Source organism: Seonamhaeicola sp. S2-3, assembly GCF_001971785.1.
GTDB lineage: Bacteria > Bacteroidota > Bacteroidia > Flavobacteriales > Flavobacteriaceae > Seonamhaeicola.
This window is the reverse complement of the sequence record NZ_CP019389.1, coordinates 308,015-365,685: the sequence shown is the minus strand read 5'-3', so window position 1 is coordinate 365,685 and position 57,671 is coordinate 308,015. Positions and strand designations below refer to the sequence as shown.

General features: G+C 31.5%; 53 protein-coding genes (2 of these 53 running past the window's edge). 39 read left to right on the top strand and 14 right to left on the bottom strand.

The genetic code is table 11. The annotated features are described in order from the left end of the window. Together BWZ22_RS01770 and htpG are read right to left on the bottom strand one after the other, a co-directional pair. Positions 1 to 513: the 5' portion of an MOSC domain-containing protein gene (locus tag BWZ22_RS01770; RefSeq protein WP_076697632.1), read on the bottom strand. The gene continues 120 nt to the left of window position 1, outside the view; 513 of the gene's 633 nt are visible here — the first part of the coding sequence; the start codon lies at positions 511 to 513; the stop codon falls past the left edge of the window. A 90-nt stretch (positions 514 to 603) separates the two neighbouring features. Further along, positions 604 to 2,514, bottom strand: a complete 1,911-nt coding sequence (gene htpG, locus BWZ22_RS01765; RefSeq protein WP_076697630.1) for a molecular chaperone HtpG — start codon at positions 2,512 to 2,514, stop codon at positions 604 to 606. A gap of 167 nt (positions 2,515 to 2,681) precedes the next feature. Here htpG and BWZ22_RS01760 point away from each other — a divergent pair, with 167 nt between their 5' ends. Continuing rightward, positions 2,682 to 3,689 carry a 3-oxoacyl-ACP synthase III family protein gene (locus tag BWZ22_RS01760; protein ID WP_076697628.1) on the top strand — a complete coding sequence of 336 codons (1,008 nt, stop codon included), beginning with the start codon at positions 2,682 to 2,684 and terminating at the stop codon, positions 3,687 to 3,689. A 441-nt stretch (positions 3,690 to 4,130) separates the two neighbouring features. Here BWZ22_RS01760 and BWZ22_RS01755 read toward each other — a convergent pair whose 3' ends face one another. Further along, positions 4,131 to 6,605: an outer membrane beta-barrel family protein gene (locus BWZ22_RS01755; RefSeq protein WP_076697626.1), complete on the bottom strand. Its 2,475-nt coding sequence runs from the start codon at positions 6,603 to 6,605 to the stop codon at positions 4,131 to 4,133. Between the two features lie 97 nt (positions 6,606 to 6,702). Between BWZ22_RS01755 and BWZ22_RS01750 the strand changes: the two genes are divergently transcribed. Next, on the top strand, positions 6,703 to 7,065 hold the full coding sequence (locus tag BWZ22_RS01750; RefSeq protein WP_076697624.1) for a CoA-binding protein: 363 nt from the start codon (positions 6,703 to 6,705) through the stop codon (positions 7,063 to 7,065). Here the strand turns inward: BWZ22_RS01750 and BWZ22_RS01745 are convergent. Further along, positions 7,042 to 8,499, bottom strand: coding sequence for a sodium:solute symporter (locus BWZ22_RS01745; protein WP_076697622.1), 1,458 nt, complete (start codon positions 8,497 to 8,499; stop codon positions 7,042 to 7,044). The genes BWZ22_RS01750 and BWZ22_RS01745 overlap by 24 nt on opposite strands. Positions 8,500 to 8,613: 114 nt before the next feature. Here BWZ22_RS01745 and recR point away from each other — a divergent pair, with 114 nt between their 5' ends. From recR to BWZ22_RS01680, 13 genes are all read left to right on the top strand, one after another. Beyond that, entirely contained in the window at positions 8,614 to 9,231 is a 618-nt protein-coding gene (gene recR, locus BWZ22_RS01740; protein WP_076697620.1) for a recombination mediator RecR, read from the top strand. Positions 9,232 to 9,240: 9 nt separating this feature from the next. Next, positions 9,241 to 10,338: a glycosyltransferase family 2 protein gene (locus BWZ22_RS01735; protein ID WP_076697618.1), complete on the top strand. Its 1,098-nt coding sequence runs from the start codon at positions 9,241 to 9,243 to the stop codon at positions 10,336 to 10,338. Positions 10,339 to 10,448: 110 nt separating this feature from the next. Further along, positions 10,449 to 11,759, top strand: a complete 1,311-nt coding sequence (locus tag BWZ22_RS01730; protein ID WP_076697616.1) for a dihydrolipoamide acetyltransferase family protein — start codon at positions 10,449 to 10,451, stop codon at positions 11,757 to 11,759. 123 nt (positions 11,760 to 11,882) lie between these two features. Continuing rightward, complete coding sequence (locus tag BWZ22_RS01725) at positions 11,883 to 12,686, top strand: hypothetical protein (protein ID WP_076697614.1); 804 nt, start codon at positions 11,883 to 11,885, stop codon at positions 12,684 to 12,686. Between the two features lie 2 nt (positions 12,687 to 12,688). After that, on the top strand, positions 12,689 to 13,465 hold the full coding sequence (locus BWZ22_RS01720; protein ID WP_076697612.1) for a 3'-5' exonuclease: 777 nt from the start codon (positions 12,689 to 12,691) through the stop codon (positions 13,463 to 13,465). A 6-nt stretch (positions 13,466 to 13,471) separates the two neighbouring features. After that, positions 13,472 to 14,083 (top strand): fumarylacetoacetate hydrolase family protein, encoded by a 612-nt coding sequence (locus BWZ22_RS01715; RefSeq protein WP_076697610.1) that lies wholly within the window; start codon positions 13,472 to 13,474, stop codon positions 14,081 to 14,083. Continuing rightward, positions 14,083 to 14,424: an Hpt domain-containing protein gene (locus BWZ22_RS01710; RefSeq protein ID WP_076697609.1), complete on the top strand. Its 342-nt coding sequence runs from the start codon at positions 14,083 to 14,085 to the stop codon at positions 14,422 to 14,424. The genes BWZ22_RS01715 and BWZ22_RS01710 overlap by 1 nt, the downstream gene beginning before the upstream one ends. Positions 14,425 to 14,427: 3 nt before the next feature. Then, positions 14,428 to 15,678: a competence/damage-inducible protein A gene (locus BWZ22_RS01705; RefSeq protein ID WP_076697607.1), complete on the top strand. Its 1,251-nt coding sequence runs from the start codon at positions 14,428 to 14,430 to the stop codon at positions 15,676 to 15,678. Between the two features lie 82 nt (positions 15,679 to 15,760). Then, positions 15,761 to 15,997 (top strand): 50S ribosomal protein L28, encoded by a 237-nt coding sequence (rpmB, locus tag BWZ22_RS01700; protein ID WP_076697606.1) that lies wholly within the window; start codon positions 15,761 to 15,763, stop codon positions 15,995 to 15,997. Between the two features lie 25 nt (positions 15,998 to 16,022). Next, a complete protein-coding gene (gene rpmG / locus BWZ22_RS01695; protein WP_076697605.1) occupies positions 16,023 to 16,205 on the top strand; it encodes a 50S ribosomal protein L33 in 183 nt (60 codons plus the stop codon). Positions 16,206 to 16,212: 7 nt separating this feature from the next. Further along, on the top strand, positions 16,213 to 16,365 hold the full coding sequence (locus BWZ22_RS01690) for a DUF4295 domain-containing protein (RefSeq protein WP_076697604.1): 153 nt from the start codon (positions 16,213 to 16,215) through the stop codon (positions 16,363 to 16,365). 254 nt (positions 16,366 to 16,619) lie between these two features. After that, positions 16,620 to 17,573: a signal recognition particle-docking protein FtsY gene (gene ftsY, locus BWZ22_RS01685; protein ID WP_076697603.1), complete on the top strand. Its 954-nt coding sequence runs from the start codon at positions 16,620 to 16,622 to the stop codon at positions 17,571 to 17,573. Between the two features lie 310 nt (positions 17,574 to 17,883). Continuing rightward, the gene (locus tag BWZ22_RS01680; protein ID WP_198027639.1) at positions 17,884 to 21,051 is read left to right on the top strand and encodes a S41 family peptidase; all 3,168 of its coding nucleotides are present in this window, start codon (positions 17,884 to 17,886) and stop codon (positions 21,049 to 21,051) included. Positions 21,052 to 21,100: 49 nt separating this feature from the next. On the opposite strand, the gene BWZ22_RS01675 is transcribed toward BWZ22_RS01680, so the two are convergent. After that, a complete protein-coding gene (locus BWZ22_RS01675; protein ID WP_076697602.1) occupies positions 21,101 to 22,174 on the bottom strand; it encodes a serine hydrolase in 1,074 nt (357 codons plus the stop codon). A gap of 83 nt (positions 22,175 to 22,257) precedes the next feature. Here BWZ22_RS01675 and rimO point away from each other — a divergent pair, with 83 nt between their 5' ends. After that, the gene (gene rimO / locus BWZ22_RS01670) at positions 22,258 to 23,562 is read left to right on the top strand and encodes a 30S ribosomal protein S12 methylthiotransferase RimO (RefSeq protein ID WP_076697601.1); all 1,305 of its coding nucleotides are present in this window, start codon (positions 22,258 to 22,260) and stop codon (positions 23,560 to 23,562) included. Positions 23,563 to 23,569: 7 nt separating this feature from the next. Next, positions 23,570 to 24,259 (top strand): peptidoglycan DD-metalloendopeptidase family protein, encoded by a 690-nt coding sequence (locus BWZ22_RS01665; protein WP_076697600.1) that lies wholly within the window; start codon positions 23,570 to 23,572, stop codon positions 24,257 to 24,259. Between the two features lie 303 nt (positions 24,260 to 24,562). Here the strand turns inward: BWZ22_RS01665 and BWZ22_RS01660 are convergent, their stop codons facing one another. From BWZ22_RS01660 to BWZ22_RS01625, 8 genes are all read right to left on the bottom strand, one after another. After that, complete coding sequence (locus BWZ22_RS01660; RefSeq protein ID WP_076697599.1) at positions 24,563 to 25,027, bottom strand: hypothetical protein; 465 nt, start codon at positions 25,025 to 25,027, stop codon at positions 24,563 to 24,565. Between the two features lies 1 nt (position 25,028). After that, positions 25,029 to 25,460 carry a helix-turn-helix transcriptional regulator gene (locus BWZ22_RS01655; protein WP_198027638.1) on the bottom strand — a complete coding sequence of 144 codons (432 nt, stop codon included), beginning with the start codon at positions 25,458 to 25,460 and terminating at the stop codon, positions 25,029 to 25,031. Next, positions 25,447 to 25,839 (bottom strand): hypothetical protein, encoded by a 393-nt coding sequence (locus BWZ22_RS16710; protein ID WP_198027637.1) that lies wholly within the window; start codon positions 25,837 to 25,839, stop codon positions 25,447 to 25,449. The genes BWZ22_RS01655 and BWZ22_RS16710 overlap by 14 nt, the downstream gene beginning before the upstream one ends. A 258-nt stretch (positions 25,840 to 26,097) precedes the next feature. Next, positions 26,098 to 29,451, bottom strand: a complete 3,354-nt coding sequence (gene secA / locus BWZ22_RS01645; protein WP_076697596.1) for a preprotein translocase subunit SecA — start codon at positions 29,449 to 29,451, stop codon at positions 26,098 to 26,100. 163 nt (positions 29,452 to 29,614) lie between these two features. Then, on the bottom strand, positions 29,615 to 29,836 hold the full coding sequence (locus BWZ22_RS01640; protein ID WP_019387375.1) for a DUF2795 domain-containing protein: 222 nt from the start codon (positions 29,834 to 29,836) through the stop codon (positions 29,615 to 29,617). Positions 29,837 to 29,988: 152 nt separating this feature from the next. Beyond that, positions 29,989 to 30,561, bottom strand: a complete 573-nt coding sequence (locus BWZ22_RS01635; protein ID WP_076697595.1) for a cob(I)yrinic acid a,c-diamide adenosyltransferase — start codon at positions 30,559 to 30,561, stop codon at positions 29,989 to 29,991. 146 nt (positions 30,562 to 30,707) lie between these two features. Further along, positions 30,708 to 31,472, bottom strand: coding sequence for an O-methyltransferase (locus tag BWZ22_RS01630; RefSeq protein WP_076697593.1), 765 nt, complete (start codon positions 31,470 to 31,472; stop codon positions 30,708 to 30,710). A 50-nt stretch (positions 31,473 to 31,522) separates the two neighbouring features. After that, positions 31,523 to 33,385, bottom strand: coding sequence for an ABC-F family ATP-binding cassette domain-containing protein (locus BWZ22_RS01625; protein WP_076702215.1), 1,863 nt, complete (start codon positions 33,383 to 33,385; stop codon positions 31,523 to 31,525). Between the two features lie 127 nt (positions 33,386 to 33,512). On the opposite strand from BWZ22_RS01625, the gene BWZ22_RS01620 reads away from it, so the two are divergent. From BWZ22_RS01620 to BWZ22_RS01590, 7 genes are all read left to right on the top strand, one after another. Next, positions 33,513 to 34,313, top strand: a complete 801-nt coding sequence (locus BWZ22_RS01620; RefSeq protein WP_076697592.1) for a polysaccharide biosynthesis/export family protein — start codon at positions 33,513 to 33,515, stop codon at positions 34,311 to 34,313. Between the two features lie 9 nt (positions 34,314 to 34,322). Beyond that, on the top strand, positions 34,323 to 36,779 hold the full coding sequence (locus BWZ22_RS01615) for a polysaccharide biosynthesis tyrosine autokinase (protein ID WP_076697591.1): 2,457 nt from the start codon (positions 34,323 to 34,325) through the stop codon (positions 36,777 to 36,779). A gap of 20 nt (positions 36,780 to 36,799) precedes the next feature. Beyond that, positions 36,800 to 37,663, top strand: a complete 864-nt coding sequence (locus BWZ22_RS01610) for an ABC transporter permease (protein ID WP_076697590.1) — start codon at positions 36,800 to 36,802, stop codon at positions 37,661 to 37,663. A gap of 73 nt (positions 37,664 to 37,736) precedes the next feature. Continuing rightward, entirely contained in the window at positions 37,737 to 37,916 is a 180-nt protein-coding gene (locus BWZ22_RS01605) for a four helix bundle protein (protein ID WP_083692149.1), read from the top strand. Between the two features lie 103 nt (positions 37,917 to 38,019). Next, on the top strand, positions 38,020 to 39,270 hold the full coding sequence (locus BWZ22_RS01600) for an ABC transporter ATP-binding protein (protein ID WP_076697589.1): 1,251 nt from the start codon (positions 38,020 to 38,022) through the stop codon (positions 39,268 to 39,270). Beyond that, positions 39,260 to 39,916: a class I SAM-dependent methyltransferase gene (locus BWZ22_RS01595; RefSeq protein ID WP_076697588.1), complete on the top strand. Its 657-nt coding sequence runs from the start codon at positions 39,260 to 39,262 to the stop codon at positions 39,914 to 39,916. The genes BWZ22_RS01600 and BWZ22_RS01595 overlap by 11 nt, the downstream gene beginning before the upstream one ends. Positions 39,917 to 40,439: 523 nt before the next feature. Beyond that, the gene (locus BWZ22_RS01590) at positions 40,440 to 40,751 is read left to right on the top strand and encodes a GIY-YIG nuclease family protein (protein ID WP_076697586.1); all 312 of its coding nucleotides are present in this window, start codon (positions 40,440 to 40,442) and stop codon (positions 40,749 to 40,751) included. Positions 40,752 to 41,173: 422 nt separating this feature from the next. Here the strand turns inward: BWZ22_RS01590 and BWZ22_RS01580 are convergent, their stop codons facing one another. Further along, positions 41,174 to 41,923 carry a hypothetical protein gene (locus BWZ22_RS01580; RefSeq protein WP_076697584.1) on the bottom strand — a complete coding sequence of 250 codons (750 nt, stop codon included), beginning with the start codon at positions 41,921 to 41,923 and terminating at the stop codon, positions 41,174 to 41,176. Positions 41,924 to 43,027: 1,104 nt separating this feature from the next. On the opposite strand from BWZ22_RS01580, the gene BWZ22_RS01565 reads away from it, so the two are divergent. The 15 genes from BWZ22_RS01565 to neuC all read left to right on the top strand — a co-directional run. After that, positions 43,028 to 43,228 (top strand): hypothetical protein, encoded by a 201-nt coding sequence (locus tag BWZ22_RS01565; protein ID WP_076697583.1) that lies wholly within the window; start codon positions 43,028 to 43,030, stop codon positions 43,226 to 43,228. 61 nt (positions 43,229 to 43,289) lie between these two features. Further along, complete coding sequence (locus tag BWZ22_RS01560) at positions 43,290 to 44,207, top strand: glycosyltransferase (RefSeq protein WP_076697582.1); 918 nt, start codon at positions 43,290 to 43,292, stop codon at positions 44,205 to 44,207. Further along, positions 44,204 to 45,220, top strand: coding sequence for a glycosyltransferase (locus BWZ22_RS01555; RefSeq protein WP_076697581.1), 1,017 nt, complete (start codon positions 44,204 to 44,206; stop codon positions 45,218 to 45,220). The genes BWZ22_RS01560 and BWZ22_RS01555 overlap by 4 nt, the downstream gene beginning before the upstream one ends. Before the next feature lie 247 nt (positions 45,221 to 45,467). Further along, complete coding sequence (locus BWZ22_RS01550) at positions 45,468 to 46,202, top strand: FkbM family methyltransferase (protein ID WP_198027636.1); 735 nt, start codon at positions 45,468 to 45,470, stop codon at positions 46,200 to 46,202. Then, positions 46,202 to 47,230, top strand: coding sequence for a glycosyltransferase family 2 protein (locus BWZ22_RS01545; RefSeq protein WP_076697579.1), 1,029 nt, complete (start codon positions 46,202 to 46,204; stop codon positions 47,228 to 47,230). Before BWZ22_RS01550 ends, BWZ22_RS01545 begins: the two co-directional genes overlap by 1 nt. A gap of 80 nt (positions 47,231 to 47,310) precedes the next feature. After that, on the top strand, positions 47,311 to 48,546 hold the full coding sequence (locus tag BWZ22_RS01540) for a glycosyltransferase (RefSeq protein ID WP_076697577.1): 1,236 nt from the start codon (positions 47,311 to 47,313) through the stop codon (positions 48,544 to 48,546). Continuing rightward, positions 48,539 to 49,546 carry a glycosyltransferase gene (locus BWZ22_RS01535; protein ID WP_076697576.1) on the top strand — a complete coding sequence of 336 codons (1,008 nt, stop codon included), beginning with the start codon at positions 48,539 to 48,541 and terminating at the stop codon, positions 49,544 to 49,546. The genes BWZ22_RS01540 and BWZ22_RS01535 overlap by 8 nt, the downstream gene beginning before the upstream one ends. A 2-nt stretch (positions 49,547 to 49,548) precedes the next feature. Continuing rightward, complete coding sequence (locus tag BWZ22_RS01530) at positions 49,549 to 50,490, top strand: glycosyltransferase family 2 protein (RefSeq protein ID WP_076697575.1); 942 nt, start codon at positions 49,549 to 49,551, stop codon at positions 50,488 to 50,490. Then, positions 50,487 to 51,593 carry a non-hydrolyzing UDP-N-acetylglucosamine 2-epimerase gene (wecB, locus tag BWZ22_RS01525; RefSeq protein ID WP_076697574.1) on the top strand — a complete coding sequence of 369 codons (1,107 nt, stop codon included), beginning with the start codon at positions 50,487 to 50,489 and terminating at the stop codon, positions 51,591 to 51,593. Before BWZ22_RS01530 ends, wecB begins: the two co-directional genes overlap by 4 nt. After that, complete coding sequence (locus tag BWZ22_RS01520; RefSeq protein ID WP_076697573.1) at positions 51,593 to 52,840, top strand: hypothetical protein; 1,248 nt, start codon at positions 51,593 to 51,595, stop codon at positions 52,838 to 52,840. Before wecB ends, BWZ22_RS01520 begins: the two co-directional genes overlap by 1 nt. Before the next feature lie 14 nt (positions 52,841 to 52,854). Then, positions 52,855 to 53,865, top strand: a complete 1,011-nt coding sequence (locus BWZ22_RS01515; protein ID WP_076697571.1) for a glycosyltransferase family A protein — start codon at positions 52,855 to 52,857, stop codon at positions 53,863 to 53,865. Beyond that, positions 53,862 to 54,749, top strand: coding sequence for a glycosyltransferase family 2 protein (locus BWZ22_RS01510; RefSeq protein WP_083692147.1), 888 nt, complete (start codon positions 53,862 to 53,864; stop codon positions 54,747 to 54,749). The genes BWZ22_RS01515 and BWZ22_RS01510 overlap by 4 nt, the downstream gene beginning before the upstream one ends. A 17-nt stretch (positions 54,750 to 54,766) precedes the next feature. Further along, positions 54,767 to 55,819, top strand: a complete 1,053-nt coding sequence (locus BWZ22_RS01505) for an acyltransferase (protein ID WP_076697570.1) — start codon at positions 54,767 to 54,769, stop codon at positions 55,817 to 55,819. A gap of 203 nt (positions 55,820 to 56,022) precedes the next feature. Further along, complete coding sequence (locus BWZ22_RS01500; RefSeq protein WP_076697569.1) at positions 56,023 to 57,024, top strand: N-acetylneuraminate synthase family protein; 1,002 nt, start codon at positions 56,023 to 56,025, stop codon at positions 57,022 to 57,024. After that, positions 57,021 to 57,671, top strand: partial view of a UDP-N-acetylglucosamine 2-epimerase gene (gene neuC / locus BWZ22_RS01495; RefSeq protein ID WP_076697568.1) — the 5' portion only. 510 nt of this gene lie beyond the right edge of the window; the window shows 651 of its 1,161 coding nt (coding positions 1-651); the start codon lies at positions 57,021 to 57,023; its stop codon lies off the right edge, out of view. The genes BWZ22_RS01500 and neuC overlap by 4 nt, the downstream gene beginning before the upstream one ends.

Sequence of the window (57,671 nt, the reverse complement as noted above, 5' to 3'; positions counted from 1 at the left end):
TGTAATGCTTTTTTGTGGGCGTTCAATAAGAGTAAATTCATTATTAATTTTAACAAAACCTTCTTCTAAAACTTGAATATAGGTGCCAGGGTAGCCATAATTAATAAACTGTTTTAACACGTCTTGTGAGCCAAATTTATAACCAAACTTAAAACAAGGTTCGCGGGGTTGGGTTATTTGTACTAAGGCTTCACCTACTTTATAAATATCACCAATAAAAATCTTATCTTCATTTAGTCCATTTACCGTTATGTTTTCACCAAACATACCCCAATCCCAATTTAAATTAGGATATAAATTTTTCCAATATTGATAATGATTTTTAGAAAACAAATAACAGGCTTTAAACTTACCTCCATGATATTTTCTATCAATTACGGTATCATTCTTAACGTCATATTTACCTAAATATATAGGAGTATTTGTTGGTGTTTTGTAAATACCAGTGGTTATTTTTTTGCCGTTCCAAATAAAAGTTTTTGGTTCAGCAATATTTGTAGATAGAATTTTCATGTATTAAAAATAATAAAAAAACCATCTTGCTTTTAGCAAAATGGTTTGGAATATATATAGAATACTGACAGGGTCAGTATGACAAAGTCTTTACTTTATCATATCATAACTACGTTTAATAAAGTTTGTAAGTTCTTCACCTTTAAGTAAACCTTGAGATAAACGAGCTAAATCTAAACTTTGGTTAATTAAACGTTCTTGTTTTTTACGAGTTTTTGTGTTTAATATTTCGCTTATTAAATCATGGTTAGTGTTAACTACTAAATTGTACATTTCTGGCATATTGCCCATGCCAAACATGCCTCCACCACCAGTAGCTTGCATTTCTTTCATTCTGCGCATAAACTCTGGTTGGGTAATGATGAATGGACTTGCTTCACTATCCATGGCTTCTAATTGAACCATGAATTTTTCAGAAGGAATTACTTCTTTTAATAATTCATCAAGTTTTTTCTTTTGGTCTTCATCTAATTTAGAAACGGTGGTATCATCTTTCTTAATTAAATTATCAATATGGTCACCATCAACACGTGCAAACGAGATGTTTTCTTTAGTAGTTTCTAGCTTTTGAATTAAGTGTGAAACAATTGGAGAATCTAATAATAATACTTCGTAACCTTTAGCTTTAGCAGCTTCAATATAGCTGTGTTGTGCATCTTTATCGGCTGCATAAAGAATTACTAATTTGTCATCTTTATCAGTTTGGTTAGCTTTAATTTTATTATATAATTCTTCGTAAGTGTAGTATTTACCATCAACGGTTGGATACAGAGCAAAGGCTTCGGCTTTTTCAAAGAATTTTTCTTCAGAAAGCATTCCGTATTCAATAACTACTTTAATGTCATTCCATTTAGCTTCAAAATCTTCACGGTTATTGTTGAATAACGATTTTAATTTATCGGCTACTTTTCTGGTAATGTAAGATGAAATCTTTTTTACCGCACCATCGGCCTGTAAATAAGAACGCGATACGTTTAAAGGAATGTCTGGAGAATCTATAACCCCACGTAACATGGTTAAGAATTCTGGTACAATACCTTCAACATTATCTGTTACAAAAACCTGATTTTGGTAAAGTTGAATTTTATCTTTTTGAATGTTTAAATCGTTGGTCATTTTAGGGAAATATAAAATTCCCGTTAAATTGAATGGATAATCAACGTTTAAGTGAATGTTGAATAACGGCTCTTCAAACTGCATAGGGTATAGCTCTCTGTAGAAGTTTTTATAATCTTCATCTTTTAAATCTGCAGGTTGTTTTGTCCACGCAGGTTCAGGATTGTTAATGATATCATCAACCGTAATTTTTCTATGCGGTTCTTTGGTTTCTTTACCGTCTTTATCTTTAATTGTTTTTGGTTCATGCTCTGGATCGTTAATTTCTTTGGTGCCAAATTTAATTGGCACAGGCATGAACTTATTGTATTTGGTTAATAACTCACGTATTCTGCTGTCTTCAAGAAATTCTTTTTCATCTTCAGAAATATGTAAAATTATTTCGGTTCCTCTTTCTTTTTTGTCTGCAGGTTCTAAGGTAAACTCAGGCGATCCATCACAAGTCCAATGTGCAGCAGGTTCGTCTTTATAAGATTTTGTAATGATTTCAACTTTATCGGCTACCATAAAAGCTGAGTAAAACCCTAAACCAAAATGACCAATAATACCAGAATCTTTAGCAGAATCTTTGTATTTATCTAAAAACTCTTCGGCTCCAGAGAAAGCAACTTCATTGATGTATTTTTCTACCTCTTCGGCAGTCATACCTAAACCTTGATCTATGATATGAAGTTTTTTGGCTTCTTTATCAATTTTAACTTCAATTTGTGGATTGCCGTATTCAACTTTAGCTTCTCCAATATTGGTAAGGTGTTTTAGTTTTAAAGTGGCATCTGTAGCATTACTTATTAACTCACGTAAAAAGATTTCGTGATCGCTATATAAGAATTTTTTAATGAGAGGAAAGATATTCTCTACCGAAACATTAATATTTCCTTTTGTCATGATATATCTGTTTTATCTATTTATTATTACGATTCTGTAATAGTCAAAAAAAATACCAAGGATAAAAAAGTGACAAACTGACACAACTATATAAAAAATTGCATTTTTATTGTATAATTGGAATTTAAAAACAGTTATTGTACTTTGATAACCTAAACTAGATAGCTATGTATAATTCTAAAATAATAGGTCTTGGTAAGTATCTGCCAGATAATGTGGTAACTAATGATGATTTGTCTAAAATGATGGATACCAATGATGCGTGGATACAAGAAAGAACTGGTATAAAAGAAAGACGTTGGATAAAGGAAGGAACAGGAGATACTTCTGCAGTTATGGGGGCTAAGGCTGCTAAAATAGCTATTGAACGTTCTGGTTTAACTAAAGATGATATAGATTTTATTGTGTTTGCAACCTTAAGTCCAGATTATTATTTCCCAGGATGTGGTGTGCAAATTCAAGATATGTTAGGTATGAAAACTGTGGGAGCCTTAGATATAAGAAATCAGTGCTCTGGTTTTATTTATGCCATGTCTGTTGCAGACCAGTTTATTAAAACAGGAATGTATAAAAACGTTTTGATTATAGGTTCTGAATATCATTCTGGAGGATTAGAGAAATCTACCAGAGGACGCGGTGTAACGGTTATATTTGGCGATGGAGCAGGAGCTGCTGTTTTAAGCAGAACAGAAGATAACACCAAAGGTATTTTATCATCACATTTACATTCTGAAGGAAAATATGCCGAAGAACTTACCGTTTTAGGGCCTAGTATTAAACATTGGGTGCCAGAAATTTTAGAAGCTAATGATCCTGATGATACTTCATATTACCCATACATGAATGGCACTTTTGTATTTAAACATGCTGTGGCGCGTTTTAGTGAAGTTATTATGGAAGGTTTAGTTGCTAATAACCTTAAAAAAGAAGATATTGACATGTTAATTCCGCACCAAGCTAATTTGCGTATTTCTCAATTTATTCAAAAGAAGTTTGGGTTGCGTGATGACCAAGTGTTTAATAATATTCAAAAATATGGAAATACAACGGCAGCTTCTATTATTATAGCTTTAACAGAGGCTTGGGAAGAAGAAAAAATAAAAGAAGGCGATACGGTTGTTTTAGCGGCATTTGGTAGTGGTTTTACCTGGGGAAGTGTTATTATAAAATGGTAAGAACTAGATTTAATAAATACAAAAACCCAAAACGTTTAAGTTTTGGGTTTTTCAGCTATTAATCAACTTCAATTAACACTAATTTGAAGAATCATAATTATTAGACGAAGAAAACTTCTTTTTATTGCACGCAATTAAAATATTTAACTTTTTTTAACATTTTATAAAAAACTCGAAACCGTAAGTTTCGAGTTTTTTAGTGAATATATACAAATCTTTAATACGAAATTTAATGTGTAAGACGACTAACTCTAAATAATTATTCTTCGTTTTTGGCTAGATTGTATATTACGTTTAACGTAAAGTTATTTTGCTTATTGTGTGATAGTTAAACTTTTTTTTAATAAAAACCCCAAAGTTGTAAAACTAAGGGGTTTCTCACTTAATAGCCTTATTTAACCACTAACCATAAACTATTATAAAGACTATTAAAATGAGTTTTTATAAAAAACCTCCGCTTTCTTGTTTTGTATTATCATCACGTTGTTTTCTTTTTAACGCTCTGTATTTTCCACCTCCAAAGCGGTATGATAAAGCAACATTCCAAGTATTGCTTTCCCAGTTAAACTGGCCTTGATTAGGGAAAGGACTTGTGCCATCAAATTCAAAATTCATAGTATTAAAAATATCGCTATAGTTAAAACTAAAAGTGGCTCGTTGGTTTTCTAAGAATGAATAACGCATACCTGTATTTAGCATAAACATGGGTTTTCTAGTAAATTGAATGCCTTTTTGTTTTCCTCTATACATTGAAAACAAAGAGAAGCTAAGCTTTTTTGAAGCTCTAAAATTATTGAAAATCCTTAAATTCCATACTATATTATCAACAACGGTTTCGTTGGTTTTAATGTCTGCTATGGTAGCATTTTGAATATCAGGATTATCTATATATTCTGTTATACCACTTTGTTCTTGAGAAAATAAATCAAAACTACCGTTTACACTCCACCATTTTGTTGGACGGTAATTACTAGAAAGTTCAATTCCGTATGCGGTTGTGTTATCAAAGTTATCATATGATAAAATAACATTTCCAGAGGTTACATCTGTTCTGTCTATACGTACATAACGGTTAATGTTATCTTCAATGATTCTAAAAAACACACCTCCGGTAATACTACCTTTGTTTAATTTACGCGTATAATTTGCTTCTACAGAATTGGTGAATTGTGGTTGCAATTCTGTGTTTCCAAAAGATGAAACTCTTGGGGTACTCCACTCTCGTATGGGGTTAACTTGTTGTAATCCTGGTCTATCAACACGACGACTGGCACTTAATTGATAGGTGTTTTTTTCTGAAGCGTTGTAACTTATAAATATTGAAGGATATACCTGAAAATAATTGTTTTCAAAAGGAGTTATTTCTGTAGTACCATCATTAAAAGTTTTTAAAGCATTGGCTTCTTCGGTTACAGATTCTAAACGAGCTCCAATTTGATAATTCCACTTTTCAAAATTCTTACTGTAAGTAGCGTAGGCAGAATAGATATCTCTGTTATATTCAAAATCGGTACTTGGTGTTGGAATAAGATTGCCTTGTTCAGAATAAGTTTGTCCGGTAGAATTGTAATCTACATCGGTGCCAAATAAGCGCACTTCAGCACCTAGTTCTAGTTTAGATTCCTTATTTAAAGGTTTTACATAGTCTACGTTTATGGTTGTTTGATCTCTGTTGGTGTTAACAAAATCCATGTAGTTTGTTGGAAATGTAAAATTTATATAGCTAAAATTGGCATCTTCATCATTTGTAAAATCATTGTAATCTATTTCAATATCTAAGGTTTCATCTTCATCATTAAACTCATGTTTATAAGCAAAGTTATATTGTCCAGAATGATTTTCTGAAAGGTTGTTAAACAATTGCCATTGTGTTGTGCTTGGATATGTTATGGTAGTATTGCCAAAACCATCTCCGTTAAATGAGTTTTGATTGGTAAAGAAAGAGAATGTATTCTTTTCGTTTAGGTAAAAGTCTACTCCAAATTTGTATAAATGCGATTGGTTATTGTTACCAAATTTAAAATCTTGACGCGAATTATCATCTAATCTGTTAATATATCCAAAGTTGTCATATTTACCAATATTGTTACCGTAATTACCATAAAGATTAAATTTTCCGTTGCGGTAATTCATGTCTATTGAGCTGTTAAATTTTGCAAATATTTCTTTGGTTAATCCAACGTTTAGGTTTCCGTTAAATCCTATTTGCGTGTTTTTATGCAATTTTATATTGATGATACCACTCATGCCTTCAGGATTATATTTTGCAGATGGATTGGTGATAAGTTCAATAGATTTTATAGAGGTTGAAGGTATTTGCTTTAATAACTGTGCTATGGGAACATTACTAAGTTTGCCATCTACCATTACTCTTACATTTTCGTTTCCTCTAAGGCTAATGTTTCCTGTTTGTTGGTCTACGTTTACAGATGGTAAATTGTTCATAATATCACTTGCTGTAGCGCCTGCAGTGGTTAGATCTTTACCTATTGTAATAACTTTTCTGTCTACTTTTTGTTCTATAGTAGAAACTTCTGCAACTACAGTTACGGCGTCTAAGCTTTCGGCTTCTTCTTCTAAATAAATAGCTCCAAGATTTACATTGTAACTCCCTTTTTTAAGAGTTATATTTTTGTTGTATGTTTTGTAACCTATGTATTGAATGCTTATTGTAATATTGCCTTCATCAATTTTTTCAATTTTAAAAGTACCATCGTCGGCGGTAATTCCACCGGTAAGGGTCTTGTTATTGGTGTCTTTAATAATTACATTTACGTAAGGTAAGGGTTGTTTAAGTGTTGCGTCTAATACGGTTCCGAAGATAGACCCTTTTTTATCAATGTTTTTTTTGGGATTGGTATGTGCTTTTGCTATAAAAGAAAGCAATAGAAAGCACATGAAAAATGCGTTTTTCATTTGATTTGATTGTTTTTTGATTGATTTCAGTTATGTTTAAGACGTTTAAGAGTAGGTTATGTTACCAAATTTTTACATATTAACAACATTTTAACAGATGAATAAGAAAACCTTAGTGCTTGGAGCTTCATTAAAACCCAATAGATATTCTAATTATGCTATTCAAAAATTAGTAGCCAATAACCATGAAGTTGTAGCTTTTGGATTGAAAAAAGGAACGGTAGCTGGAGTGAAAATTGATACAGAACTATTACCATATAAAGATTTACACACAGTAACATTGTACCTTAATCCTAAGCGTCAAAAAGACTATTATAGCTATATAGTATCTTTAAAACCAGAGCGTGTTATTTTTAATCCAGGAACAGAGAATCCAGAATTGTTTTCTATTTTAAAAGAAAATAATATTCATTTTGAAGTAGCTTGTACTTTGGTGTTACTTTCTACTAATCAGTATTAAACCAATAAAAGTTATTAAACCATTTATGGGCAGTAATTCATACCCTAAAACGTAACCGCCTATTTTTTCTGGTGGAATATTTCCAATAATAGTAATTATAACAACGGCGCATAAAGCAACTATCCAAACATATTGGTCTTTAACTTTACGTTTAGTAAAAATACCAAAAGCAAATAACCCAAGTAGCGGCCCATATGTGTAGCCAGCAACAGTAAGAAGGCTATCTATAACATTGCTATTAAGTACATATTTAAAAATAATTATAACAATTACTAATAAAATGCTCATACCAATATGAGCTTTTTTTCTAATGCGTTTTTGCTCCTTTTTTGGTTTTTTATCAATATTTAAAAAATCTACACAAAAAGATGTTGTTAATGAGGTTAATGCACTATCTGCACTACTGTATGCTGCTGCAATTAAACCAAGCATAAAGGTTATTGATAATGTAATACCTAAACCGCTATTTAATGCAATTTCAGGAAAAAGTAAATCGGTTTTAGGTTTGCCATTCATAAGCGGAATAGCAATTTGGTGTTTGTTGGCATAAATGTAAAGTAAAGCTCCTAAAAGCATGAATAAAAACGTAACAAAAACAAGTACAATGCTAAATGAAATCATGTTTTTTTGAGCATCTTTTAAAGATTTACAGGTTAAGTTTTTTTGCATCATATCTTGGTCTAGACCTGTCATACATATAGTAATAAAGATGCCGCCTAAAAACGATTTAACAAAATGATTTCGCTCTAAAAAGCTATCAGTAACAAATATGTTGCTATAAGTTTTAAGTTCATTAGAAGCTAAAAACTCACTAAAACTCCATCCTAAACTATCATTAATAAAATATATAGAAAGTATTACTGCTAAAACCATAAACAGCGTTTGTAAAGTATCAGTCCAAACAATAGTTTTTATACCGCCTTTGTTGGTGTAAATCCAAATGAGTAAAATGGAGATGATAACAGTAATTTCAAAAGGAACATGCCACGCATTAAAAACAAATTGCTGTAATACTATAGCAACTAAAAACAATCTAAAAGCAGCTCCTAAAACTCTAGATATAAAAAAGAAAAATGCACCTGTTTTATGGCTTACTACACCAAAACGTTGTAACAAATATTCATAAATAGAAGTAACATTTAATTTATAATAAATGGGTAATAGAACATATGCAATTATAAAATAGCCAAACATATAGCCCAAAACCACTTGAAAATAGCTGAATTTAGAGCCTTCAATCCATCCTGGAACCGATATAAAAGTAACACCAGATAGTGAAGCGCCCACCATACCAAAAGCAACTAAATACCAAGGAGATTGCTTGCCTGCTTTAAAGAAATCATCATTATTATCGTTCTTTCCTGTAAAGTATGATATAACTAAAAGCACCCCAAAATAGGCAGCAATAAGTAGAAGAATTTGAGAAGCACTCATATAATGATTTATTTGGTTTTCAAAATACAAATTAAAAGTATCAAAATCTAAATTCCACTAAAAAGAAGCAGAAACTCTAGTAATCAATTCATATAATATTGTATTTTCGTGGTCATGGAATTTTCTTCAAAGTTACTAGAAAAGGCTGTTAATGAAATGTCTCAATTACCCGGAGTGGGTAAGCGTACTGCATTGCGTTTAGTGCTGCATATGTTACGCCAACCAAAGGAACAAACTTTAGCTTTAACAAAAGCACTACGGTCTATGAGAGAAGAGATTAAGTTTTGCAAATCTTGTCATAATATAAGTGATGATGAATTGTGCGAAATTTGCTCAAGTAAAAACCGAAACGAAGAAATAGTTTGTGTGGTAGAGGATATACGAGATGTTATGGCAATTGAAAATACCAGCTCTTATAAAGGGTTATATCATGTGTTAGGAGGGAAAATTTCACCTATGGACGGTATTGGTCCGCATGATTTAAATATAGATTCTTTAGTTGAAAAAGTTAAAAGCGGGAAAATAAAAGAACTCATTTTTGCGTTAAGCTCAACAATGGAAGGAGATACTACTAACTTTTACATATTTAAGCAAATTCAAGATTATAATATTGTTACATCAACTATTGCTAGAGGGATTTCGGTAGGAGATGAACTTGAATATGCCGATGAAATTACCCTTGGCCGAAGTATTGTTAACAGAATTCCTTTTGAAACCTCCTTAAAGCTTTAGTCTCTCAATTTGAAACTTTCTGTAGTCATACTAAATTATAATGTTAGGCATTTTTTAGAGCTTTGTTTAAAAAGTGTAAAAGCAGCCATTACAAATATTGATGCAGAAATAATTGTGGTTGATAATAATTCTGAGGATGAAAGCTGCTCAATGGTAAAAGAATTATTTCCAGATGTTATTTTAATAGAAAACAAAGAGAATTGTGGGTTTTCTAAAGGAAATAATATTGGGGTAAAAAAAGCAAAAGGAGATTATTTATGCATTTTAAATCCAGATACTGTTGTTGCAGAAGATACCTTTGTTAAACTTTTAAAATTTAGTGAAAACAAAGAGAAACTAGGAATAGTAGGTTGTAAGTTAATTGATGGAGTAGGTCGTTTTTTACCAGAAAGTAAACGCAATATTCCTTATGTAAGTGCCGCTTGTAAAAAAATATTAGGTAACTCTAAAAAGTACTATGCAAACCATTTGACTGAAAATGAAACGGGTAAGGTAGATATTTTGGTGGGGGCTTTTATGTTAATGAAAAAAAGCATTTATGAAGACATTGGAGGTTTTGATGAAGATTATTTTATGTACGGAGAAGATATTGATTTGTCTTATAGGGTCTTAAAATCCGGATATCAAAATTATTATTATGCCAATACTACTGTTGTTCACTTTAAAGGAGAAAGTACTTTAAGAGACAAAAATTATGCGCGTAGGTTTTATGGAGCCATGCAAATATTCTACCAAAAGCATTTTAAAAAGAATGTTTTATTTGATTTGTTTGTTTTTATAGGAATATGGTTTGTTTATTTTTTTAGAAAAACACCAATTCACAAAATTAAGCGCGTAAATAGGTATGTGCTTATTTCAGATAAAATGATAGAAGGTTTAAAGACCTCATTACCTAATAACTTTACTTTAGAAAGAAAAGTAGGTAATTATGATAAGGCAACAGAAATTATACTTGATGCCAATTATTTATCCTACAAAGAAATAATTGATATAATGCTCAACGCTTCGGTAGTTAAGAAGTTAACCTTTAGAATTTTACCCAATAATTCTAAATTTATTTTAGGAAGTGATAATGTAATAAGTAGAGGAGAGGTTATTACTTTTTAGCTTATAGATTTATACAATGCTGCTTATATTTGTTATGAATAACTAACAAAAATCGCTGTATTTTCGTTAATTTTGCAAGCGAAAATTAAAAGAACTATTACATTATTGATATGGCAAAATTTGAACTTAAGTTACCAAAAATGGGAGAAAGCGTTGCAGAAGCAACCATAACATCTTGGTTAAAAGAAGTTGGAGAAACAATTGAGCTAGATGAACCTATTGTAGAAATTGCTACCGATAAAGTAGATAGTGAAGTACCTAGTGAAGTAGATGGCGTTTTAGTTGAAAAGTTTTTTAATGTAGATGATGTGGTGCAAGTAGGGCAAGTTATTGCCATTATTGAAACCGAAGGCGAAAATGAAGTAGTCTCAAAACCTGAAGTTGATGAGGTAGAGCCAGAAACTATAGAACAAATAGAAGAAACTATTTCAGTAGCTAAAGAAACTGTAACTCCAGTTGTTTCTAGTAGTAACCGGTTTTATTCTCCCTTGGTTAAAAATATAGCAAAACAAGAAGGCATTTCGCAAGAAGAGTTAGACGCTATTTCTGGTACGGGTAAAGATGGAAGAGTTACCAAAAATGATATTTTAGCCTATGTTGAAAACAGAAGAGTAAAGCCAGAGCCTCAAGTTATAAAAGAAGAAGAAACTCCTCAACCTAAAATAGATACAACACCAAAAACAGTAGCTGCTCCTCCAGTTGTTCCAAGTGGTGAAGATGAAATTATTGAAATGACGCGTATAGGTAAACTCATTGCGCATCATATGACGGAATCAATTCAAACATCGGCACACGTTCAAAGTTTTATAGAAGCCGATGTTACCAAAATTTGGAATTGGAGAAACAAAGTAAAAAATGATTTTGAAAAACGCGAAGGTGAAAAATTAACCTTCACCCCAATTTTTATGGAGGCAGTTGCCAAGGCATTGCGAGATTATCCTATGATGAATATCTCAGTACAAGGTGATACTATTATAAAAAAGAAAAATATCAATTTGGGTATGGCAGCAGCATTACCAGATGGTAATTTAATAGTGCCTGTAATTAAAAATGCAGACCAGTTAAATTTAGTAGGAATGACCAAACAGGTTAACGATTTAGCTACTAGAGCAAGAAATAATCAATTAAACCCAGATGATATTCAAGATGGTACGTATACCGTAACAAACGTAGGATCTTTTGGTAGTATTATGGGGACTCCAATTATAAATCAGCCCCAAGTAGGTATTTTAGCGTTAGGAGCTATTAGAAAAGTGCCAGCAGTAATTGAAACTAATGAAGGTGATTTTATTGGTATTCGTTATAAAATGTTTTTATCACATTCTTATGACCACCGGGTAGTAAATGGCGCTTTAGGAGGTATGTTTGTTAAGGCTGTAAAAGATTATTTAGAAGCTTGGGATGTAAATAGAGGGTTTTAGTGAAACAGTTAAAGATTGCAATCTACTCTTATTGAGTTTTGTTTTATAATTTTATTTTAAAATATCTAACTTACTAAAATTAAATTTCTTGTGGTTATAAATATCAATTTTGAAATAAAACTTTTGAAATTAATTATTGTATTGTTAGCTATTATGCATTCACCTATGCTGTTTGGACAACAAGATGTTATACACATTGATGAAAATGGTAAAAGTATTTCAGCTAATGTTTTTAAAACTAAGATAAGTTCTTCTATTTATCATGGGGTAAGGTATGATACAGATAGTTTGGTGTTACAAGAAATTAAGTATAATTATCGTTTTGGAAAATTATTACCAAACGCAAAAAAACAATTATTTCAACTTTTGAGTTTAAGACATCAAATTGATACAACTAGGATTTTGATGATTCATTATATAGATACTTTACGAGCAGTTTCTGAATTTCCTAAAAAGTCATCTACTATTCTTTATGATAGCTTAAATCAAGAAATAAAGTCAGTTCAAAAAACAATAACTTATCCACTAGGAGGTGTTAAAATTGATTTAAGTAATAATCAAAAAGTTTATAAACAAGAACATGTTTTGAACTACAGAGATTTTATAAACTCTTATAAAAGATGTTATAGAAGGTATAGGAAGTATAAACAAGTAAGTGTTTTTCATTTTTATGATTATAATAATGGGCATCCAAATGAATTAAAAAAATTGAAATGGTTTCAAGATTACGGGGGGGTGTTAAAAAAACTATTTTTTAACGAAAAAAGCAGGGGCTACAATGTAATTATTAAACCATCTGGAGAATTTTTTATAGAATATCGTGAAAATCATATTACTTTTGATGATTTGATAAATTCCAAAAAATGGAATGAAATGAAAATTAACTTTGATAAAGAAATTAAAGTTTTAAATAATTACAGAAACTAAACATGCAATTAAACCTAACAAAACCCATTTGTTTTTTCGATTTAGAAACTACAGGTGTTAATATAACAAATGATAGAATAGTAGAAATATCCATTCTTAAAGTACACCCTAACGGGAAGGAAGAAAGCAAAACATGGTTAGTAAATCCAGAAATGCCAATTCCTAAAGAAGTAACTGCTATTCATGGTATTTCAGATGAAGACGTTGCAGATAAACCTACCTTTAAAGAATTAGCCAAAGAAATCTATAACATGATAAAAGACTCAGATTTAGGCGGATTCAATTCTAACCGATTTGATATCCCTTTATTAGCTGAGGAAATGTTAAGAGCCGACATAGATTTCGATATGAAAAACCGTCAAGCCATAGATGTACAAACCATATTTCATAAAATGGAACAGCGTACTTTAAGTGCAGCCTATAAATTTTATTGTAATAAAAGTTTAGATGATGCCCATAGTGCAGAAGCAGATACAAATGCTACTTATGAGGTATTAAAAGCACAATTAGAAAAGTATGATGAATTAGAAAACGACACCAAATTTTTAGCAGAATTTAGTTCTAGAAAAAAGTTTGCAGATTTTGCTGGGTTTATAGCATATAATAAAGATGGCGAAGAATGTTTTTCATTTGGTAAACACAAAGGAAAATTGGTAACAGAAGTATTAGAAAAAGAACCCGGATATTTTGGGTGGCTGTTAAATGCAGACTTTCCGTTATATACAAAAAAAGTGTTAACCAATATTAAACTTAGAGGTTTCAATAATAAACTGTTTTAAAATTAAATGAAACTAATTTGTATCGGTCGTAATTATACAGAGCATATTGAAGAATTGGAAAATGAAAAACCATCAGAACCGGTAATTTTTCAAAAGCCAGATTCAGCCATTTTATTAAAAAAACAGCCCTTTTTTATCCCCGATTTTTCTAACGATATCCACCATGAGGTAGAAATTTTAGTAAAAATTAATAGAATAGGTAAGTATATAGATAAAAAATTTGCTCATAAATATTACAATGAAATTGGTTTAGGAATAGACTTTACAGCCAGAGATTTACAAAGTAAATTAAAAGCAAAAGGCTTGCCTTGGGAAAAAGCAAAGGCATTTGACGGAGCCGCTGTAGTTGGAAAATGGATACCCAAAGAAGAACTAGGAGATATTAATAGTATTGAATTTTCTTTAAAAAAGAACGATAAAATTGTTCAAAAAGGAAATACAAGTCACATGCTTTGGAAAATTGATGAAATAATAGAATATGTCTCAAAATATTTTACTTTAAAGATAGGAGATATTATATTTACGGGAACTCCTGCCGGCGTTGGTAGAGTAATTCCTAATGATAAATTAATAGGATTTATAGGAAACACAGAAATGTTTTCAGTAACAATAAAATAATGGAACAACATTACAAATTATTTAGGGTACGCGAGTTAGCAGATAACGATGAAGATTTTATAAAAAGTTTAGCAGAAGCTTTTGTAGAAGAAGTTGCTCCAGATTTAGAGCGCTTAAAAAAAGCCGTGGCAGCAGAAGATTACACAGAAGCTTATCAAGCTGCACATAAAATGAAACCAACTGTAGACTTATTTGAGTTGGGTGTTTTAGATACCTTAATTGAAGTACAAGATTGGGGTAAGTTTACCAAAAAAGGAGAAGATATTACACCACAGTTAGAAATAGTTGTAGATGCCGTAGAAAAGGCATTGGTAGAGATAAAGTCAGATTTTAAATTATAATGAATGCAAGCAGAGATAATTACCATTGGCGATGAACTCCTTATAGGTCAGGTAATTGATACTAATTCTGCTGATATAGCAAAGCAACTCAATAAAATTGGTGTTTCTATTTATCAAGTAACCTCAGTTCAAGATGATAAAAACCATATTTTAAAGGCTTTAAAAGATGCTGAGGAGCATTCCGATATTGTTATACTTACAGGCGGTTTAGGGCCTACAAAAGATGATATCACCAAGAAAACTATAGCAGAATATTTTAATGATACCTTAGTTAGAAATCAGGCTGTTCTACAAAACATAGAACAGCTTTGGGCAACCAATGTAAGCGATAAAATACTTCAAGTAAATAAAGATCAAGCTTTAGTACCATCAAAATCTAAGGTATTAATGAATAAACTAGGTACCGCTCCAGGTATGTGGTTTGATAAAGGAAACAAAACATTTATTTCACTTCCGGGAGTTCCCTATGAAATGGATGCTTTAATGGAAAACGAAGTAGTGCCTAAGCTAAAAGAAAAATACAATTTTCCTTATATACTACATAAAACACTTTTAGTATATGGTATTGGCGAGAGTGCTTTAGCTGCAAGAATTGAAGACTGGGAAGAGGCTTTACCTCCAAATATAAAACTAGCCTACTTGCCTAATTTAGGTAAAGTAAGACTGCGTTTATCTGCTAAAGGATCTAATAAAAAAGATATTGAAGCTAAAGTAGATACAGAGATAAAAAAATTATTACCATTAATTAAAGATAAGTTTTTTGGTTTTGAAGATGAAGAAGGGTCTGTAGAAATCATTATAGCAAAACAACTAACCAAAACAGGAAAAACTTTAGCCATAGCAGAAAGCTGTACAGGCGGCACTTTAGCTGGTCAATTCACAAAACACTCTGGAGCATCGGCTTATTTTAACGGCGGTGTAGTAACTTATTCTACAGAATCAAAAGTGAATGTATTAGGTGTTTCTTCAGAAGTTATTCAGGAACACTCTGTGGTAAGCGGGCAAGTAGCAGAATCTATGGCAAGCAACGCTTTAAAATTATTTAATTCAGATTTTGCAGTGGCAACAACAGGTAATGCAGGCCCTACAAAAGGGGAGTCTGATGCAGATGTTGGCACTGTGTTTATTGCTATTGCTAGTAAAGATGGCGTTTTTTCAGAAAAATTTTCTTTAGGAAATCATCGTATAAAAGTAATAAATAAAGCAGTTAACAAAGCCTTAGAAATGCTGCTAAAAGAAATTTTTAAAAATTGATACAATTTAGATTGTCATAATCTAAAGAATTTGTATATTTGCACCTCGATTTTAAGCAATAAAAAAATTAAAGTTATATATAATGTCAAGAGTTTGTGAACTTACAGGGAAAAAGGCAATGGTTGGTAACAACGTGTCTCACGCATTAAATAGAACTAAGCGCAGATTTAACGCTAACTTAGTTAAGAAACGTTTTTACATACCAGAAGAAGATAAATGGATAACTTTAAAAGTTTCTACATCTGCTTTAAAAACTATTAATAAAATAGGAATTTCTGCAGCAATTAAAGAAGCTAAAGCTAAAGGGTTTTTAAAATAATAGCTGTATTTAAAAGTATTAAGAAATGGCAAAGAAAGGCAATAGAATTCAGGTGATATTAGAATGTACTGAGCATAAAGCTTCTGGATTACCAGGAACTTCAAGATACATTACAACAAAAAATAAAAAAAATACGCCAGATAGATTAGAAATTAAAAAATTCAACCCTATCCTTAAGCGTATGACAGTTCATAAAGAGATAAAATAATTAAGTCATGGCAAAAAAAGCAGTAGCATCGTTACAAACAGGATCAAAAAGGCTAACTAAAGCTATAAAAATGGTTAAATCGCCTAAAACAGGAGCTTATATGTTTGTAGAGTCTATTATGGCTCCAGACCAAGTTAATGACTTTTTAAACAAAAAGTAAACACAAGCTTTTCTTACAATATACAAACTGCTTTCTAATTTTAGAAAGCAGTTTTTTTATGTTTATATTTGAGAGATTATCTGCTAATATGGCAGAATAAAAAATATGGTTAAGTATTTGTAATGTATATTTGGGCGTTACCACGCTTTGGGCGTGGTCGGGCTTTCGGCAGTCGCTTCCCAATTTACAATTGGGAGAGCTTCAACAAATGCCTCAATCCCTAACGCAATTAATAACTTAAGTTTTAAAGCAAAATGAGTCTTTTTAAAAAAATATTTTCTTCAGATAAAAAAGAAACTCTAGACAAGGGTTTAGAAAAATCTAAAACAAGTTTTTTTGGTAAATTAAGTAAAGCAGTAGCCGGAAAATCTAAAGTAGATGATGAAGTTTTAGATAATTTAGAAGAAATTCTTGTAACTAGTGATGTTGGCGTAAATACCACTTTAAAAGTTATTGAACGTATTGAAGCTCGAGTAGCTAAAGATAAATATTTAGGTACAGATGAACTTAATCAAATTCTAAGAGAAGAAATAGCTGGTTTGTTAAGTGAAACCAATATTGGCGAAGAAACAGAATTTACAGTTCCTCAAGATAAAAAACCATACGTTATTATGGTTGTAGGTGTTAACGGGGTAGGTAAAACAACTACTATTGGTAAGTTAGCATATCAATTTAAAAAGCAAGGGTTAAAAGTGGTTTTAGGTGCAGCAGATACCTTTAGAGCAGCAGCTATAGATCAGCTTCAAGTTTGGGCAGATAGAGTAGATGTACCTATAATAAAACAAAGTATGGGCAGTGACCCTGCATCTGTTGCTTTTGATACCTTACAAAGCGCTGTAAAACAAGATGCCGATGTGGTTATAATTGATACTGCAGGACGTTTGCATAACAAAGTAAATTTAATGAATGAGCTTACCAAAGTAAAACGTGTTATGCAAAAGGTGGTAGATGATACTCCAAATGATGTTTTATTAGTGCTTGACGGCTCTACAGGACAAAATGCTTTTGAACAAGCTAAACAATTTACAGCAGCCACCGAAGTAACATCTTTAGCAGTTACCAAATTAGATGGAACCGCTAAGGGAGGCGTAGTAATTGGTATTTCAGATCAATTTCAAATTCCTGTAAAGTATATTGGTGTTGGAGAAGGCATTGAAGATTTACAAGTATTCAATAAATACGAATTTGTAGATTCTTTTTTTAAGTAAATTTTTTGTTTTGCAACAAGTCCAAAAAAATATTCTCTTTCATGCTCATAAATAGACTATCATCTTAAAAAGTGAATTGTTGAGCCTTTAGTGAGCATATTAAAAGGAAATAGAGTAAAATAACAAAATGATTTTTGTTATTTTATAAAAAACACTTAAACGCACACCATCTAATTTAACTTTTTTAAATTATCATAAGATTTTCAAGTAAAATCACAATCAATACTTAAGATATAAAGATGAAAAAATATTTTATTCTTGTTTTAATAGCTCTCAATTATTTAAGCATCAATGGTCAAAATGATGCCTATTGGCTGAGGTATCCAAGTATTTCCCCGATGGTTCAACTATTGTGTTTAGCTATCACGGTAATTTGTATTCTGTTGATGCAAATGGAGGTAATGCAGTAGCAATAACTACTGGGGATGCGTATGATGGATATCCGGTTTGGAGTCATGATGGAAAAACCATTGCTTTTGCAAGTGATCGTTATGGTAATTTTGATGTCTATACAATGTCTGCGCAAGGGGGTAAACCAACAAGACTAACCTATAATAGTGCTAATGATTTTCCTTATGACTTTACAATAGATAATAAATACGTTCTTTTTGGAAGTGGAAGAGATGCACCAGCATCAAGTGTCCGTTTTCCATCTCCTAGATTGTTTCTTAATCTCTATAATATCCCAGTTCAAGGAGGAAGACCTATTTTAGTTTCTGCAGCTGGAGCTGAAAGTGCACACTATAACAATGATGGAACTAAAATAATATTTCAAGACAGAAAAGGATATGAAGATGATTTTAGAAAACATCATACGTCTTCTGTTACCCGCGATATTTGGATTTTTGATATAAAAAATAACACCTATAAGCAAATTTCTGATTTTAAAGGAGAAGATAGAGAACCTGTTTTTAATAATGATGGCTCATCTGTTTTTTACCTTAATGAAAAAAGTGGGACTCAGAACCTATATAAAAGAGTATTAGAAACAAACAATGAAATAGCATTAACTAATTTTAAAGACTTTCCTGTTAGGCATTTAAGTATAGCAAAGGATAACACAATGGCTTTCTCTTGGAAAGGAGAAATTTATACCATTTCAGAAGGAAGTGAACCTAAAAAACTTTCAATTAAAGTTAGAGACGATTCTGCATACGAAACTTTTAAAAATATTGATATTAGCGATGTAAGTGAATTTAAAGTTAGCCCAAATGGTAAAGAAATAGCCTTTGTTAATAGAGGAGAAGTTTTTGTTACCGGTGTAGACGATTCAAGAACTAAACGTATTACTAATACACCACAACAAGAACGTATGATTAATTGGTCTCCAGATGGTAAAACCTTGTTGTTTTCTGGTGAGAATGATACAAGTTGGGATATTTATAAAGCAACAATTTTGCGTCCAGAAGAAACTTATTTTTATGCAAGCACAATTGTAAAGATTGAGCCATTAATAGCTACTATGTCTGAAGAATATCAGCCTGAATTTTCACCTGATGGGAAAAAAGTAGCCTATGTTAAGGATAGGAATATTTTAAAGGTATTAGATTTAGAATCAAAGAAAGAAGTTACAGTATTGCCAGAAGGACATAATTATTCTTATTCAGATGGAGACTGGGGATTTCAATGGAGTCCAGATAGTAAGTGGCTTTTTGTTTCAGATCAAAAGGGATATGGATTTGATACTAATACGGCCTTATTAAAAGCAGATGGAACAGGTGAATTTATATATCCGGTAAATAGTGGTTTTGGAGAAAGTGGTGCAACATGGGCGCTAGATGGGAAAATGATGGTTTATAAAAGTTCGCGTGATGGTGAGAAATCGCTTGCTGTTAACGGAAGTAGTGAGAGCGATATATATGCTGTTTTCTTTGACCAAAAGGCTTTTGATACCTACAACCTAAGTAAAGAGGAATATGACTTATTTAAGGAGCAGGAAGAGAAGGATAAAAAAGATTTAGAAGAAAATGAAAAGGATGTTAAAAAAGACAAAAAAAACAAAATAGATAAGAAGGTTGAAGATTTAAAAATAAATTTAAATAATTTAGATTACCGTAAAGTTAAATTGACAATAAATAGTTCGCATATAAGTGGTTATGCGCTTAATAAAGATGCTAGCAAATTATTCTATTTATCTAAATTTGAAAAAGGATATGATGTTTGGGTTACAGAACCTAGAACAAAGAAAACTAAAATTTTAGCAAAATTAGGAGGGTCGCCTAGTGGTATTCAAATAAGTAATGATGATAAAATATTGTTTTTAAGTAATAAAGGAAAACTTGTTAAAGTTGATGCTGAGAGTGGAAAAATTACAGGAGTAAAAATTGATGGTGATATGGTGTTGAACCCTTCTGGAGAACGTCAATATATTTTTGAACATGCATGGCGCCAAGTAAAGGAGAAGTTTTATGATCCAAACCTTCATGGTATTGATTGGAAAATGTATCATGATGAGTATGTTAAGTTTTTACCACATATTAACAATAACTATGACTTTCAGCAATTGTTGAGTGAACTTCTTGGAGAGCTTAATGCTTCTCATACAGGAGGAAGATATACACATAGAGCTAAAAATGGAGATATAACAGCTTCATTAGGTTTGTTGTTTGATGAGAAATATACAGGTGAAGGAATCAAAATCAGTGAAGTTCTTTCAGGAGGGCCATTAGATAATGCTAATAGTAAGGTTAAGAGAGGTGATGTTATTTTAAAAATTAATAATAAGGAAGTAAAAGCTGATGACAATTGGAATAAATATTTAAATAACATTACAAATAAAAACATACTGTTAACTCTCACGGATGGGAATGTAATATTTGAAGAAAAAACTAAACCAGTATCTATGAGCACTCAAGCAAGATTAATGTATAAGCGTTGGGTGAAAATAATGGAACATAAAGTAGATTCTCTAAGTGGAGGTAAATTAGGTTATGTGCATGTTAAAGGTATGGATGATGACAGTTTTAGAGAGGTTTATGACAATGTTATGGGAAAAAACAAAGAAAAAAAAGCCCTTGTTGTTGATACAAGATTTAATGGGGGAGGCTGGCTTCATGATGATTTGAATACGTTTTTAAGTGGTACTCTATATTTAAAATTAGCACCTCAAGGTAATTTGCTAAAAGGGGGTGAGTCTTTAACACGTTGGACCAAGCCTAGCATTGTTATTATGAGTGAGTCTAATTATAGTGATGCTTATATTTTTCCTTATATCTACAAACAAAATGGTATAGGTAAACTTGTAGGAATGCCAGTTCCAGGAACTGGTACCGCAGTTTGGTGGGAACGTCAAATAGATCCAACTATAGTTTTTGGCATACCAATGATTGCAACTATTGGTGCAGAAGGTAGGCCTACTGAAAATTTACAGGTTAATCCAGATATTGAAGTTAAATTACTATATAATGATTTTTTAAATGGTAAAGATTCTCAATTGCAAGCGGCTGTTAGTGAATTGCTTTCAGAAATTAAAGACTAGTTTGTAAATAAAAAAGAGCTCAAAGAGAAAGGCTTTGGGATTTTTTAAATTAATCTATCAATGCATTAATTTTATTCCACAATTCATCATCAAAACTTGAAAGTGCAAAGTTCTCTTCGCTAGCAGCATCTCCCATTCTAACAATTACTAGTTCTTTGCTTGGTATAATATAAAGTTTTTGGTCGTTTTTACCCAAGCCAGCAAACATGTCGTCTGGGGCATTGGGTATAAGTTCGCCGCTAAATTCAAATTGGGTTTGCGGTAAATGGTAACTCGATTTTCCGTTAAGCCACCACATGTAGCCATAGGCTTCATTAATGGTTTGCGAGGTATTTATAGCCTCGTTTAAATATGTTTCAGGAATAATTTGATTGTCTTCCCATTTTCCATTGGCGTACATAAGCAATCCAAATCTAGCCATACTACGGGTATTGCTCCAGTATACATTGGTGCTTTCAAACGGTAACCAAAATCCGTTCATACCAATTTCATCTTTTAGTTTTGTGTTAAAATAGTTGTTCCAAGTATCGTTAGTAGCTTGTGCAACCACATCTTGTAATTTTAAAAATACACCGTGGTATGCCCAACGTGTTCCAGCATCGGCTAGGTAATTTAAGTTTTCTGCCGAAATATCATCGTTAGAATCATCTAAACCAGAGGTCATGGTTAGTAGGTGTTTATTGGTAATTAGGTTTTCTTTTTCTAGTGGCGCATTTGTCCAGCCTGTTCCTAAATAATCAGATACTTTATCATTTATATTTAAAAAACCTTCATTTTGGGCAATACCAGTAATGGCTGTTGTTAATGTTTTTCCTGCACTTGCCCAATACCAAAGGGTGTTAGCATTATGTTCATTCATATACGCTTCAACAACAATTTTTCCGTTGTGAAGTATCATAAAACTTTTGGTATTAAATGCTTCTAAAAAATCTAATAATGGCTCAAGTTGATCTTCATTCCACTCTAAGTCGCTTATAGATTTTGTTTCCCAACTATCAGAATCTAAAGGAGGAAAATAAATTTCAGTTTCGGTAGGGTTCGTATTTTCGTTAGTTGCTTCTTCTGTAGAGCAGCTAAATACACTAAAAAGCCCTAGAAATAGTAAGTAGATTAAGGTTTTCATAAGTTAGATTTGGTAATTAAGACCTTCAAATATATAAAAGGTTTAATTAAGTTGTATCTTTGCGCCCTGATTTATAGAAACGTATGCGTACAAAAACTCTTAAAAAGAACAAGATAAACGTTGTAACCTTAGGTTGCAGTAAAAATGTTTATGATAGTGAAGTGTTGATGGGACAACTTAAAGCTAGTGGTAAAGAAGTTGTGCATGAAGAAGAGGGGAATATTGTTGTTATCAACACTTGTGGTTTTATTAATAATGCCAAAGAAGAAAGTGTTAATACCATTTTAGAGTATATGCAGAAAAAGGAAGCTGGTTATGTAGATAAGGTGTTTGTTACCGGTTGCCTTTCAGAGCGTTATAAGCCAGATTTAGAAAAAGAAATACCAGATGTAGATCAATATTTTGGCACCACAGAACTTCCTGGTTTGTTGAAAGCTCTAGGAGCCGATTATAAACACGAGCTTATTGGCGAGCGTTTAACTACTACACCAAAAAATTACGCCTATTTAAAAATTGCTGAAGGTTGCGACAGGCCCTGTAGCTTTTGCGCCATACCTTTAATGCGTGGTAAACACCGCAGTACACCTATTGAAGATTTAGTTACCGAAGCAGAAAAATTAGCTGCTAAAGGCGTAAAAGAACTTATTTTAATAGCACAAGATTTAACTTACTACGGATTAGATTTATATAAAAAACGAAATTTAGCCGAATTACTGGAGGCCTTAGTAAAGGTTGAAGGTATTGAATGGATTCGTTTGCATTATGCATTTCCAACAGGATTCCCTATGGATGTTTTAGATGTTATGAAGCGCGAACCTAAAATTTGTAATTATTTAGATATTCCGTTGCAACATATTTCTGATGCTATATTAAAAAGTATGCGTAGAGGTACTACTAAAGAAAAAACCACTAAACTTATAAATGAGTTTAGATTTAAAGTGCCAGAAATGTGTATTCGTACAACGTTAATTGTGGGATATCCTGGTGAAACCGAAGCAGATTTTGAAGAGTTAAAACAATGGGTAAAAGCTATGCGTTTTGAACGTTTAGGTTGTTTTACCTATTCGCACGAAGAAAACACACATGCTTATAATTTAGAAGATGATGTGCCCGAAGATGTGAAAATAGACCGTGCTAATCAGATTATGGAAATACAATCTCAAATTTCGTGGGAACTTAACCAAGCTAAAATAGGGCAGGAGTTTAAAGTGATAATTGATAGAAAAGAAGGGAATTATTTTGTTGGTAGAACCGAATTTGATTCGCCCGATGTTGATAACGAAGTTTTAATTGATGCCCGTAAAACGTATCTAAAAACAGGAGAATATACTACGGTAAAAATTATTGAAGCCGAAGATTTTGATTTATATGCTGAGGTTATAAGTTAGAGTAATCATGCAGTTAGGTGAATTTTCTAAATTTTTAAAAACACTTAGTTTAAAACCTATTCAAGTACTTGATGCTTCAATAGCGTTGTCAAAATATGTTCCCTTAAACCTGTCTGTAACTAATAAAAGTTTAAAGTCTGTTAATATTGCTTCAATTTCAGAATTAAGTCAGTTTATAAAACATAATATCCTACAGCAAAAAGGTAAAGTAGCGTTTGGAGGTTATTTAGAAACGCGTAATATTTACAAACGAAGTGGTCATTTTAAAAATGATATAACAGAAGAACGTAATATTCATTTAGGAATAGACTTATGGAGCGAAGCTACAACAGTAGTTCTTACACCCCTTGATGCTAAAGTACATAGCTTTAAAAACAATACTAATTTTGGTGATTACGGACCAACAATTATATTAGAGCATAACATTGATGGTGTTGTGTTTTATACACTTTATGGGCATTTAAGTTTAAAATCTATTGAAAGTTTAAAAGTTGGTCAGGTTTTTAAACAAGGCGAACCAATAGCAACTTTAGGAGATGAGACTGTTAACGGTAATTACCCACCACATTTGCATTTTCAAATTATTAAAGACTTACAAGGTAATTTTGGCGATTATCCAGGGGTTTGTGCTAAAACAGATTTAGATTTTTATTCTCAAAATTGCCCAGACCCTAATTTGATTTTAAAAATTAACTGAGAGTTTCGTTTAACGGTTTTGGCTATGAGTATTTGCGTGGGTTAGCTCTTAAATTTGCAAGTACACACCAAGCTGAAAATCCGAGAGGATTTTCAGAAGTAGGCGAAAACAAGCAATTACTTATAGCCATTGTGTCTGTTGCACAACCATGAATTCCGTCAATATGTACTTGTTATGCTATTTTTTGTAAAACATAACTAATTGATAAATGGGGCTTTTAATTATTTTTAATAATTCAAAAACTATCCATTTATTCCTGATGACGAGTTGTGCAACGCTTACCGGTGTTGGGCACTGGCTTTTTTATTTGTTATCTTTTTTTAAAAATACTCTAGGGTCAATTACAGGTAACATATATTTATCTTTATAAATAGTAGGACTTATTTCAGTCGCTAATAAAGCTCTTGCGTGAGAGTAAGCAATGCTAAATAACTGAATGACTAAACCATCAGGAAGATCAAAATTATTTTCACCTTCATTATAAACACTATCTAAACCTTTTACTATATAAACTGTTCTACCAGAATGTTCAACTAAAACATTTTCTTTTTCATTGTCAACTAATTGTGTGTTAATATCAATTATAATAGTTGATTTCTCTTTATCAATATTCAATGACGTGCTCGTGTTTAAAGCTAAAGCATTTTGGGTTTCAAATAATTGATTCAATCTTTCTATTTCAATGTCTTTAAAAGAGAATTTTAAAGAATGAATTTGAGAAATTCTGTATCCAATATTATCTTTATTTGTATTTGTTTTTTTAGCCATTTTAAAGTGCTAATTGTTTTGTAAATTCATTATTACTGTAAAGATGAATTATTTTACTATCCTTTTTATTCTTCGAGTAAACTTCAGAAAAGCTGTCATTTTCATAATAGCTTAAATCTTTTGTTTTATGATTATTAGAGTTTAAATCATCTAAATAAGAATTCTTATCTTTAAGTTCAAAAACTGGAAATTTATTAACCTTTAAAGCTATTTGAACAACTTTTTCAATACTAAAATTAATCTCTCCATCATTTAGGATTTGAGAAACTCTGCCTTTTGATATTCCAAGATGACTTGCTAATTCAGTTCTATTCATATTGTTATCTTCCATATATTCCAAAATAGCATTATAGAGAAAGCTATTTATACCTTCAACCCAGTAAGATGGTTGATTTAAAATTTTTTCGCGTATACTATCTCTATTTCTCATCATTATATTCTTTTATAATTTTCAAAATTGCTTTTATGTCTTTATCTTGATTATCTTTTAGTCCACCAGTTATTATGACTCTACCTGTTTTTTCTTCGTGAAAAAGATATACTCTAATAATATTAGATTTAGCTTCATATACTTTGCAGCTTAAGTTATGACCTTTAAGTTCTCTAAATTTTGTTTTTGGATATCTTTTGAGGTTAGAAGTTTCTTCAATAATTCTGAGAGCTCCAGCCAACTTGTCAAATAAGTAGCCATCTTTTTCAATTTCATCAACGAACGGTTCAAAAAGACTTTTCCCATTTTTATTTAATTCATAAACACTAATTTTTGTAGTGCTTGTAATATGCGGTGACAAACTTAAGGAAAATTTCTTCAAAATGTTTAGTTATAGCTAAATTATTAACAATTTATTATACCTGCTAAAATAATTATTAACTTTAGAATATTAAGATATAGTGTGATTTTTTTAGCTTGTGCCTAACAAAATCAAGATAAAATCAGTTTTAATTGAATTTATCGACTGTTAAACGAAGTTCGTGAATTTTTCTGACAAAGTCAACCTGTTATTAGAAGACATAAAAAAATCCCGATAGGTAATTATCGGGATTTCATTTTTATTTATGTAGTAATTTATTTAGTCCTCAACCAAAACCCAATCACCTTTAGCAATTAAAGGTTCGGCTTGTTTGTATTTTAAGGTTTTGTTTTCACCATTAATAACGTGTTTTATAGTAACACGGTCGTTACGTCCTATTTTAGGCTTGTCTCTCACTATGGTTTCTACTACTTGTTGTTGGCGTTGGGTATTACCAGCAGCTCTACTTTCGGCAGCGCGTTCATCTAAATTAGGAATTTCTTCTTTTGTGGTTTGTACCTTTTCTTGTTTTCTAGCTCGAGCTTCTTGAATGTTATCTTGTGTTTCTTGAGGTAATTCTCCTTTAAATAAGAATGAAATAACATCTTTGTTCACTTGGTCTATCATGGTTTTGAACAATTCAAAAGCTTCAAACTTATAAATTAAAAGCGGATCTTTTTGTTCGTGAACAGCTAATTGAACCGATTGCTTTAACTCATCCATTTTACGTAAATGGGTTTTCCAAGCATCATCAATAATGGCTAGTGTAATGTTCTTTTCAAAATCTGTGATAAGCTGTTTACCGTTGGTTTCATAAGCTTTTTCCAGGTCTGTAACCACATTTAAACTTTTTACACCATCGGTAAATGGTACTACAATGCGTTTGTATTTATCACGCTGATTTTCGTAAACATTTTTTATTACAGGGAAAGCAATATCTGCATTGCGTTCCATTTTATTACGGTAATGTTCAAAAGCGGCTTTATAAATTTTAGACGTTAATTCTTGCTCAGACAATTTACTGAATTCTTCTTCGGTAATAGGAGAACTCATTGAGAAGTAACGAATTAGCTCAAATTCAAAGTTTTTATAATCGTTAGCAGCTTTATTGGTTTGTGCAATACCTTCGGAGGTATCAAAAATCATGTTAGCTAAATCTACACGAAGACGCTCACCGTGTAATGCATGACGACGACGTTTGTAAACTACCTCACGTTGGGCATTCATAACATCATCATATTCTAGCAAGCGTTTACGAACCCCAAAGTTGTTTTCTTCAACTTTTTTCTGTGCACGCTCAATAGATTTAGAAATCATAGAATGTTGAATAACTTCACCTTCTTTCAATCCCATGCGGTCCATCATTTTGGCAATACGTTCACTACCAAAAAGGCGCATTAAATTGTCTTCTAAAGACACATAGAATTGTGAGCTACCTGGGTCTCCTTGACGACCAGCACGACCACGCAACTGGCGGTCTACCCTACGAGAATCATGACGTTCTGTACCAATAATGGCTAAACCACCTGCTTTTTTAACTTCATCGGTTAATTTAATATCGGTACCACGACCAGCCATATTGGTAGCAATAGTAACTTGTCCGCTTCTACCTGCTTGGTCTACAATTTCGGCTTCTTTTTTATGTTGTTTTGCGTTTAATACGTTATGCGGAATTTTTCTAATGCTTAGCATTTTTCCTAATAACTCCGAAATTTCAACCGAGGTTGTACCAATTAACACTGGGCGACCTGCTTTTGATAATTCTGTTACTTCATCAATTACGGCATTGTATTTTTCGCGTTTTGTTTTGAAAACTAAATCTTCGCGGTCATCACGGGCTATAGGTTTGTTGGTAGGAATTTCAACAACATCTAGTTTGTATATTTCCCAGAACTCTCCGGCTTCTGTAACCGCAGTACCCGTCATACCAGAAAGTTTGCGGTACATTCTAAAGTAATTTTGAAGTGTTACGGTAGCAAATGTTTGTGTAGCATCTTCAATTTTTACGTTTTCTTTAGCTTCAATAGCTTGGTGTAAACCGTCAGAATAACGACGACCATCCATGATACGCCCCGTTTGTTCATCAACTATCATTACCTTATTGTCCATCACCACATATTGTGTGTCTTTTTCAAATAAGGCATAGGCTTTAAGTAATTGATTTAGCGTATGGATACGTTCTGATTTTACACCAAATTCTTTATAAAGTTCTTCTTTAAGATTGGCTTCTTCTTCTGGAGGTAACCCTTGACTTTCAATTTTGGCAATTTCCATACCTATTTCTGGCATTATAAAGAAATTAGGGTCATCTTTTCCAGATAGGTAATCAACGCCTTTATCGGTTAATTCAATCTGATTGTTTTTTTCATCAATCACATAGTATAGTTCTGCATCAACCTTAGGCATTTCTCGGTTGTTATCTTGCATGTAGAAGTTTTCAGTTTTTTGAAGTAGTTGTTTTACACCTTCTTCTGATAAAAACTTAATAAGCGCTTTATTTTTTGGCATACCACGGAATACACGAAGTAGTTGGAATCCGCCTTCTTTAGTGTCTCCTTCTTTAATAAGTTTTTTGGCTTCGGCTAAAACCCCTGTTAAATATTTGCGTTGTACATTAACAATGTCATCAACTTTGGGTTTTAATTCGTTAAATTCATGATGGTTTCCTTTAGGAATAGGACCAGAAATAATTAAAGGTGTACGTGCATCATCAACTAAAACCGAGTCAACCTCATCTACAATAGCATAGTGATGTGGGCGTTGTACAAGGTCTTCTGGTGAATGTGCCATGTTATCACGTAAATAATCAAAACCAAATTCATTGTTGGTTCCGTAAGTGATATCGGCGTTGTATGCTTTTTTACGAGCATCGGAGTTTGGTTGATGGTAATCAATACAATCTACACTTAATCCGTGGAATTCAAAAATAGGAGCCATCCACGCGCTATCACGTTTAGCTAAGTAATCATTTACAGTTACCAAGTGTACTCCTTTACCAGAAAGCGCATTTAAGTATACGGGTAATGTTGCTACAAGTGTTTTACCTTCACCAGTTTGCATTTCGGCAATTTTACCTTGGTGTAGTGCAATACCACCAATTAGCTGTACATCGTAATGTACCATATCCCAAGTGATAGGTTTTCCTGCAGCATCCCAAGAATTTGCCCATATTGCATGGTCTCCATCTAGGGTTACATAAGTTTTTTCACCAGAAAGTGTTCTGTCAAACTCATTAGCTTTTACGGTGATTTCTGTATTATTAACAAAACGTTTTGCAGTTTCTTTAACCACAGCAAAGGCTTCTGGTAAAATATCGTTTAAAACCCCTTCTGTAACTTCATACACATTGTCATGAAGTTTATCTATTTGTTCATAGATATCTTCACGAGCGTCAATATCATCGGTGTTTTCTGCTTCTTCGGTAAGTTTATCTATTTGATTGTTTAAATCTTTGGTAGCTTCGGCAATTTTATTTTTAAACTCAATGGTTTTATTTCTCAGTTCATCATGAGATAATGCTTCTAGTGCAGCCTCAAAGGTTTTTATTTTTTCTACTATTGGCATTATAGCCTTAACGTCTTGTTTAGATTTGTCTCCTACAAATACTTTTAAGACAGAATTTAAAAAATTCATGATTTAATGTTTTATATTTACTAGGTTCTCCTAGGATTCTTAATTACTTTTTAATGTAAACAAATAAAGCAATCAAAGATACATTTTGTTATTATGTTTTGAGTATTACGGGTAAAAAAAAAGCCTCAAACAGAGACTTTTTAACTAATTTTTATGTTTTTATTTAATATTCATCTTCATTCCAAAGATAATCTTCATCTGTTGGATAGTCAGACCAGATTTCTTCAATAGAATCGTACGAATCTCCTTCGTCTTCAATAGACTGTAAGTTTTCTACAACTTCTAACGGTGCACCAGTTCTAATGGCATAGTCAATTAACTCATCTTTTGTTGCAGGCCATGGTGCATCACTTAAATAAGATGCTAGTTCTAAAGTCCAATACATTTCTTATACATTTAATTTTTTGCAAAAATAATTTTTTAGTTCAAACGTGCAAGAAAAAATTGCATTATTTAATCATTAATTAAAAGAACGTATTTTTTAATTGTTAAAAACGTTTAAAAAAATCTAGAAGTTAGTGGGGTACATCTATAAATTTATTTCTTTTCAGGAATCCATTTTACTTCATTTGCTTGTAAGTCATAAGTCAACTTTCGTGCCAACACAAAAAGGTAGTCAGAAAGACGGTTTAAATATATTAAAGAAAGCGAGTCTATAGGTTCTATTTCATTGAGTGCTGTGGCTAAACGTTCGGCTCTACGGCACACACAGCGCGCAATATGACAGAATGACACGGTTTGATGTCCGCCAGGTAAGACAAAATGTGTCATAGGAGGTAAGTCTTTATTCATGGTGTCAATTTCTGTTTCTAAAAGCGCAATATCTTCATCAGAAATTTTATTAATGTTTAAACGTTCTTTACCATTTTTTAAGATAGCTTTTTCTGGGTCTGTGGCTAAAATAGCACCAACAGTAAAGAGTTTATGTTGAATTTTAATAAGTATGTTTTTGTAATGCTGGTTAATGTCTTGGTCTCTAATTAAGCCAATGTGAGCATTTAGTTCATCAACGGTTCCGTAGCTTTCAATACGTATATGGTGTTTTGGTACTCGGGTGCCTCCAAATAGTGCTGTAGTACCTTTATCGCCTGTTTTTGTGTAGATTTTCATGTTCTGCAAGTTAATAAAGTTTTATGTGAAATAGTGAATAGTGAGAAGTGAAAAGTGAATGGTGAATGGTGAATAGTGAAAAGTGAGAAGTGAGATGTGAATGGTGAATGGTGAGTGGTGAGGAGTGAATGGTGAATGGTGAGAAGTTAAACTCTTATTGTAAAGTGCTCTTTTGCTTGTTCTTTTCTAAAAAAGACAAAACCCCAGTGAAATGTATTAATGGTAACGGTAACTTTTGGGTGTTGTTTTATAGTTTCCCATGCTTCTGTCATCTGTTTAGACCAATAAATATCATCAAAAATAAAAACTGAGTTGTTGTGGGCTTTGGGTAAAAGGGTTTCAAAATAGTGTAAGGTTGCTTCTTTTTGGTGGTTGCCATCAAAGAAAACAAAATCATATTTGTTGAGGTTTAATTTTTGTAAGATGTTAGAAAAATCAGCATTTATAAGATTTATGTTTTTGAATGTTTTTAATTTTTCTTTTGAAAAAGCGGAAATATTTGAACAGCCTTCAATACTTGTAATTTTTGCATCTAGATTTCCTAAACTCATAGCTTGAGTGGCAATACCTAATGACGTGCCTAACTCTATAATGGTTTCTGGTTGAAAATAGTTGGTTAGCCTAAATAATAGTTTTGCATGTTTAAGGCTAGAGCCAGATGTTTTAGCAATTTCAGAAACTTGTCGTTTGTTAGATTTAGTTTTTTTAGAGCCCGAACCTAAATCTGTAATTTCTATAACATGCTTGTTTTTTAAAAGACTTTTTCTGTATTTTTTTATCTGATTGTATGCTGGATAATCATTTTTATTATAAAAACATTTGGTAACTAAATTAAATACAAAAGGGGAGTGTACACCATGTTGGTTGGTAGATTTAATTAAGAATTTTATGTATTGAATGATTTGATACATTTAAGTTCCAAGTTCCAAGTTTAAAGCTATAAGTTCAAAGTTTATTAGTGTTAGCCTTCTAATTTTTCAGAGAGTTCAAACCAACGTTCTTCTTTAGCTTCAATGGTGTCTATAATTTTTTGAAGTTCATCAGACAAGGTATTTATCTCTTCCTGAGTTAAATCTGGGTTTAGGAATTTGTCTTCTAATTGTTTTTTATCGTAAGCTAAAGATTTGAGTTTACTTTCAATATTTCTGAGTTCTTTTTCTTCGTTAAAAGATAGTTTAGAAGCTTCGTTTTGTTTCCAAGATTGTTTTTCTTTTTTATCTTCTGAAACTTTAGAGATTACAGGTTGACTGTCTTCATATACTCTGTAGTCTGTGTAATTACCAGGGAAATCTTCAATTTCGCCTTCGCCTTTAAATACAAACAAGTGGTCTATGACTTTATCCATAAAATACCTGTCATGAGATACTACTATAATGCATCCAGGGAAATCTAATAAGAAACTTTCTAAAACATTTAGCGTAACAATATCTAAATCGTTGGTAGGCTCATCAAGAATTAAAAAATTTGGATTTTGAATTAATACGGTGCATAAATACAGGCGTTTACGTTCGCCACCACTTAATTTTTCAACAAAATCATATTGCTTTTTTCTACTGAAAAGAAAGCGCTCTAATAATTGTTGTGCACTAATTTGGCGTCCTTTTTTTAAAGGGATATAATCACCAAATTCTCTAATAACATCAATAACTTTCTGTTCTGGTTTTATGGTAATGCCATTTTGTGTATAATAACCAAATTTAACGGTATCTCCTTTAACCACTTTACCACCATCTGGCTGTGTTGTTTGTGTTAAAATGTTTAAAAAAGTGGTTTTACCAGTGCCATTTTTACCAATAATACCTACGCGTTCGCCTTTTTTAAAGGTGTAATTAAAGCCATTTAAAATGGTTTTATCTTCAAATGCTTTAGATACATTATGAAATTCAATAATCTTGCTACCCAAGCGTTCCATATTGAGTTCTAACTGAACCTGATGTTCTTTTCTGCGTTGGTGTGCTCTGTGTTTTATATCTTTAAAATCATCTATTCTAGATTTAGATTTAGTGGTACGTGCTTTGGGTTGGCGTCGCATCCAATCTAATTCTTTTTTAAAGAGTTGTTTGGCTTTTCCAGTTTCAATGGCTTCACGTTCTATTCTAGCATCTCGTTTTTCTAAATAATATGAGTAGTTGCCTTTATAGCTGTAAAGTTTGCCTTCGTCTAACTCTAAAATTTCATTACACACACGTTCTAAAAAATAACGGTCGTGTGTTACCATAAACAGGGTTATGTTTTCTTTGGCAAAAAAGGCTTCTAACCATTCAATCATTTCTAAATCTAAATGATTTGTAGGCTCATCAAGAATTAATAAATCGGGTTTGTTAATTAAGGCGTTGGCAAGCGATAGTCGTTTTTTCTGTCCGCCAGAAAGCAGTCCTACTTTTTGGTTTAAATTTTCAAGTTTTAGTTTAAAAAGTATTTGTTTGTATTGAGTTTCAAAGTCCCAAGCATGGTGTTGTTCCATGTTTTCAAAGGCCTTTTGGTAGGCTTCGGTATCTTCTGGATTTAAAAGCGCTTTTTCGTAGTTTCTAATAACTTCTAAAATGAGATTATCGCTAGCAAAAATAGTTTCTTCAATAGTTAAATTGTTGTCAAGCTTAGGGTCTTGAGATAAAAAGGACACTTTAATATCTTTTCGGTAAATAATATTACCAGAATCTGCTTGGTCATTGCCAGATAAAATATTTAGAATAGACGTTTTTCCCGTGCCGTTTTTAGCAACAAAGGCTATTTTTTGATCTTTATGCACACTAAAAGAAAGGTTTTCAAAGAGCACCAATTCTCCGTAAGATTTCGATATGTTTTCTACAGTTAAATAATTCAAAACCTTTTTTTTTGCAAATAACGAACAAAATTCTATAAAATTAGGCATCTGTTTTATTATTCGTAATGAAAACCTATATTTGTGATATCTCAAAATCACTAGTTAGTGATAGCTCAAACCACTTTGAATGAAACATTACTTTTGGCTTTATATTATATTCTTTAGTTTATTGTTTTCTTCATGTATTACTAATAAAGATGTTGTTTATCTTCAAGAAAAAGGCACTTTAGCCAATGATTCTTTGCAAATACAAGCACTATCAAAACCCTATAGGGTTCAAGTCAATGATATTTTAAGTATTAATGTAAAAGCTTTAGACGAAGAGTTGGTTAGCATTTTTAATCCTGTAGAAACTACGGCTACTAGTGGCGGACAACAAGGGCAATCATCGCTTTATTTTAATGGTTTTACGGTAGATTTACATGGTAATATTAAATTTCCAATTTTAGGAGAAATAAATGTTTTAGGCTATACCATTAAAGAAATTGAGGCACAAGTAAAAGCCGAATTATTAAAACAGTACTTTAAAGAAACTGCTGAAATTTTTGTAACCGTAAAACTTGCAGGATTACGTTATACCGTAACAGGAGAAGTAGGCGGAACCGGTGTTTATACTTTATACCAAGATAGAGTGAATATAATTGAAGCCCTTGCTAATGCTGGCGATATTAAAAATACGGGTGATAGAACAGACGTTTTGGTTATTAGGCAATATCCCAATGGGCAACAAATTCATCATATAGATTTAACAGATGCAGCGGCTATGAAATCGCCTTACTATTATATACAACCCAATGATATGATTTTGGTGAAACCATTAAAACGTAAAGCTTTAGGAGCCGGAGAAACCGCTTCTCAAACTATTACCACTATAGCCTCTATATTTTCAGTTTTAGTATCTACTTATTTTTTAACTCGAAACCTGTAATATAAAGTTATGAATGACGAGTTTGAAATATCAGAATCTGGTTCAAATTTCGATATAAAGAAATTTTTATTTAGGGCTTTAAGCTACTGGAAGTTGTTTGTAATACTACTAGCTGTAGCTATTTTTTACGTGTATCAAAAAAATATAAGAGAAGAGTTTTCATATCGTCTTAGTACAAAAATTTCGGTAGAAGATGATAGTAACCCGCTGTTTACCTCTAATGCTAGTTTAACTTTTAACTGGGGCGGTGTTACTGCTAAGGTGCAAACTATGGTAGTTACATTAAAATCGCGTTCGCACCATGAAAAAGTAGTAGAACGTTTAGAGTTTTATAAAAGTTATTTAAAACAGGGGCGTTTTAGAAAGCAAGATATTTATAAATCGGCACCTTTTAGATTTCATCACGATTATAATTTTTCTCAACTTATAGGTGTTCCCATAAAAGTAACCTTTTTAGAAGCAGATACCTTTGAATTAGAAGTTGAATTTCCTGGTAATACGGCTTCAACACAAAACTATGTATCTAAAAAAATAAGTACGGTTGATGTATCTCCAGGTATTTTTAAAAAGCAATTTAAAATAGGTGCGCCTATTGAATTACCATTTTTAAAAGGTACTTTAGTTTTAGCAGAGAATAGAACTGTAAGTTCTGGAGCAACTTACTTTATTCAATTTAATAATTTTGATGGTGTAGTAGCAAGTTATAAAGGGCGTACTTCGGTTTCTAATCCTGCTAGTTCTCCCATACTCGATATATCTTTAATAGATAAGAATACCGAAAAAATAGTAGATTATTTAAATACGGTTGTTGCTGTTTTAAGAGAAGATCAATTAAACAGAAAAAACCAATACGCTACCAATGCTATTAAGTTTATAGATGAGCAGATTTCTAGAGTAAAAACCGAGTTGAGTAAAAACGCCGAAGATTTAAACGATTATAGAAAGAAAAACAAAATATTCAGTTTAGATAATGAAAGCGTTATATTAAACGAAAAACTTACCGAGTTAGATGCTGAAAAAGATAATATAAATAGGCAGCTTAATTATTACGCTAACTTAAAAAACTATTTAGCCACCAGCAGTTCATTTACAGAAATTCCAGCGCCATCTATAGCTGGTATAAGTGATAGTAATATTTTAAACAATGTGTCTAAAATTAACGAACTTTCGGTACAAAAGTCTAAACTTCAATATTCTGTACGTAGTGATGCTTCTATTTTTAATGATTTAAACAGGCAAATAGAAGGTTTAAAAAATGTATTACTTGAAAATATAAGTGCTGCTACCGATGTTTTAAAACGAGAGGCTAAACTAGTAAACAGTAAATTAAGTAGTGTAGAGTCTCAGTTTAGTAAATTACCAGAAGATCAACAGCGATTAATAACTATAGAGCGACAATACTCATTAAGCGAACAAACTTATAATGTGTTTTTAGCTAAACGGGGCGAAGCAGAAATAATTAAGGCTTCTAATGTATCGGATATTTTAATAATAGATTCAGCAAAAAATACAGGCGCTCAAGTATTGGGTAGAAACTTAAATATTAGGTATGTTTTTGCCTTTTTTGCTGCTTTATTAGTGCCGCTATTATTGGCTTTTGTTTTTACTTTGTTAGATAATAGTGTTCACAGTCCTATGGATGTTGAGCAATTGTCGCCCATCCCCATTTTGGGGGTTATAGGAAAAAATCCGTTAGATAATAATTTAATTGTTCATAGAAAACCAAAATCTGCCGTAGCAGAGGCATTTAGGTCTATTAGGTCTAATCTTCAATATTTTTATAAGTCTAAACATTTAGAAGGCGCTAAAACGCTTTTAGTAACCTCATCGGTTAGTGGAGAAGGTAAAACTTTTTGTTCTATAAACATAGCAACCGTTTTTGCATTAAGCGGAAAAAAGACCGTGCTTGTTGGTTTAGATTTAAGAAAGCCTAAGATTTTTGACGACTTTCACATAAAGAATGACGTTGGGGTTGTTAATTATTTAATTGGTCAAGAAAGTTTAGAAAAGGTAGTTCAAAAGACCGATGTTGAATTTTTAGATGTTATTACTTCGGGTCCCATTCCTCCAAACCCGGGAGAACTGCTTATTAGTCCTAAATTAAGTGAATTAATAGGAGAATTAAAAAAACAATATGATTACATTGTTTTAGATACGCCTCCTATGGGCTTAGTAGCCGATGCTTTAGAGTTGTTTGATTTTGTTGATACCTCTTTATATATGGTTAGGCAAGATTACACCAAAAAAGGGATGCTTAATTTTATAAACGAAAAGTATAGAACAAAACAAATACAAAATATTAGTCTTGTTTATAATGGCTATGACCAAAAGGCTAAATATGGTTATGGTTACGGTTATGGTTACGGCTATGGCTATGGTTATGGTAATTATGCTAATGGTTATCATGAAGATACTAAAACAAAATCAGGGTTATTAACTAGATTAAAATCAGTTTTTAAAAAATAAATTGCTAACATTTTAAGTTTTTGAGTAAGGATAATACAAACGAGTGGTTATTTACAATTTCCTCTAAACGCAAATTAATAGATTTAAATTTTAAGGAAGTTTGGAGGTATAGAGATTTATTGCTACTCTTTGTAAAACGTGATATAGTGACGGTTTACAAGCAAACCATTCTTGGGCCTTTATGGTATTTAATAGAGCCTTTATTTACGTCTATAATTTTTACATTAATTTTTAATAATGTAGCCAATATATCTACAGGAACGGTGCCTTCGTTTTTGTTTAATTTGGCAGGTATTACCATTTGGAACTACTTTAAAGTGTGTTTTATGTCAACCTCCAATACCTTTTCTGCTAATGCCGGTATTTTTGGTAAGGTGTATTTTCCGCGTATTATAGTGCCTTTATCGGTGGTTATTTCAAACTTATTAAAGTTTGGTATTCAGCTGCTTGTTTTTGGTTGTTTTTATGTTTATTACTACTATCAAGGAGCTGAAATTTCATTTAATAAACATACTTTTCTATTTCCTTTAATCATCATCATTATGGGTATGCTAGGTTTGGGCTTGGGTATGATTATTTCTTCATTAATAACCAAATATAGAGATTTAAGGGTGTTAATTGGGTTTGGGTTGCAATTACTCATGTATGTTTCGGCAGTTATGTACCCCGTTTCTTTTTTTAAAGAACAGCTTCCCAACTATGTGTGGATTGTAGAATATAATCCCTTAACTTTTGTTATAGAAAGTGTTAGGTATATGTTGTTAAGTACTGGTAGTTTTAATATTAACATGTTTATTTATACGTTGTCTGTCACTTTGGTAATATTTTTTATAGGTATTATTATATTTAATAAAACTGAAAAGAATTTTATAGATACGGTTTAGAGTAGTGAATAGTGAGTAGTGAATGGTGAGAAGTTAGTAGTGAGTGGTGAATAGAGAATAGTAATAGTTTGTTATGGATCATAAAGAATTGGATGTTTGGAAAAAGAGTATGGATTTGGTTGAGCTTGTTTATAGTTTAACTTCTCAGTTTCCTTCTGATGAAAAATATGGTTTGGTGAGTCAAATGCGAAGAGCTGCAGTGTCTATTCCTTCTAATATAGCTGAAGGTGCATCAAGAAAAAGTGATGATTGAAAGCAAAACATTGCTTTTAGGTTTTAGAAATTATATAGAAAATAAAAATAATTAGTTTTGATTTGTGACTATTCACATTTCACTACTCACTTTTCACTAAATAATGAGTGATATTATATTAAAAGTTGAAAATTTAAGTAAGCAATACCGGCTAGGTGTTATTGGTACGGGTACCGTTAAAGATGATTTAAAGCGATGGTGGTATGGTATAAGAGGAAAAGCAGATCCGTTTCAAAAGATAGGAGAAGAAAATGATAGAACTGCCAAAGCTAATTCTAATTACGTATGGGCCTTAAAGGATATTAATTTTGAAGTTAAACAGGGCGAAGTATTAGGTATTATTGGTAAAAATGGTGCAGGTAAATCTACGTTGCTTAAAATACTATCTAAAATAACAAGTCCTACAACGGGTTGCGTAAAATCTAAAGGAACTGTAGCATCTCTTTTAGAAGTTGGAACAGGGTTTCATGCTGAACTTACTGGTAGAGAAAATATATATCTTAACGGCGCTATTTTAGGTATGACCAAAAAGGAAATAAGCTCTAAAATTGATGAGATTATTGAGTTTAGCGGTTGTGAGCGTTATATAGATACCCCTGTAAAACGTTATTCCTCAGGTATGACAGTTAGGTTAGCCTTTGCGGTAGCAGCTTTTTTAGAACCCGATATTTTAATCATTGATGAGGTTTTGGCTGTTGGTGATGCCGAATTTCAAAAGAAAGCTATTGGGAAAATGCAAGACATAAGTAGAGGTGGCGGTAGAACGGTTTTGTTTGTGAGTCATAATATGGCAGCGGTTAAAAGCTTGTGTTCAAGAGCTATTCTATTGCAAAATGGCAATATCATAAAAGATGGAAGTGTTGAAAAAGTCGTTGATAACTACTTAAGTATGGATTCTCATATTTATTCGACGGAATTTGAAGTTTCACAAATACCTTTAGATAAACTGGTTTATATTAAAAAATTTAAAATCACTTCCCAGATTAAAACTGGAACAACTTTCAATTTTTATTATGAAATTGTTTCAAATGTGGAGAAGCAAGTTGATATTGCAGTCAGTTTTAAATCAAACCAAGAAGTACCTATCTACCAAATTTACAGTGGTCATACTAATGAACAGTTGGTACTGCATAAGGGAATTAATCGGATTACAGGTGCCGTAAAGGAATTACCTCTCATACAAGGTGATTATAATATCTCATTATGGATAGGTTCTGGAGCGATTACTTTTGATTTTTTTTCTTCTATATTACGGGTAAAAGTATTAGAAGGTGGATTTAAAAAAGAACATATAGCTGAGTATAGAAATTTTCCTGTTATAGCAAATGCAAAGTGGTATTTAAATGATAGATAAAAAATATATAACGCATCAGAGAGAACCGTTTTTTGATATAGCTAAAGAGCTTATCGAGACCGATAGTATTGTACTTGATATTGGCCCAGGAGATGGTAGTTTTGCAAAATATTGTAATAGGACTGATTTTTTTCTATTTGAAGGAAACCCTGATAGTGCTAAACGGCTTAAAGATAAATATCCAAATACGGTTCAGGGACGATTGCCACAACTTCCTTTTGAGGATGAAATGTTTGACGTAATACATATGAGTCATGTCATTGAACATCTTCAGCCACAAGAGGTATATGATACCTTAAAAGAATTAGATCGTTGCTGCAAGGTGGGTGGTGTTATTGTTATATCAGCTCCATTATTATGGAGTGGGTTTTATGATGATCTATCGCATATTAAGCCCTATCCGCCTGAAAGTTTTGTTAAATATTTAACCAAATTAGGACGAAACCCCACAAGAGCTTCAATCTCTGAACAATATTCTGTTGAACGGATACAATATCGTTATGGTCCATTAAATGAGAATATTAGATTTAGAAGAGAGTCTAAATTTGTACAAAAAATATTATATAAATTGGGTACACTTATTAGATTGTCAGAATCTTTATTTACAAAAACAGGATATACTCTGGTGTTAAGAAAATCTTCTTGATTTAATAACTAAATTTTGTGATATTATTTTCTGTTCTTATAGCTTATTATAATAACGTATATTTTGTTTGATTGGGGGGGGACTTCGATAGGGCTTCGACAGGCTCAGCCTGACAGTTGGACTTTGATGGGGTTTCGACAGGGCTTCGGCAGGGCTTCGGCAGGGCTTCGGCAGGGCTTCGACAGGCTCAGCCTGACATAGCTCAGTCTGACATTTGGGCTTCGATAGGGCTTCGACAGGCTCAGCCTGACAGTTGGGACTTTGATGGGGTTTCGACAGGGCTTTGACAGGGCTTCGACAGGACTTCGACAAGCTCAGTCTGACAGAGGGACTTTGGCAAGGCTTCGACAGGCTCAGTTTGACATAGCTCAGTCCTAAAGGCTCAGTCCTAAAGACTCAGTCTGATATGGTGAATTTGGTGAGGGAAATGAAACAATAAAATAAATAATTGGTTAGTTAAGTGTGTCAAGCTGAGCTTGACGAAGCTGAGCTTGACGAAGCTTATCAAGAAACGTAAAAAATAATGAAAAGTTTTTTTGTTTACATCGTTAAATGTAAAGATGATTCATTTTATACTGGGTTTACAAATAATCTAGAACGGAGATTATATGAACATAATGCGGGAACCGATAAAAATGCTTATACTTATAAAAGACGCCCTGTAGCGTTGGTTTGGTATGAAATGTTTACAGACCCTTCTCAAGCTATTATGTTTGAGAAAAAAATTAAAGGATGGAGTAGAAGAAAAAAACAAGCATTGATTGATGGCGATTGGAATCGGTTGGTGCAATATTCTAAAAATTATACGGAATATGGTAAGGGGGAAGGGGAGTAGATAAAAGAGGGGGGGACTTCGGCAGGGCTTCGAGGGGGCTTCGACAGGCTCAGCCTGACAGTTGGACTTTGATGGGGTTTCGACAGGGCTTCGACAAGCTCAGCCCTAAAGGCTCAGTCTGACAGTTGGGGCTTTGATGGGGCTTTGGTAGGGCTTTGGTAGGGCTTCGACAAGGCTTCGACAAGGCTTCGGCAAGACTTCGACAAGCTCAGTCTGACATTTGGGCTTCGGCAAGACTTCGACAGGCTCAGTCTGACATTTGGGCTTTGGTAGGGCTTCGACAGGGCTTCGACAGGGCTTCGACAAGACTTCGACAGGCTCAGTCTGACATAGCTCAGTCTGACAAGTTTGGTTTGATAATTATAATGCAAAAAACGGATGCTTGTGCATCCGTTTTTTTTTTTGGTTACAATAACACCTTTCTAAATAATTTCAATGAGTTGTAGTGCGTTGAATGTGCCGTTTCTGAGTGGGTATTGTACGCTATTAATCTCTTGAAAAAATGCTACTTTTAAAAAGAAAAAGTTTTGTCCGGACCCGGTTGCGGGTGTTGGTGGTGTTAATGTTACTGTGGTAGGGGTTCCGTTAATAGGTAGGTTTACCACGGGGCTTATTTGTAAGTCTTTGGTGTTGGTTTCTAAATCTAAATTTAAAAACGCACTACTAAAGCTTATGTGTGTAGCACCGTCAGGAACCATTAATTGTTGATTGGGGGTGAAATCTGTTATAATAATTTCACCAGAGCTGGTATCTAAACTGTATTCTGCTAGTAACACGCTCTCTAATTTGGCATTTGTATTAAAGTTGAATCCTTTTAACCAGGCTTTACCTAGGGCTGTTGAGAGGCCGTTGGCTACGTTGCGTTGGCCTCTAGCCGAAGTTAGATCTTCGTTTTTTACTTTACTGAGTACTTTGGTAAGTCTAGAAGTGATACGATTATCTTTTGCATCGGCCATAAGGCTGCTAATAGCTCGCCTTATATGTTTACCACTGGTAGCAGTATTACCAAATTCTGATAGGTTTTCGCGTGTTCTTGCATAATTAGGGTCGTTTAAAATACGGTTTTTGTTAACGCCTCCTTTGTTACGTACGTAGTATCCGTCTTTGCCTTTGTAGAAGGTTACATCTCCAATGGTTCCTTCTACTTTAAATATGGAATTGTATTTTGCCATAATTGATAATTAAACTTTATGTATAGCACTGATAATTTTTGGCTATACTGTTAAACTTATTTTTTTCGATTAAAACTTACTTTTGAAGTTTAGCGCTTACATGTGCACCTATAAGGCCTGGTTTCAACAGTTTTTTTAATTCGATGGTGTAAATGTATTGTGAAAATGAACTGCTATTTTTTTTAGTTCTGGTTTGTGGCGGTTTAAGAGGTTTATTTCTTGTTTTTCATTTTTTCTTCTTTTTAAGGGTTTAAAAGTTCCTTTTTGTTCCGTGTTATTTGTGTAAGTGTTTGATTTTTAAGTTTTTAAAATAAGTGTTTTTTGATGTCCTTTTTTTTAAAATGCCTTTGTGTTTATTTAATATGGCTTTATAGGATTACCATAGGACATCCATAGGACATCCATAGGACATCTATAGGACATCTATAGGAGTGAATGGTGAGTGGTGAGTGGTGAGAAGTGAGTGGTGAATAGTGAATGGTGAGAGGTGAGAGGTGAGAGGTGAGGAGTGATTAGTGAGTGGTGAGAGGTGAGAAGTGAGAGGTGAGGAGTGAATGGTGAGAGGTGAGAAGTGAGTGGTGAATGGTGAGTGGTGATTAGTGAGTGGTGAGAAGTGAGAAGTGAGAGGTGAGGAGTGAGGAGTGAGGAGTGAGGAGTGAGGAGTGAGGAGTGAGGAGTGAGGAGTGATTAGTGAGTGGTGAGAAGTGAGAGGTGAGGAGTGAATGGTGAATGGTGAATAGTGAATGGTGAGTGGTGAATGGTGAGAGGTGAGGAGTGAATGGTGAATGGTGAGAGGTGAGGAGTGAATGGTGAATGGTGAGTGGTGAATGGTGAGAGGTGAGAAGTGAGTGGTGAGAAGTGAGAGGTGAGAAGTGAGAGGGGGATGGGGTGAGTAATCTCAGTTTTAAAAGATTGGTTATAAAGGTTTTGTGTGAGTTCTTTTTTGAATTTTTTATTTAAAAAATTATTGACTTTTTATTGTTTATAAGTTTTTAATGTATTGATAAACAATTGGTTGTGTGTATTCTTGTTAATAGTTGCTAATAAGTTGTTACGAAAGCATTAATATCATGTATTATTTTTGTAAGACATTGAAACTAGACTGTGCGTTTATACTTATATAGAGAACATATAGAGCGTTTAAATGAGGTAAGTGATAAGGGAGCCCTAAAAATCATGAAAGATATTAGGGAAGAATATAACTTGCCTCATACCCGCTATATAAGTATAAAAGCGTATTGTGATTATTTTATGTTAGACCGTGAAGATGTATGGGCGTGTTTAGAGCATACTAAAGCTAGTTAAGGTTATATATTCTATTAAATTTTTAATTATAATTTATATTTTAGCAAGATACGTATTGCTTATGCATGAACCTCTGTTTTCTATTCTCATAGCCCATTATAATAACGGACATTTTTTTAAGGATTGCTATAAAAGTATCGTGTCACAAACTTATAGCCATTGGGAGGCTATTATTGTTGATGATGCTTCAACAGATGATTCTATTGAAATTATTAATAATTTGATAAAAGGTGATGATAGGTTTACATTATATTTAAATGAAACCAATAAAGGCTGTGGTTATACTAAGCATGCGTGTGCAACTTTTGCAAAAGGTGAATTGTTGGGTTTTTTAGATCCTGATGATGCCTTGGTTCCAGATGCTTTGGCGGTTATGGTTAAGGCACACCTTAAAAATAAAGATGTTGCTATAGTTACCTCAAAATATGAGTTTGTTGATTTAGAAATGAATTTTACTAAACCAAGTCTTTATGGAAGTAACATTCCTAAAGGAAAATCGTATTTAACCTATGCTAAGGGAGCACTAACTCATTTTGCTACTTTTAAACAAGAAGCATATACACAATCTGGAGGCATAAATCCTTTTATGAAACGGGCAGTTGATCAAGATTTGTATTACAAACTAGAAGAACAGGGTAAGCATTTGTTTTTAGATAAGGTTTTGTATCGCTATAGAGTGCATGAACATAGTATTTCAAATAATGAGAACCTTTATAAAGCCGAATATTGGCATTTTTATGCCATAGTTAATGCCTATAAACGACGGAAAAAGCTGCGCCTTAAAATTGATAACTTTTCTAAAAGTTATATAAAGACATTAGCTTCTAATTATTACATAAAACGGTTTGAACGTCTTAAATTTTCTAATAAAAAATGTTCTCAATACTATTTGTTATACAAGGCTTTTATAGCGTATCCATTCCATAAGTTGCCGTTTAAAATAAAAAGTTTAATAGTTTTAATATTGGGCAGGATATGAAAACACCCTTAATATCTGTTGTACTTCCTGTTTATAACGTTGCGCCTTTTATAAAGGAAGCTTTAGATTCTGTTTTAAATCAAACCATACAAGATTTTGAAGTATTAGTTATTGATGACTGTTCAACAGATGATACTTTAAAGATTGTTAAAGATTTTAAAGATGACAGAATACGAATCATTGAAAAGCAACAGAATAAAGGCCTTATTGATAGTTTGAATATAGGTTTTAAAGAAGCCAAAGGGCAATATATTGCTAGAATGGATGGCGATGATATTAACGTTTTAAATAGATTTGAAAAACAACTTAATGTTTTGCAAAATAACCCAGAGATAAAAGCCTGTGGGTGTTGGTTGCAACAATTTGGAAATGTAAACAAAACTATAAAGCATAAAGAGTTTCATGATGAAATTGTTGCTAGAATGTTATTACATTGTTCTATGAGTATGGGGGCTGTAATGTTAGAAAGAAAAGCTGTTAGTGAATATAAATTTGATACAAGTAGAGTACATGTTGAAGATTACGATTTTTGGGCAAGAATTGCTTGGAGTTGCAAATTTTACAATATTCAAGAGGTACTATATTATTATCGGGTTCATAATAATCAAGTAACACATGTTCATAAGGGATTCCAAATAAAAGCCGACATTCCAATAAAATTATTTTTGTTTAAAAAACTTAAATATAACACCGAATTATATTCTGATAAATTAATAACTAAAATGTTGTTGTTAAATCAATACGTTGAAGTAGATGAAGTTAAGTTGTTTTTTGATTGGTTGAAGGCATTAAGTAAATTGAATATTAAACAGCAAGTTTATTCACAGAAAGAGTTATTAAAAGTATTACAGAGTATACTTAGAATTTCTGTGTTTTATTTCTATTTCAAAAAAAATGCTGTTGGTATTGATAAAAAATGGAGAAAACAGATGTTTTTTAAATTACCTAAAAAAGAAATGCTTTTTGTTATAAGATTAAAAGCTAGAGAAATTAAAAAGCGTTTGTTTGTGTAATGATTAAAAAGAAAAATACTTTTATAAACGGCAATTTGAGATTTTTAAGAGTAATTTCTAACATTTAAAAGAAAATTTTCTGAAATAATTAATAAAACCATAGCTTTTTTAAAACGAATTATAAAACCAATATTTAAAAGAATTTTCAATAAAAATAGAAATGAGTAGATTTAAACAACTGAGAAAGATTTACAGGTTTTTTTTTCCAGATAATAGACCTCCCGAAGAAAAATTTAAGAGCTTTCTAATGAAGAATTCGGAAATAGCTAACTTTAATTATGAAAATAACATATATAATATAGACACTAAGTATGGAATTAAGTTAAAAATACGAGATTATCAACATAGTGATTATGATGTGTTTAGACAGATTTTTAATTTCGAAGAATTTAAAATAGTATCTACGTTAATAAATCTCAATTTTGATAATTCTGAAAAATTGGAAGTAATTGATTCTGGAGCCAATGTTGGCTATACTACATTGTATCTTAATAAACATATAAATTCAAAAGATTTATATATCTATGCTGTAGAACCTTCGCCAGAAAACGTTAACTATTTTAAAACTAATGTATTTGAATTAAATAACCTTACTAATGTTAAAATATATGATAAAGCATTAAGTCATAAACAGGAAGTTAATTATAACATATCCAATGGGTTTAGAGATGGTAAAGATTGGTCTATAGAAACAATAGAAAACTCTGAAGGAGAAATTGAAGGAATTACTGTTAATGAAATTATAAAGGAAAATAATATAAAGGTTGTATCCTTATTAAAAATTGATATTGAGGGTGCTGAACGCTTTATATTTAATAAAGAAAGTGATATGTCTTTTTTAAACAAAACAAAAATATTAGCTATAGAAATACACGATGAATATGATATCAGAGAATCAGTTTATGATATATTAAAATCATATGGATTCTTTATTTTTGAATCTGGAGAATTAACAATTGGTTTGAATAAAACATATATATAATGGGGAAAATGCCAGTAGTTTCTGTTATTATGCCTGTTTACAATTGCGAAATGTATATTGAAGAGGCTATTTATAGTATTTTAAATCAAACATTTGAAGACTTTGAATTACTTATAATAGATGACTGTTCTACTGATAAAACTAAAGACATTATTAAGCGTTTAGATGATAATCGTATTATATTCATTGAAAAAACAAAAAATACAGGGTATACCAATAGCTTAAACCATGCATTACAATTAGTAAGAGGTAAGTATATTGCTAGAATGGATGGAGATGATGTTAGTTTGTTAGATAGGTTTAAAGCACAAGTAGATTTTTTAGAAAGTAATGTAGATGTTGTTGCCTGCGGAACCATTTTTAAATATCTAGACACTGATACAGTTATTAGCTTGCCAGAGTATGATGATGAAATTAAACTAGCAATGCTAAAGGGTAATTCCATGGCACACCCATCTATAATGATGAGGAGTTCGGTTATTAAAGAAAATAACATAAAATACAATGAGGAAAGAGAACCAGCAGAAGATTATGATTTATGGGTAGAACTAATGGCATTTGGAAAACTTCATAATTTGCAGAAGGTTTATTTAGATTATAGAAAACATACTTCGCAAGTATCAGTAGTTAGAAGAAAGCAACAAAATGAAAGTGTAATAAAAACACGTATTAAATTACTTAAATACGTTTATAAAAATATGCCTCAATATCATGAAGAAAACCTAATTGAGATTTATAGGCAAGGGCAAAGAACTTTTGCAGAGGTAAAACAATACTTAGACTTTAAAAGAGAGTTTTTAAGTAAAAACAATGGTTTTTTCAAAAAAGAAGGATTGTTAGTTTATTTTGATAATGTAGAAAAAAAACTTTTAAAGAACTACCTATTAAAAAGAAGTCATTTTTCTTTTAAAACGCTTTTTGAATATTTAAAATTAAGAAATATGGTTTCCTATAGAAGTACTTTTAAAGAAAGTCTTAAACTTGTAATAAAGTCGTTTATGCTATATAAATATAGAATCTGTTTTTAACAGAATCTTTATTAGTATAAAGCGTTTATAAAATTTGTATTTCCTACCAAAAGAATAATTTTATTTAACTGAACATTTAAGTGAAAAGCATTATTTTTAAAATACCTGAGTTTCCTCATCTGTCAGAAACTTTTATTGTTGCTCAAATAGAAACAGCTATAACATTAGGTTATGATGTACAGATTTTAACAAGAAGATTGATTGAAACCGAAACTTCTAAAATTCCATCAAGAATTCTTAAATATGGTTTGTTAGATAAGGTTATTGTAGAAAACTATAAAATTCCGAAGAACAAAGTATTAAGATTGTTAAAATGGGTATTTCTAATTGTTGAGAATTTTAAATCTATAAAAGCCATTTTTAAATATCATAGTGAGTTTTCAAAGTTTAGTTTAACTTGGTTGTATCAACTACATTTTTACAAACAATTTAATACAGCTCATGCTATACATGTACAATATGGTACTAATGTAAACCCATTAGATGTTCTTAAAAAAGTTGGTTTTTTAAAACCTTCGTTAATTGTTACATTTCATGGGCACGATGTGTTTTTCCCTATAAGTGGATATATTCACAATAATGGTTATTATGATAACTTGTTTGGTTTTGGCAACCTCATTACAGCTAATACGCCTTATTTGGGAGATAAGATTTTAAAATTGGGTTGTCCTAATGAACTTTTAAAACTAATTCCAGTAGGAGTAGATACAGATTTCTTTTATCCTATTACTTCTACACAAAATAGAAAGGATGTACTAAGGTTAATAACTGTTGGTCGTTTAGAAGAAGTTAAAGGACATAAATATTGTATAGAGGTAGTTAAAACTTTGGTAAAGCAAGGGAATAAAGTTGAGCTTACAATTATAGGTGAAGGCTCAGAAAGATTAAATTTACAAGCTATAATAAAAGAATACCAGTTAGAAAAGCATGTCAATTTATTAGGAGCTAAGTCTCAAGAAGAAGTAAGAAGTGAATTATGTAAACACGATGTTTATTTATTACTTAGTGTTATCTCATTTAATGGGTTACGAGAATCTCAAGGTTTAGCAACGTTAGAGGCACAAGCATGCGGGCTTCCTGTAATTGTTTTTGATTCCGGGGGAGTTAAATATACACTAAAGGAAAATCACACAGGTTTTATTTGCAATGAATATGATACGGAAGAAGTATCTTTGAAAGTAAAAGAATTTATTATTAATCCTGCAAAATTAAATGCAATGAGTGATAATGCAATAGAATTTGTAAAAAACAATTTTTCACAAAAGGTTCTTAATGAAAAATGGAGAACTATTTATCAAGAATTAAATAATGGATAGAAACAAATTGGTCTCAATTATTCTTCCCGTTTATAATGGAGAAAAATTTTTAGCTACATCTATTAAAAGTTGCTTAAATCAAACTTATAAAAACATTGAACTCATAATTGTTAATGATTGTTCTACAGATAATTCTCTTGAAATTATTAATGGTTTTTCTAAGTTAGATAATAGAATTAAGGTTATAAATAACCAAAAAAATTTAAAACTTCCAGCAAGCCTCAATGTTGGTCATGAAATTGCAAAAGGAGATTTTATAACTTGGACGAGTGATGATAATTTTTATGAACCAATAGCTATAGAAGAATTGGTGAAAACCTTAAAAGTTAAAGACTCAGACATTGCATATAGTAATGTTTATATGATTAATAATGATGGCCAAAGACTAAGGGAAGTTAATTTTCTTAGTATTGAAAATTTAATTTTTGGTAATCATATAGGTTCCTGTTTTCTTTACAAAAAGTCTGTTTACAAGAACAATAGAGGGTATAATGAAAATTTGTTTTTAGTTGAAGATTATGATTTTTGGTTAAGAGCATTAGTGCATAGTAAGTATACACATGTAAATAAACTACTTTACAATTATAGAAAACATGAAAATAGTTTAACAAATCAAATTCATGTAGATACAGAAAAGTTTAATTTATATAGAGAAAATCTAAAAACAATGTATGCTAATTTTTGGGAGTTGATTTGTAGTAAAGAAAATACATTTATCACAGAATTTTGTCTTAAGGTATTAACACATCAAAAAATAAATTTTAAAACCGTTGTTTTAAATCATAAGTCTATTAATGCAGTACAAGAAGATCTTATGAAAAATTCTAATTTTTCTAGCATTAGTGAGTTAAAAAGAGTTTTTTTAAGGCAATTAATAATTTTAATTGTCAATCAAAAAGATGGTTCAAACTTATCAAAAATATTGTTCGTTTTCAGAAAGTATTTTTTTGTTTTAGATATGCCTTCTTTTAAAACACTAGTTAAGTACTCTATAAGATAAAAATGGAAGAAAAAGTAAGTATCATAATGGCCACATATAATAGAGCTCATTTTATTGTAGAAACCTTACAATCTATACAAGCGCAAACGTATACCCATTGGGAATGTTTAATTATTGATGATGGTGGTTCTGATAATACCGAAGCGGTAATTACACCTATATTAAAACAAGATACCAGGTTTAAATTTTTTAAAAGACCCCATACCTATTTAAAAGGTTTGCCTGGGTGTAGAAATTATGGTTTAGATATAGCAACTGGAGATTACATTATATTTTTTGATGATGATGATATTGTACACCCACAAAATTTAGAGCTATGCGTCTTAGAACTTTTACAAAATAATGTGTTTTTTTGTAGATACAAACGTTCTGTTTTTTCAGGAGATTTTAATTATGATTTTGATTTATCAAAAGAATATGAAACCTTCTACATAAAAAAATCAGATGTAAGCAAGTTAATTACTAATGAACTTCCTTTTAATTCATGTGCAGTCATGTGGAAAAAAGCGTGTTTTAACAATTGTAGGTTTAATGAACGTTTAATGTATGCTGAAGAATGGGAATTGTATTCTAAAATTTTAAGTGAAGGTTTTGAAGGGGTTTCTATTGAAAAAGAATTATTTTATGGTAGGAAGCATCAAAGTTCCAATACAGGAGAGTTTTATCAAGGAAACTCAGTTAGAGTAAATTCTAAAAAGGAGGCTATAAAATTGGTTATTTCTAATTTATACAACAAAGGATTGCTTACGCCTTATTTATTTAAATACTTAATGAATTTAGCTATCTCATTTAGGGATTTTAAACTAATAAAAACTATTATTAAGGAAACAAACCCCAATATAAAATTTAGGGTGTTTTATCAGTTAAAGTATGTTTTGTACCCTATTTGGAAAAAAATATTTAGATTTAAAAAACAACTTCTTAACTCAAAAAAACAAAATTGAAATTACTCATCTGTTTTGGTACACGTCCTGAAGCTATAAAAATGGCTCCCGTTTGTTTAGAGTTGGCTAAACAAAACATACCGTTTAAACTCTGTGTTACAGCACAACATAGAGAAATGCTTGATCAGGTATTGCATTTTTTTAGCTTAACACCTGATTTCGATTTAAATATTATGCAGCCAAACCAGAGTTTAAATGTATTAAGTTCTAAGATATTGTTAGAAATGGACGCTATTTTTAAAAAGGAGTCTTTTGATATGGTTTTGGTACATGGCGATACCACTACATCAGCATTGGTAGCATTGGCTGCTTTTCATTGTCATATTAAGGTGGCTCATATTGAAGCAGGTTTGCGTACTTACAACAAGCAATCACCATTTCCAGAGGAATTAAACAGGCAACTCACAGGGCGAATTTCAGATTATCATTTTGCACCAACACAACAAGCAAAAAATAATCTTTTAAATGAGGGTGTTAACGAAAATAAGGTTGTGGTTACTGGTAACAGCGTTATAGATGCTTTAAAAATTACTTTAGAAAAAATTAAACATGGCTATACCAATACTTTTATTGAAAATTTAAAATCTAACATAAATTTTAAAAATAACATTATTTTAGTAACAGGGCATAGAAGGGAAAGTTTTGGTGTAGGGTTTGAAAATGTTTGTGAGGCTATTCTAGAAATATCAAAACAAAAAGGCGTTGAAATTGTTTATCCGGTGCATTTAAACCCCAATGTGCAAGGTGTAGTTTATGAAAAATTATCGAATGTTGAAAATATTCATTTAATACCTCCTTTAAATTATCCATCGTTTGTTTGGTTAATGAGTCAATCTAATTTAATTATATCAGATTCGGGAGGTATTCAAGAAGAAGCCCCTTCATTAAATATCCCTGTTTTAGTAACACGAAACACTACCGAACGTGAAGAAGGTATAAAGGCTCAATGTTCTTTTTTAGTAGGAACAGATACTAAAAAAATTATAGACACAGTAAAACAAATAATGGGGAAATCAAAGACTAAAAAACTATCTAACCCTTACGGTAGTGGCGATGCAGCCATTAAAATAGTTAATTATATTAAAAATAACCTTTTTGATTAATGGCTTCTAAAATACTAGTTGTAGTAGATTCTATAGATGTTAATGATAGCAGCGGTTCTAAAGCCAATGTGGGTTTAATTAAAAACTTAGCTAACATTGGTTATAAGGTTACTGTACTGCATTATACAAGAAAAGTTGTTGAAATAGAAGGGGTTGATTGTATTTTAATACAAGAAAAAAAACATACTATATTCTATTTTTTAAGTAGAGGACAACGGGTAATACAAAGGCATTTAAAAATTAACTTAGCAAGGTATTTAGAGCGTGTTTTTGGTTTTTCATTTACATTTTTTAATGATGTAAGCAGTATTAAAGCAGCTATTAAAAAAAATGAAGTATCAGCATTTGACTTAATTTTAACACTTAGTAAAGGCGCAAGTTTTAGACCGCATTATGCTTTAAATAAAATGCCAGAATTACACAATAAGTGGTTAGCTTATATACATGATCCTTATCCTTTTTCTTGCTACCCACAACCATACTATTTTAAAGAACCAGGATATAAAATAAAAGAAAAGTTTTTTAAAGAAGTCACAACAAATGCTAAACATACTGTGTTTCCTAGTTTATTGTTAAAAGATTGGATGGGGCAATTTTTTGATAGCTGTATTAAAAATGGTGTTGTTATGGCACACCAACAATTTGAACTAGACACAACAGATATAGAGCTTCCAGACTTTCTAGATAGTAAAAAGTTTAATTTACTACATGCAGGAGGTCTTTTAAACGCACGTAATCCAGAAGGTCTTTTAAAAGGTTTATTAGCCTTCTTTAAAAAGCACCATCAATATAGAGATGATGTTAGGTTAATTTTTATTGGTAATACTACGCGTTTTTCAAAAATGTTAAGTGATTATAATAAGGAACTACCAGAATTAATTGTTATAGACAAAACTGTTTCTTTCAATTCTGTTTATGCCATTCAAAAGTTAGTATCGGTTAACGTTATTCTTGAAACTAAATCAGAGATTAGTCCTTTTTTACCTGGTAAATTTCCACACTGTGTAACAGCGAATAAAAAGATTATCTCTTTATCTCCTTCTAAAAGTGAAGTAAGGCGTCTTTTAGGTGAAGATTATCCATATGTAGCCGAAATAGATGATGAAAATAAGATTGCTAAGATTATTGAAGACTTGTACTTTTTATGGAAGAAGAACCCAGACAATCTTTTGTTAAATAGAGAGGATTTAGACTATTATCTTTCAGAGAAGTATTTAAAAGAAGTTATTGATAATTTAGATAACTAAACTAATTTTGTTTAATGAATAAATTAGCAGTTATACTACCCACTTATAATTCAGTACATTTTCTTAAAGAATCTATTGAAGCCATATTAAATCAAACCTTTAAAGAATTTGATTTATATGTAATTGATGATTGTTCAACAGATAATACAGAACAGTTTGTTGAAGGTTTTGGTGATAATAGAATTAAATATTTAAAAAATTCTCAAAACCTTGGTCTTGCATCAACTTTAAATAAAGGATTAAAACTACTAGTAAATAAATATGAATACATAGCTAGAATGGATGCGGATGATTGGTGTTTTGCAAATAGATTTGAAAAACAAGTTTCTTTTCTAGAAGCAAATAGTAATATAGTTTTATGCGGAACACAGGGATATTGGCTTAAGGATATTAATAACTTGAACAGTTCTTCTTGGACTTACCCTACAGATAACATGGAGATTAAATATAATTTACTTTTTACGGCATGTTTTGGGCACTCATCTGTGATTTTTAGAACTGCTTTTCTAAGAGATATTAAATTATGGTATGACGAAAGTATTGCCACTTGTGAAGATTGGGATTTATGGACGAGAATAGTTAAAAAAGGAGAAGTAGCTAACTTACCTGAATTTTTAATGAAGTATAGAATATTTGAAGGAAGTAATCATAGAGCCCAAGAAAATAGAAAAAAGCATTTAAGAGAAAGGTCTAAAGTAATAGCCAATTATTGGGGGAGTTTTAATATCTCGTGTGATGCCAACTTTATTTATGACACATATTATAATACTAATAAAGTTACAAAAGAGGTATTTAAGAAAAACATATCTAAGCTTATTGATATGTTTAATAAATTACATATTTGCGCTTCTAGAGATTTAAATAAAGAAGCTTTATGTACTCTTGAATATAGATTTTTAAGAAGTATATTAAGAAGCTGGTTAAATTCAGGAATATCAAAGAGTTCGTTGAGTGTTTGGTTTTTAATTCTTAAAAAGGTAGAGTTCTCTAATAAAGTTAAGGTGATAAAAAGTATTATTAAATGATTGAAACTTCTGTCTTAATAGTTTCTAAGAATAGAAAATTAGAATTGGAAAAAACTATTTCTATTCTAGAGGGGTATATTGATAAAGAAAAACATGAGCTACTAGTGTTCTTGGATGGTTGCACAGATAATTCAATTGTTCTTAAGCAAAATTTTCCTTGGGTTTTATGGGAAGAGTCTAGTAAAAGTGTTGGAGCTTCAAGAGCTAGAAATATATTGTACAAACAAGCCAGAGGAGAAATATTAATTGGTCTAGATGATGATGCTCACCCATTAGATGAAAATTTTATAGATAAGGTTAAACAAGTTTTTAAAGCATATGAAAATATTGGAGTTATTGCATTCAATGAAATAAGAGGTGTTTTTGAATCTGATGAAAAAGCTTTAAAACATAACTTAGAAAAAAATGAATATTTATGTAGTGAATTTGTGGGTTGTGGATTTGCTATAAAAAAAAATGTATATCAATCTACAAACGGTTTTCCTGTTTGGATGGATATTTATGGAGAGGAGGCGTGTGTTTCAATAGAAGTTATTAATAATGGCTATGATATTTTATATACAAGTGCCATTTCTGTTAACCACAGATTAGATAAAAATGTGAGAAAAAAACAAGGAAATAATTACTTTAGGTTTGGTAGACAGTTAAGAAATTCGGGTTTTTATTTTTTAGTTTATTATAGATATCCTATCAAAAGTATTTTAAAGCTTTTTGCTAGAAATTTCATGAAATATGCAATTTTAGATTTCAATTATTTTATAACCTACATTACAACTGTTTTTATTTTTTTAACTAGATTTCCAAAGATTTGGTTGTGCCACAGACAGTCAGTTGCAAATAAAACATTAATAAAGAAGAGGAGACTTCCTTTACCAGGGAAATGATTTGAGTTTTTGCTAGTATGAAAAAGAAAAGAATCGAAGTTTTAGATGGCTTTAGAGCTATTGCCATTTTAATGGTAATGTTCTTTCATTTTTTTTCTAGATGGGCTAATTTATACCCTTATTCAGATTCGTATGATTATTTTTGGTTTGGTAGATTTGGTGTACACTTTTTTTTTATTATTAGTGGTTTCGTAATCTTTTATTCTCTTAATAACACTAATTCCTTTAAAACTTTTTGGAAAAATAGATTAATTAGATTGCTTCCTTCAATGGTCATAGCAACACTAATAACTTTTATTTTTGTATTGCTTGTTGATACTACCAAGATATTTCCTCATGCTCATTTAGTAAAAAATATTTTTGCAAGTATAACTTTTGTACAACCAGAATTACTATCCACTTTGTGCAACAGAAAAATTGAATTTGACTATATAAACGGAAGTTACTGGAGTTTATGGCACGAAATACAGTTTTACTTTTTTATTAGTTCTTTGTATTTCTTTTTCAAAAAAAATTTTTTGAAGGTGTTTTTTATAACATCTATTTTATTAACTTTTTTTGGGTTTTATATAACTTATCTAGATTCTACAGAAACATTTTTTTTAAAAAAACTTAAAGCAATATTAGGGATGTTTAACCTAACTAAATCATTACCTCTATTTTGTTATGGTGTTTTTTATTATCTATTATATAAAGGAGAGTTTAAAAAATATATACTAGTTTGCGTATTAGTAATGTTCTTTTTGCAATGTTCTTTATTTTGGCATGATAAAGTAAGAATCCTATCAATGTTTATATTTCATATTTTATTTTTATTATCAATTTATAGAAGTCATTATTTAAGCTGGTTAAAAAGTCCAATTCTTATAAAAATAGGAGGCGCATCTTATTTTTTATATTTAATACATGAAGTAATAGGAGTGGTGCTAATTACCAAGTATGGTAATTTTGGGTATAAAGCGTTGTTGTTTGTTCTTTTTCTAACAATACTATTAGTTGGTTTAAGTATTTTATACACTCAAAAGGTTGAGATTAAACTAGGAAAGTATTTAAAGAAAAAAATTAGTTAGTTGTTATAGTGTTAAAAAAAGAGTGTTTTTTATAAAAATTTGGAACATTAAATTGTTAACACATTTTATATCTCTTAAAAACTTTTATCTAAATGTTTTAATAACAAAAGTTCTAGTTAATCACAGGATGTGTTATTTTTATCTTTTGGTTTAAAGAAATTATAATTTATTTTTTAAAGCTAATTTTTGACAAAAGAATTTGAATGCAGGTAAAATTAATAGCAGAAATAGGGCAAGCCCATAATGGGAGTTTACAAAAAGCCCATGACTATATTGAGGCCATAGCCACAACAGGTGTTGATGCTATTAAGTTTCAAACCCATATAGCGGCGGCAGAGAGTAGTATTTACGAGCCATTTAGAGTGAAATTTACAGATGAATATGCCACTAGATTTGACTATTGGAAAGCCATGGAATTTACGCTTAAAGAGTGGCAAGGGTTAAAAGCACATTGTGATGATGTAGGCTTAGAGTTTATGAGCTCGCCTTTTAGTAATGCTGCTGTAGATTTATTAGAAGCAGTAGGGGTTACTTGTTACAAAATAGGTTCAGGAGAGGTTAATAATTTTTTGTTACTAGAAAAAATAGCACAAACCGGAAAGCCCGTTATTTTGTCATCTGGCATGAGCTCTTATCAGGAATTAGATGAAACTGTTGCATTTTTAAAATCAAAACAGGTAAGGTTTGCTATATTGCAATGTACTACGGCTTACCCAACACAACCAGAAGCCTATGGTTTAAATGTGATACAAGCATTAAAAACAAGGTATAATGTACCTGTTGGATTTTCAGATCATTCGGCAAAAATAGAAACTAGTATTGCAGCTGTTGCTTTAGGGGCAGACATTTTAGAGTTTCATGCTGTTTTTAGTAAAGATGATTTTGGGCCTGATGTGAGCTCTTCATTAACAATAGAAGCGATAAAGGTATTAACCCAATCTGTTAGAACTATTGAAAAAGCACAAAATAATCCTGTTAATAAATCTGATAATACTAAATTTACAGAGCTTAAGAGCATTTTTGAAAAATCATTGTCTATTAATAAAGATTTAAAAGCAGGACATATGATTCAATTTGAGGATTTGGAAGCCAAAAAACCAGCCAATAAAGGTATAAGAGCTTCTAAATTTAAAGCAGTGATAGGTAAGGCATTGGTGCGTGATATGAAGCAGTGGGATTTTTTAACACAAGAAGATATTACATGAGTAAAAGAAAAATATGCGTAGTTATTACCGCAAGACCATCGTATAGTAGGATAAAAACCGCTTTAGCAGCCATAAAACAGCATCCTAAATTACAATTACAGCTTGTTGTGGCGGGGTCTGCACTGTTAGATAGGTACGGAAATGCCGTAGATTATATAGAAAACGATGGTTTTAAAATAGATGCTAAGGTTTTTATGGTGTTAGAAGGTGAAAACAAAACCTCTATGGCTAAAACAACGGGCTTGGGGGTTATGGAATTAGCCAATACTTTTTATAATTTAAAACCAGACGCGGTGGTAACTATTGCCGATAGATTTGAAACTTTAGCAACCTCTATAGCGGCTTCGTATCAAAATATCCCTTTAATACATATTCAAGGTGGTGAGGTTACGGGTAATATAGATGAAAAAGTACGTCATGCCAATACCAAATTAGCAGATATACATTTAGTAGCCTCTGAAGATGCTAAAGCTAGGGTAATAAAAATGGGAGAGGATGCCCAATATGTTTTTAATACGGGTTGTCCGTCAATAGATATAGCTTATAAAGTAAAGAAATCGCCAGAGTTAAATTTCAATCCTATTGAAAAGTATGGTGGTGTAGGGAATGATATAAACTGGCAAACGGGTTATATAGTGGTTATGCAA

Excerpts from the sequence above, each read along its gene's own strand:
- BWZ22_RS01615 (WP_076697591.1), top strand. The coding sequence starts at position 34,323 with ATGAATGACGAGTTTGAAATATCAGAATCTGGTTCAAATTTCGATATA.
- BWZ22_RS01675 (WP_076697602.1), bottom strand. The coding sequence starts at position 22,174 with ATGAAAACCTTAATCTACTTACTATTTCTAGGGCTTTTTAGTGTATTT.
- BWZ22_RS01520 (WP_076697573.1), top strand. The coding sequence starts at position 51,593 with ATGGCTTCTAAAATACTAGTTGTAGTAGATTCTATAGATGTTAATGAT.
- BWZ22_RS01530 (WP_076697575.1), top strand. The coding sequence starts at position 49,549 with ATGGAAGAAAAAGTAAGTATCATAATGGCCACATATAATAGAGCTCAT.
- BWZ22_RS01510 (WP_083692147.1), top strand. The coding sequence starts at position 53,862 with ATGATTGAAACTTCTGTCTTAATAGTTTCTAAGAATAGAAAATTAGAA.
- BWZ22_RS01550 (WP_198027636.1), top strand. The coding sequence starts at position 45,468 with ATGAAGAATTCGGAAATAGCTAACTTTAATTATGAAAATAACATATAT.
- BWZ22_RS01730 (WP_076697616.1), top strand. The coding sequence starts at position 10,449 with ATGGCAAAATTTGAACTTAAGTTACCAAAAATGGGAGAAAGCGTTGCA.
- BWZ22_RS01660 (WP_076697599.1), bottom strand. The coding sequence starts at position 25,027 with ATGGCTAAAAAAACAAATACAAATAAAGATAATATTGGATACAGAATT.
- BWZ22_RS01580 (WP_076697584.1), bottom strand. The coding sequence starts at position 41,923 with ATGGCAAAATACAATTCCATATTTAAAGTAGAAGGAACCATTGGAGAT.
- ftsY (WP_076697603.1), top strand. The coding sequence starts at position 16,620 with ATGAGTCTTTTTAAAAAAATATTTTCTTCAGATAAAAAAGAAACTCTA.
- BWZ22_RS01555 (WP_076697581.1), top strand. The coding sequence starts at position 44,204 with ATGAAAACACCCTTAATATCTGTTGTACTTCCTGTTTATAACGTTGCG.
- secA (WP_076697596.1), bottom strand. The coding sequence starts at position 29,451 with ATGAATTTTTTAAATTCTGTCTTAAAAGTATTTGTAGGAGACAAATCT.
- BWZ22_RS01640 (WP_019387375.1), bottom strand. The coding sequence starts at position 29,836 with ATGTATTGGACTTTAGAACTAGCATCTTATTTAAGTGATGCACCATGG.
- BWZ22_RS01750 (WP_076697624.1), top strand. The coding sequence starts at position 6,703 with ATGAATAAGAAAACCTTAGTGCTTGGAGCTTCATTAAAACCCAATAGA.
- BWZ22_RS01755 (WP_076697626.1), bottom strand. The coding sequence starts at position 6,605 with ATGAAAAACGCATTTTTCATGTGCTTTCTATTGCTTTCTTTTATAGCA.
- BWZ22_RS01690 (WP_076697604.1), top strand. The coding sequence starts at position 16,213 with ATGGCAAAAAAAGCAGTAGCATCGTTACAAACAGGATCAAAAAGGCTA.
- BWZ22_RS01710 (WP_076697609.1), top strand. The coding sequence starts at position 14,083 with ATGGAACAACATTACAAATTATTTAGGGTACGCGAGTTAGCAGATAAC.
- BWZ22_RS01605 (WP_083692149.1), top strand. The coding sequence starts at position 37,737 with ATGGATCATAAAGAATTGGATGTTTGGAAAAAGAGTATGGATTTGGTT.
- BWZ22_RS01720 (WP_076697612.1), top strand. The coding sequence starts at position 12,689 with ATGCAATTAAACCTAACAAAACCCATTTGTTTTTTCGATTTAGAAACT.
- BWZ22_RS01535 (WP_076697576.1), top strand. The coding sequence starts at position 48,539 with ATGGATAGAAACAAATTGGTCTCAATTATTCTTCCCGTTTATAATGGA.
- rimO (WP_076697601.1), top strand. The coding sequence starts at position 22,258 with ATGCGTACAAAAACTCTTAAAAAGAACAAGATAAACGTTGTAACCTTA.
- BWZ22_RS01715 (WP_076697610.1), top strand. The coding sequence starts at position 13,472 with ATGAAACTAATTTGTATCGGTCGTAATTATACAGAGCATATTGAAGAA.
- BWZ22_RS01505 (WP_076697570.1), top strand. The coding sequence starts at position 54,767 with ATGAAAAAGAAAAGAATCGAAGTTTTAGATGGCTTTAGAGCTATTGCC.
- BWZ22_RS01515 (WP_076697571.1), top strand. The coding sequence starts at position 52,855 with ATGAATAAATTAGCAGTTATACTACCCACTTATAATTCAGTACATTTT.
- BWZ22_RS01560 (WP_076697582.1), top strand. The coding sequence starts at position 43,290 with ATGCATGAACCTCTGTTTTCTATTCTCATAGCCCATTATAATAACGGA.
- BWZ22_RS01760 (WP_076697628.1), top strand. The coding sequence starts at position 2,682 with ATGTATAATTCTAAAATAATAGGTCTTGGTAAGTATCTGCCAGATAAT.
- BWZ22_RS01655 (WP_198027638.1), bottom strand. The coding sequence starts at position 25,460 with ATGATGAGAAATAGAGATAGTATACGCGAAAAAATTTTAAATCAACCA.
- BWZ22_RS01665 (WP_076697600.1), top strand. The coding sequence starts at position 23,570 with ATGCAGTTAGGTGAATTTTCTAAATTTTTAAAAACACTTAGTTTAAAA.
- BWZ22_RS01630 (WP_076697593.1), bottom strand. The coding sequence starts at position 31,472 with ATGTATCAAATCATTCAATACATAAAATTCTTAATTAAATCTACCAAC.
- BWZ22_RS01600 (WP_076697589.1), top strand. The coding sequence starts at position 38,020 with ATGAGTGATATTATATTAAAAGTTGAAAATTTAAGTAAGCAATACCGG.
- BWZ22_RS01545 (WP_076697579.1), top strand. The coding sequence starts at position 46,202 with ATGGGGAAAATGCCAGTAGTTTCTGTTATTATGCCTGTTTACAATTGC.
- BWZ22_RS01590 (WP_076697586.1), top strand. The coding sequence starts at position 40,440 with ATGAAAAGTTTTTTTGTTTACATCGTTAAATGTAAAGATGATTCATTT.
- recR (WP_076697620.1), top strand. The coding sequence starts at position 8,614 with ATGGAATTTTCTTCAAAGTTACTAGAAAAGGCTGTTAATGAAATGTCT.
- BWZ22_RS01635 (WP_076697595.1), bottom strand. The coding sequence starts at position 30,561 with ATGAAAATCTACACAAAAACAGGCGATAAAGGTACTACAGCACTATTT.
- rpmG (WP_076697605.1), top strand. The coding sequence starts at position 16,023 with ATGGCAAAGAAAGGCAATAGAATTCAGGTGATATTAGAATGTACTGAG.
- BWZ22_RS01620 (WP_076697592.1), top strand. The coding sequence starts at position 33,513 with ATGAAACATTACTTTTGGCTTTATATTATATTCTTTAGTTTATTGTTT.
- rpmB (WP_076697606.1), top strand. The coding sequence starts at position 15,761 with ATGTCAAGAGTTTGTGAACTTACAGGGAAAAAGGCAATGGTTGGTAAC.
- BWZ22_RS01705 (WP_076697607.1), top strand. The coding sequence starts at position 14,428 with ATGCAAGCAGAGATAATTACCATTGGCGATGAACTCCTTATAGGTCAG.
- BWZ22_RS01500 (WP_076697569.1), top strand. The coding sequence starts at position 56,023 with ATGCAGGTAAAATTAATAGCAGAAATAGGGCAAGCCCATAATGGGAGT.
- htpG (WP_076697630.1), bottom strand. The coding sequence starts at position 2,514 with ATGACAAAAGGAAATATTAATGTTTCGGTAGAGAATATCTTTCCTCTC.
- BWZ22_RS01595 (WP_076697588.1), top strand. The coding sequence starts at position 39,260 with ATGATAGATAAAAAATATATAACGCATCAGAGAGAACCGTTTTTTGAT.
- BWZ22_RS01745 (WP_076697622.1), bottom strand. The coding sequence starts at position 8,499 with ATGAGTGCTTCTCAAATTCTTCTACTTATTGCTGCCTATTTTGGGGTG.